Genomic DNA, 57,223 nt, shown 5'->3' with positions numbered 1-57,223 from the left:
GCTTATCTGAGATCGCGGGAGGTCACGCAGGTCGTGGTCGTCGGTGTTGCCACCAGCAATGGCGTCGAAGTGACCGCGCGCCAGGCCTATGAGCTCGGCTTCAATGTCACGCTCGCCACCGACGCCATGACCGATGTTCATGCCGACGCCCATGCCTGGAGCGTGACGCGTGTTTTCCCGAGGATAGGAGAGACGGGGACCGCGCAGGAGATCATCGATCTTTTGCCAAGGGGTGCCTGACCATGAACTGGCTCCATGACATATCCTACCTGTTCGGTGGTGCCTTCCTCGCCAATGCGGTGCCGCATTTCGTCAGCGGCGTGATGGGACGGCCGTTTCAGAGCCCTTTTGCCAGGCCTTCGGGCGAGGGTCTCTCGTCCTCGACTGTGAACGTGCTTTGGGGACTGGCAAACTTCGTCATCGCATATCTTCTGATCGCCCGCGTTGGAGACTTTGACCTTCGCGCGGCCGATCAGGCCATCGCCGTTGGCGCGGGCGTGCTGCTGATCAGCCTGACGTCCGCGCGTCTGTTCGGGCGTTTCCACGGTGGCAACGCCCCCGCGGGCTCCTGACAAGGATCTGGCGCATGCCCGAGGGTCCCCGCGATCCCCAACCCGACGCGGCCGTCGCCAACACGAGCGCCCGGACTCCGATCGGCTCGATCCGTCCGTCTGGAAGATCGCGACCGTTGCATTGTTCGGTGGATTGCTCGCCCAGCTCGACGCAACGATCGTCAATATCTCCCTGTCGAACCTTGCCGCGGATCTGCACGCCAGCCTTGGTACGATCCAGTGGGTCACGAGCGGCTACCTTCTGGCTCTCACCCTTGTCCTGCCGCTGAATGGATGGCTGGTCGACCGCATTGGAGCGAAGGCGCTTTATCTCTGGTGCTTCGCCGGTTTCGCGCTGTCTTCGGCATTATGCGCGGCCGCCTGGTCGGCGAATTCCCTGATCGTGTTCCGCGTCCTGCAGGGCATCAGTGGTGGTCTGCTCGCCCCCATGGCGCAGATGATGATCGCTCGGGCGGCCGGCAAGCAGATGGCGCGCGTGGTTGGCTATATGGTGCTGCCGGTCCTGTTGGCGCCGGTCCTTGGTCCCGTCATCGCCGGCGCCATCCTGCAATATGCGTCATGGCGCTGGCTCTTCCTCGTCAACCTGCCGTTCGGGGCGCTCGCGATCCTGCTGGCGATCCTGTTTCTGCCGTCGGACCGGGACAAGGCGACGCGAAGGCAACTGGACTGGCTGGGTCTTGCGTTGCTCTCGCCGGGGCTGACGCTGTTTCTCTATGGCTCGGACAAGATCAGCCAGACGACGGGTCGCATGATTCTTGTGGCCGGTGTCGTCATGATGGCTGCCTTTCTCTGTACGGCTCGGCGAAAAGGCAGTGACGCGCTGGTCGATATCCGGCTGTTCAAGGGCAAAGTCTTCTCGACCGCCGCCACGACGCAGTTTCTATCGAACGGCGTCCAGTTCGCGGGACAGATGCTCATTCCAGCCTTTCTGATCCAGGCATGCGGCCGCACGCCGGGTGAAATGGGCTGGATGCTTGCGCCAATCGGACTTGGAATGATGGTCACCTATCCCTTGATGGGCACGCTGACCGAACGTTTCGGCATCCGCCGCGTATCCGCTGGCGGCGCGCTGCTGACATTCGTCGCCACGACGCCGTTCCTCTATCTCGCCACTCACGGCTTCGCGTTGTTCGTCCTCATGCCTGCGCTCTTTTTCCGGGGCATGGGTATGAGCGGCGTCGGATTGCCATCAATGACTGCCGCCTATACGTCGGTCAGCCGGCAGAACCTGCCGATGGCGACGACCTCGCTCAACATCGTTCAGCGTCTCGGCGGTCCGACGCTGACGACACTCTGTGCATCCTTCCTCGCATGGAAGATCGGACCGCAGGTGGCGGGACACGCGGTCTCGACCGCCTATGCCTGGGTGTTCCTGCTGCTCTGCGGGCTTCACGCGCTCACCTTCCTCGCCGCTGTCCGATTGCCGCGCCGTCTGGAAGACGTGACGATCCATCAGTGATGCGCGGGCCGCGTCCAGAGTTCATGAAACCCTTAGCGGGTCGATCGGTCGCCTCAGCTGGCGATCCAAAGCCGCTCGATGAGCCTCGCCTCTTGACGCTCGTCCATGGTGGGGCCGGGCATTCGGCGGGCACGCGAGACGCATAGGCTCTTGCGGCGAGCAAGGTCATTGCTGTCCTGCTGCGCACATCGAAAACAGATCATCGCCACGGTGGCATCTACGCTGGGCCGCGACGAAGTCGATCGCGTCGATGGCCTCCTGCAGCAGCCGCCCGCATCCTCGCTCGAAGATTGCCGATCCGAACCGGGGCCATCATCGCCACCTCGGACGAGACAGATGGATCCCGAATGCTTGTCCGCACCAGAGAGTATTTCATATTATCATCACAATAATAAGTATCAGCTTAAACGGCGCCAAGGCTAAAAGAACATTAATATAATTCGACTTCAAATTAAACTGCAATTGGCATTCAATCATGTCGATTAAATCATAAAATATTCGGAAAATACGGGAGGCAAAAAGAGAGATATATATTGTCTCGATGTCGGATGCACGCTTGCGACCGGTGCGGGTCACAAGGCGTTGAAACGGCCTTCGCGCCCGGCTCGTAACCGCGTGTTCGTCGTTTCTACTTATCGTAATGTCTCTTGAGGCCAATCTGCTGGCCGTAATGCCGGCAAGCCTCCACAGTGTGAACGCGGTTCCCTCAATCAGAAGATGGAAAGAGCAGATGTCTGCAATCCTGGCGAAGAACGAGCCAATTGTACTGAACGAAATCAGAGCTGAGCAACAGCACCTGGCGACGGCCCAGGCTGTGCGGGCGATCAACGATCTCGGCTATGACAACCTTCAACTCAGCATCGATACGCGTGAAGCGACCTGCTGGTGCTTCATGGATCCGGTGGACAAGCCCTCCTACACCCATGAATTGATGAACGATATCAGCAGGATGCAGGGCGCCATCACCCGTGCCTTCGGCAATCTGCCGAACCAGGCCGCCGCGCCCTTTTCGTGGTTTGTCATGGCTTCCGCCGTCCCCGGGATCTACAATCTCGGCGGTGACCTCGGTCATTTCGCCGAGCGGATCCGCAGCCGGGACCTGGAGGCGATGCGGCACTACGGTCACGTCGCCGTAGAGGCCATCCACCGCAATGCAGTGGCTTTCGACGCGCCGATCGTGACCATGGCATTGGTTCAGGGCGATGCTCTCGGGGGCGGATTCGAGCACGCCCTGTCTTTCGACCTGATCGTTGCCGAGCGCAGCGCGAAGATGGGTCTGCCCGAAATTCTCTTCAATATGTTCCCGGGCATGGGCGCATACAGCTTCCTTTCACGGCGCATGAGCCGCGACAAGGCGGAGGCGCTCATCCTCTCGGGCCGGATTCACACGGCCGAAGAACTCTATGAGATGGGTGTCGTCGATGTCCTGGCGGAAGACGGAGAGGGGCAAGCGGCTGTGGTTGACTACATCGCGCGCCACAACCGCAAGCACAACGCCCACCAAGCCATGTATCGGGCGCGGCGGCGCGTCAATCCGGTGACGCTCGACGAACTGATCGACGTCGTCGACATCTGGGCTGAAGCGGCATTGAATCTGACGGAGGCTGATCTCCGGAAGATGGACCGGCTTTGCTCGGCGCAGAACCGCCGGCTCGCGAACCTTCAGTCTCAAACGCCCGCTCTCGTGGCGGCTGAATGACGTCTAAACGGCTGGATGCGCTCCCGCCGCATCCAGCCGCGTCGACGGTTCATCCGAGGCCGGCTTCGCGCGCCGAATAGGCGCGCATGGCCCGTTGAGTCCGCTTGAGTTCGGCACGGGCCTGACGCGTGAAGTCCGAGGCGCTCGCTCTCAATGCGTCGCCGCGCAGGTCTCGCCAACTCGAACAGATCGAGCCGATACCGACCGCGCCGATATTGGCAGAACTGCTCAGCAGCGCATGGGCATCGCTGCGAAAGGTCTCCAGATCGCCATCGGCTGCGCTCTTGATCAGCCTTTCCAGGATGACTTCGGCGTCTGCCAGAAAATCCTCCATCAATTCGATCACGAATTCCGGGCTTCCGAGTGTTTGCAGCCTCTCGATCACGACCTCGTCGAGGCTTGGTGAGGCATGCGGGCGAACGACCATCGGCCGCATGGCGATGGTCTTGCCGCTTTCCCGCCGGTCAAGGGCCATGCCGTCGATCACGGCCAGCAATGCGGCGGGCTCCACCGGCTTGATGAGACAATCATCCATGCCGGCGTCGCGCCAGCGGCTGTCATTCAGAGCCGTCGCGTCGGCCGTCAAGCCCACGATGGGAAGCCGCCGCTCGCCCGTGGCGGTCACGCGGTAGAGCTTGGTGGCCTCCAGCCCGTCGGTGTCGGGCATGTTGAAATCCATCAGCACGATGTCGAATTGATCGGCCCGTTCCTCAAGAAGGTCGAGTGCCTGGTCGCCGGACTCCGCAATTCGCACGGAATGGCCGGCAGCCTCGATGATGCGGGAGAAGACCCGCTGGTTGATGCGGTTATCATCCGCCAGCAGAACCCGGCGCGGCCGGCGGATCGGAATTGCCGCTGGCGGAAGTGCCTGCGCAACCGATTGCACCGGGGCGACAAGCCGGCAGGCCAGGATTAGCGCGTGACGCATCTCCGCCGCCGTCGGGTTCTCGGAAAGCAGCGTGGTGTAGCGCCGGCGGATTGCCATATCTGGCAGGGTCGACGTGGCCTGCGGCCGAACCAGAACGGCCTTCGGAGCCTGACCGAACGCGCTCGGAGGTGAGAGCGGGAGATTGACGCTTTGATCGTCGAAGATGAGCCGAACGGCGTTGGTGGCCTGCGGCGGGAACATGCGCGCCGGCCCCATGCGGGGGTCGGCGATCATCGGCAGGACGCCAAGCTCATCGAGGGTGGCCAGCACGCCCAATAGCGGTGCGGTATCACGGCAGACGAGAACCACCCCACGTTCACGCCAGGGCTGATCGACAGCTATGTCTTCGTCCGGCAGCGCCGTGGCGAGAATGTCGAAACGGAAGGTGCTGCCTTCGCCAGGCACGCTCTCGACCGAGATCGAGCCGCCGAGCAGGACCACCAGCCGTCGCGCGATGGCCAGGCCGAGGCCGGTACCACCGAACCGGTTCATGATGCCGGGATTGGCCTGGGTGAAATCCTCGAAGATCCGCGCCTGATCCTTTGGCGCGATGCCGATGCCGGTGTCGGAGATTTCCATCATCAGTTTGACGCTGCCGTCGTCCCGTCGCTCGCCGTCCACCGCGATTGTCACGCCGCCGTCGCGGGTGAATTTCACGGCATTGCCGACAAGGTTGACCAGGATCTCGTGCAGATGTTGCCGGCTGCCGAGCAAATGCAGCGGCGTACGCGCCGTGACATGGATGTCGAAACTCAGGTCCCTATCCCGGATCTGGCTTTCCACCAGTCGGCGCGCATCGACAAGCAGCCCTACGAGGTCGACAGCCTCGCTAGAGACCGGCATGCGTCCGGCCTCGATGCGCGAGAGGTCGAGCAGACTGTTGATCAGTGATTGCAGGGAACGGCTCGCGACGTCTACCGTCTCGACCATGTCCCTCTGGTCGGCTGCGAGCGTGGTGCCGCGCAACAATCCCGTCATGCCGACGATCGCGGTCAGCGGCGTTCGCAATTCGTGGCTGACGCTTGCCAGGAAGAGGCTCTTGGCCTGGCTGGCCTCCTCGGCCGCCTCCGTTGCCTGGGAGAGCTTGCGGATCAGCGTGCCGGCATAGGCCGGCAGGATGACAAGCCCGCCGACCAACCCGGCCGAGAGGTGCCATTGTTCGGACCAGAACGGGGTCGTCAGCACGACGATCCCGAACGAGATCGTCGCCACCGGGATCGCGATTGCGAGCGAGGCCAAGCCGAACCGGAATCCGTTGCCGAAAATGATCCAGAGGTAGATCGGAAAGAAGAGCGAAGCGACTTCGGCTCCCAGATGCAACTGCCAGGAAAGAAAGCCGCAGTCCATCAGCAAGGCGAAGATGCGCCGGGTCCGTGACACTCCGGGAAAGAGCAGGATATGGCAGAGGACGCCGATCGCAAGGGGGATGTAGAGCGCCATCACCCCCAATGCATAGGGAGGATCATCCGTGTGGCGCGTGACGAGCAGCACGACAACGATGACCGCCGCAAAAGCGAGCCGGTTGAAGCTCATCTCATGTTCGCTGTCGGGCCGATCCTTGAGTCTTGCGGCCGCCCATCGAAGCGGCTTGCCCAACAGCTGGAGCACTCTAGCCGATGCGCTCATGCTCGCTCTCCATCGGGTCCTGTCCCCGTCCGGAGTTCCTCCTGCCAAACTGTACGGCCCAATCGGCCAGTTCGTCAGCCGGAACGGGCCGGCTGAAATAATAGCCTTGAACCTCGTCGCACCCTTCATCGCGCAGAAGCTGCAACTGGGGCGCTGTCTCGACACCTTCGGCTAGGACCTGCAGATGCAGGATATGACTGAGGTCGATGATGGTGCGGACAATCGCCAAAGCGCTGGGATCGCTGCCGAGATCCTGCACGAAGGATCGATCGATCTTGAGCCGATTCAGCGGGAAGCTGCGAAGATAGCCGAGCGATGAATAGCCTGTACCGAAATCATCCACCGACAGGGTCACCCCGAGCGAGCGGAGAATGCTCATCTGCTTGACGATCTGTTCGTCGTTCCCCAGCAGAATCCCTTCCGTCAGCTCCAGTTCGAGCGATGTGGCCCGCATGCCGCTCTTGAGAAGGGCTTCCTTGACGAGGGTTTCTACACCCTGACGTTTGAACTGGATGGGCGACATGTTGACGGCGACGCGCAGGTCGCCAAGGCCTGATCTGTCCCATGCAGCCCCCTGGCGGCAAGCTTCGTTCAAAACCCATTCATTGATCGAAAGGATGAGGCCGGTCTCTTCAGCAAGACTGAGGAATGAACCGGGAGCCAACAGGCCGCGCTGCGGATGCTGCCATCGCAACAAGGCCTCCACGCCGACCAGCCTGTTGCTGTGGAGATCGATCTGCGGCTGATAATGCAGCACGAATTCCTGGCGCGAGAGCGCGCCCCGCAGTTCGGTCTCGAAATACGCTGTCTCGCTCGCGCGCGGACGCATATCGGCAGCGAAGAGGCGCCATGTACTGCCGCCGAGCGACTTAGCGAGATACATGGCCTGATCGGAGTTCTTCAGCAGCTCATCCGGGTCTGTACCGTCGAGAGGCGCCAGTGTGACGCCGATGCTGGCGCCGATATTCAGGGAAAAGGGGCTGCTGTCGCCGCTGTTCAGCAAGTCGAGGATCGACTGCGCCATCCGGCCTGCGTCTTCCGCACTGTCGATATCGGACTGGAGCACGGCGAATTCGTCGCCGCCGAGGCGCGCGACCGTATGACGTTCGCCAACGAGGCCGGAAAGGGCGGCCGCGACGCGCTGCAGCAACTCGTCGCCCCAATGATGGCCATGCGCATCGTTGACCGCCTTGAACCGGTCGAGATCGATGAAATGCAGCGCAAAATTCTGGTCACCCCTGCGTCCCCGCGCCAGTTCGCGCCGCAGATGGTCACGAAGCATCGGCCGGTTGGGCAGACCGGTGAGGGGATCATGGTTCGCCAGATGGAGCAGGCGCCGCTCTGCATAGCGTTGATCGGTGATGTCGATCGATGTGGAGAGAACGCTCGCGATCTCGCCGTTGCCATCGTAGAGCGGGGCCTTGCTCGTCAGATAGATTCGGTTCTCGCCGTTGGGCGCCAGGACGTCCTCCTGGCGTGACGAGATCGGCCGGCCTGTCTTCAGAATCAACTGGTCGAGCCGGCGGCTGATGAGAGCCCGCTCCTCGCCCATGAGAGCCTCGATGGGCTGACCGACCAGATCGCCCGGTGCCTTGCCGAGGAACGCAGCCTGATGCGCGTTGACGAAGACGCATCGGCCGTCGCGATCTGTTGCGCTGATCATGGCCGGCACGGTGTCGATGACCTGGGCAAGGGCCTCGCGGCTCTCCCGCAGCAGCTGCTCCTTTGCGTTCAGGGTGATCTCGAGGATGTCGGCGCGCTTTGCCAGCAGGAGCTGCTGCATCCTGAGTTTCAACAGGTTCTTGGCCCGCGCCAGGAATTCGACATGGTCCACCGGGCTCAGCAGGAAGTCCGTCGCCCCGGCCTCAAGCGCCGTCACCCGAAACTGATGATCATTGTAGGCCGTGATGACGATGATCGGGGCGTCACGATTATGGGCGTTGCTGCGAACGGCTGCAGTCAGCTCGGCACCGGAAATGCCGGGCATCTTGTAGTCGGTGATGATCAGATCGACCGTATTCTCTTCCAGCCAATCAAGGGCCTCGCGCGGATTCCCGAAAGCGCGGATCTCCAGCGTGGAGTCGAGCTGCTTCGCCAGGCTCGAATAGATGCGCCGGTTGGTCGAACTGTCGTCGACGATGAGGATCTTGTGTATCAGTTCTGGCGCCATGGACACACAGAATGCCTCTTGCGGTAGCGTTAGCACCGGGAACTTCAACGACCGCAAGACGGGCAACTTGGTCTTGCGGGCGGCCTGGGAACGTGGTCAGCCTGGATCTCTGCGTATATGCCGCTGGCCGACCAAGAGATAGCGACGCCTCGACGATCTGACCAGATTTATCATCAGTCAAGGTTGTACCGTGGGCCTTGACGGCAACGACGAAATCTGCGGGCCCGGCGGTGATGACCATGTGGACGGCGGCGAGAGGCGGTGGTCTTCGGTGATAGCGGCGCCGGTCGCCTCATGGGATGTGCCAGCGGTGAGACGCTCCTAGCCGTCAGGATGCGCCGGGTCGGGCAGCGATGGGCACTTTCTTCAACGTTTCGACGGTGACAAGGCCCTTTGGCGTGACATCAAGGCGGCACCCGGCGTTATAGGCGCCTTCGATTCAGCCGCTCTCGAACGGAAACCATGTCCGAGCCAACGGGTTGGTCACCGAAAGGCAGGCTTCCGATGAGCTATACCCGTTTCGCAGCGATGATCGTCACGTCGACGGTCGTCATGTTCGGGCTGATGTACCTGAACACCTATGCGCTCGAACATATCGAATTCAGCCAGACGCGGATGTGGATGGCGTTGGTGATGGGCGCGGTGATGGCGGTCATCATGCTCGGCCTCATGTGGGGCATGTACAGGAATCGCGCCGCCAATATCGCGATTCTCGCCGCCGCAGCCGTCGTCTTTGCGGGTGCCCTGTGGCTGGTCCGCAGTCAGGAGACGGTCGATGACGTCGCCTACATGCGCGCCATGATTCCTCACCACTCGATCGCCATCATGACCAGCGAGCAGGCTCATATCCGCGACCCCGAGGTTCGGGTTCTCGCCGATCGCGTCATCGATGCGCAGGTCCGCGAGATTGCCGAGATGAAGCGCCATATCGCGCGTCTGGAGGCCAATCCGACCCCTGCGGGAAGCCCGGATCTGCAGTCTTATCGCGAGCGCGGCGTCCCGCCGCCGCCGCCCGAGACTGACGAGAGCGCCGGCGTGGATACCTTGACGGTGCCGCGCTGAGGCGTGAGCAGACCGCCGATTTAGAGCGGATGGGACGGACCGAGCTCCTCCGCCAGCCGACTTTTCATCCGATCCGCGAATCCATCGGGAAGCTGCCGGGCGCTGCTGCGCTGCGCGGGCAGCCAGACGGGCTCGGGGAATGTCGGGTCATCGCGGAAACGCGGGATGACGTGCACATGAAGATGCGGCATGCCCGTTGCCAATGACGCAATGTTGATCTTGTCGGGCGCGAGTTCGGCCCGCAGGGCCCGCTCCAGCGCCAGAACGGCTTGCAGAGCCATGCTCTGCTGCGGCGCCGGGAGATCGGTGATCTCGGCGACATGCTCGTTCCAGATCACTCGCGCCCAGCCTTCGAAGCCAGTCTCATGCACGAGGACCACCCGGTAGAGGTCACCGGCCCAAAGCCTGTCCTCGTTGATGCCCCGGCAATGCGCGCAAGCCAATTCCGCCACTTCGCTCTCCTCCAAAGTCCGAACCTGTTGCCAACATCATACGTCATATCTTTCTCGTCAAACATATTATGTTCTTGACGCATGGTCTTCAGCGGGTCAGTTTCGGCGGCAGGGCAGAGAGACGGCGGATCGGCACAAGAGCCGATGATGCTGCGCCCGAGAGGAGGAGGACCCCATGCTTTCAAGGATTGGCACAATCGCCGTCGCCGCGACTTTGGCCGCTGGCCCGCTCTGGATGGCCGGCCAGGCTGCTGCGGTCGAACTGAACGTCTTTGCGCCGGCCGTCTATTCGCCGTCGTCCGGCTTCATTCCGGGCGCGGATCTCTTCAAGAAGCTCTATGCGGAGTTCCAGAAGCAGAACCCCGACATCACGCTCAATTATGAAGTTCTGGATCCGGGTCCGGCGGGCCTTCAGAAGCTGCTGACCGTCGCCGCTTCGAACGGGCTGCCCGACGTCGCGATCGTCGACGGCCAGTGGATCGCGCGCCTGGTGCAGTCGAATGTGCTGCAGCCGCTTGATGCGGTCTGGCCCGAAGCCGATCGCACCGACTTTCACCCGGCGGTGATCGCGGCCGAGACCATCAACGGCAAGCCTTACGGCATCATGTTCCAGACCGGCATGCGCGGTCTCCTCTACCGGCCGAGCATGCTCGCCAGCGCCGGACTGACGGAATTTCCGGCGACGTTCGACGCGTTCATGGCCGCCGGCAAAGCGCTGAAGGAAAAGGGCATCGGCGCCGAGATGGTGCCCGCCAAGGCCAATGAAGAGCCCTCGACGATGCACATGCTCAGCATCTTCTGGGGACTCGGCGGCAAGCTCGTTGACGAGAAGGGCGCGCCTGTCTTCTTCGAGGGCGACAACGGGAAGTATCTCGCCGACGTCTATCAGATGTATCGCGATATGGCCGTCGCCGGTGTCATGCCGACCAACGTCACCACCATGGATGAGAACGGCCTGAAGCCCTTCTTCTATGGCGGCGAAGCCTTTGCCATCGGCTTCAGCTCGTCCGGCGTCAAGCAGATGTGGAGCGAGATGCCTGATCTCGCCACCGATCTCGCCGTCGCGCCTTATCCGATGCCCGACGGCAAGAAGCCGGTGACCATTCTGGGCGGCTTCGCCTATGCGCTGACGGCCAAGGACCCGGAAAGAGCAGCGGCTGGCTGGAAATTCATCGAGTTCATGACGTCGCCGCAGAACTTGGGCCAGGTGAACGAAGTGCTCGGCGCACTGCCGGTGCGGAACTCGATCTGGAAGGACAACACGTTCTTCGCGACCAATCCGATGATGCAAAGCTACAAGCGGATGTATGACGGCGAGATGCAGACCCGGCCCGCTGTGCCGATCTACAACACCATTTCCTCAGCGATCTCGGCACAGCTCGCCGGCGTGATCAGCGGCCAGGTCAAGCCCGCCGATGCCGTGGCGGCGGCCCGGGATGCCGTGATGCCCGAATATGAGCGTCAGAAGGGGCGCTAGGCCCATCGAGCGGGCGGAGACCACCGTGTCTCCGCCCCGGAGGTATCATCATGACTGACCTCGATCGTGCCGCCGTGCTGCAGACGCGCGTCCCGCGCCGTCGCGCCGACCGCTTCCAGATCAACGGTTATTTCTTCTTCATTCTGCCGGGCGTCGCCTTCGTCCTCGCGCTGACTTTGTTCCCGGCCCTTTATGGCGTCTATATCAGCCTCACCAACCTCAACCTCGGCTATGTCGGATCGTCCTTCGTCGGGCTGGACAACTATGTCCGCTTCTTCACATGGAACGATCTCGGCCTGGTCGCGCGCAACACGCTGACCTTCGTCGCGACCTCGGTGATCCTGCAGGTCGTTATCGGCCTCGCCGTGGCGATCCTGCTCGACCAGCGGCTGATCGGCTATCGGCTGATGCGCTCGATCACCATCCTGCCCTGGGTGCTGCCGTCGGTCGTCGTCGGGCTCGTCTTCGCGCAGATCTTCGGCGGCAGCCGGCTCGGCATCGCCAATTATCTGCTCTCGCTGGTCGGCATCGGCCAGATGTCCTGGTTCGCCGATCCGGCGCTGGCCATGGCGATCCTGATCGGCGTCTGCACGTGGCGCGGCATTCCCTTCGCGGTGATCGTGCTTCTCGGCGGCCTGCAGACACTGCCGCGCGATGTCTATGAGGCGGCCGCGATCGACGGCGCCACGCGCTGGCAACGCTTTCGCTACATCACCGTGCCGATGCTGCGGCCGATCATCCTCATCTGCCTGATCATGGGCACGGGTGGCGCGTTGAACAGCCTCGATATTCCCCTGGCGCTCACCGGCGGCGGGCCGGGAAATGCGACCGAACTCATCGCGATCTCGCTTTACAAGCAGTCGTTCCTGCAACTGGACATCAGCTATGGCGCGACGATCGGCACGGTGATGCTGATCGCGAACCTCGTCCTGATCGTCCTTTACCTCTCGGTTCTGAAGCCTCGCAGGAGGGCCGAACGTGGCTGATATTTCCGTCGCGACAAACCGCCGGCCGTTCTGGCGCGGCCGGGCGAGGCGCCCGCTGGAGCCGAGCCCGATCGCCTATATCTTCTATCCCGTGCTGGCGGCCGCGATCATTCTGCCGCTGTCCTGGGCGCTGTTCGGCGGTTTCAAGAATCCCAATGAATTGTTCACTTATCCGCCGACGATCTGGCCGAGATCGCCGACGTTGCAGAACTTCGTCGACATCTTCACCCGGCTCGAATTCGGGCGCTACATCTGGAATACGATCGTCGTCGCATTCTTCACGGTGTTGCTGACGCTGTTTCTTGGCGGCCTTGCCGCATATGCGCTGTCCCGGTGGGACTTCCAGGGCAAGGAAGCGATGATGATCGGCCTGCTCGGGCTGCAGTTGATCCCGAGTACAGTGAACATCGTGCCCTACTACATGATCATGAGCAGTCTCGGCCTTTTGAATACGCTAACCGGTCTGGTGCTGATCTATACCGCAACGCATATCCCGATCACGATCTGGGTGCTCAAGGGATTCTTCGACACCGTGCCGCGCGCCCTCGACGAAGCCGCCGCGATCGATGGCTGTTCGAAATGGCGGACCTTCTGGAGCGTGATCATGCCGCTCAGCCTGCCCGGGCTGTCGGTCGCCGGCTTCCTGGTCTTCGTCTCGGCGTGGTCGGAATTCCTGGTACCGCTCGTCATCGCCAGCAACAAGAACGTCGCCGTCGCGAGCGTCGGCCTCTTCACCTTCTTCGGACCGGAGCAGGCGACATCCTACACGTCGCTGTTCGCCGCCACGCTGATCACGGTGACGCCCGTGGTGATCGGATACCTGTTTGCCCAGCGCTACATCGTTTCGGGCTTGACCGCCTTTGCCGAGAAGTGATGCCGGCGCTGGCCGGCTCGCTCGAGATCGAATGGAGACCTCACTTTGCCTGACCTCATGGGTTCCACGGCTGTGGTTACGGGCGGCACGTCCGGAATTGGCCTTGCAACAGCACGCGCTCTGCTTGCGAAAGGCGTCAATGTCGCGATCAGCGCACGCCGCGAGCGGCCAGAGCTGCTCGACGAGCTCGACCGCATGGGCGCGGCGAAGGGCGCCCGCTGCGTTTTCTTCGCTGGGGACATCGCGCTGCCGACAACCGCTCCGGCGCTGATCGAGGCAACGGTCGCCGCATTCGGGCGGCTGGATGTCGTCGTGCATTCGGCAGGCGGTCCGGCGCCCGGAACGGCGCTGCAGATCACCCAGGAGGCGTGGCTCGATGCGTTCCAGGTTCACGTCCATTCCGCCTTTCACCTGTTCCGCGCCGCCCATCCCCAGCTCGCAAAGGCCGGCGGATCGGTGACCTTCCTGTCGTCGGCGGCGGCGCTGCGCGGCTGTCCCGGCACGGTGGCCTATCAGGTCGTGAAGGCTTCGCTGATCCAGATGGCGAGGGCGCTTGCCCGCGACCATGCCGACGAGAATATCCGCGTCAATTGCGCGGCGCCCGGCATCATCCGGACACCGTTCCAGAATGCGATGACCGAGACGGCCCGCCAGAACAACCTGGCCAACCGGATCCCGCTCCACCGCGAGGGCAAGCCGGAGGACGTCGCCGCCCTGATCGTCCAGCTCGCGGAGAATGACTTCATCACCGGCGAGACCGTGGCGATCGACGGCGGCATGTCGATGCGCATGGTTTGACGCAGGCACATTTGCCTCGCCTTCGTGGCGGGGTCCGGGCCCGACGGGCCGAACCGACAAGCGGCCGCTGGGCCGCGATTCCTGGAGAGTGAGATGACTGACATCAAGCTGGCGGTGTTCACCAAGCCGTGGAACGATGCCATCGAGGCCGTCGCCGACCGCATGGCGGCGCTGGGCGTCGAGGCGATCGAGCTGCCGATCCGGCCCGGCTATCAGGTCACGCCGGAGACAGTGGCAACCTCGCTTCCCGAGGTGGTGCGCGTGGTGGCGAGCCGCGGCCTGTCGATCTGCAGCGTGGCGGCGCCGCTCGACGAAGCGATCATCCGGGCCTGCGGCGACAACGGCATCGACCTCCTGCGCACGATGGTCGGCGTCGATCTCGGCAAGGCCCGCTTCGCGGATACGATCCGACAGAGCCGGGCGGCTTATGAAGCGCTGATTCCGCTGCTTGACGAGACGGGCGTCCGCATCGGCGTCCAGAACCATTCGGGCAACTGCATCGGCAGCGCCATCGGCCTCTATCACTTGATGGAGCCGTTCGATCCGAAGCATGTCTGCGCCATTCTCGACATGGCGCATTGCGCGGTCGCCGGCGAGCCAACCGAATTGTCGGTCGATCTGCTCTGGGAGCGGATGCCGAACCTCGTCAACTTCAAGAACGCCTATCGCGAGCGCATCAACGGACCTGAAGAGGCCGAGGCGGTGTTCCGGACACATTGGACCACCGGCCGCCACGGCGGCTATTCGTGGTCCGGGCTGGTGCAGGAGCTGCACAAGCGGGGCTTCACCGGCATCTTCGTGCTTCCGGGCGAATATACCGACCCGAAGGGCGAACCGCAGCGCATGGGCGACGACGTTCTGCCGTTCCTCGCCACCGATGTCGCCTATCTGCGCGGCCTGGTCGACGCGGCCTGGGCACGGTGATGGCAAGGGAGAGCAAGAGCATGATCACGGACCGCAAGGTGCGCATCGCCATCATCGGCGCCGGCAACATGGCCAACAATGTCCATTATCCGTCGCTGGCATCGTTCGACGACGTCGAGATCGTCGGTGTGATCGAAACGCGGGCGGAGCGTCTCAACACGACCTGCGACCGTTTCGGCATTCCCGCTTCGGCGCGTTTTCTGACGGCGCTCGACACCGACTACCAGACCATCCTCAACGATCTGCGCCCCGATGGCGTCTATGTCATCGGTCAGCCTGAGATCATGTACCCGATCTGGCACTGGTGCCTCACGAACGGCTTCAACCTCTATATCGAGAAGCCGATGGGGCTGACGACCCATCAGGCCGAGGCCCTGGCCTATCTCGCGGATTCGAAGGGATTGATCACCCAGGTCAGCCACCAGCGGCGAACGGCGCCGATCTTGCAAAAGATCAAGGCGCGACTGCTCGAGAAGGGGCCAATCATCCATGGGGTCGTCGAGTTCTTCAAATGCGACGTGACACCGATGCTGATTGCCCGTGACCGCATGATGGACGACGGCACCCACGCCATCGACACCGCGCGCTGGATCTGTGGTGGCGAAGTGGTGAAGGTGGAGAGCGAGTGCCGGCGCATCGGCGTTCCCGATATCAACTGGTTCGGTGCGACACTGCATTTCGACAACGGCGCGACGTGCTATGTCGTCTGTAACTGGGCATCCGGACGGCGTGTTTTCCGCACGCAGATGCATGTCCAGGGCGGCTATGCGGATGTCGAGGTCGAAGCCGAAGGCAAGCTCTATCTCGACAACAACTACAAGGGTGAGACGCTGACGACGCAGGAGGCCGCCGGAAGCGATGACAACTTCGTCTTCGGCGGCTTTGCGGCGAAGAATCGGGAGTTCATCGATTCGCTGAAGTCGGGCTCCGACAGCTGTTCGTCCCCTTTCCGGGACACGGTGAAGACGATGCGCGTTTGCCAGACGATTCTCTCGCAGGCGCTCGAGGCCGGCGTCTGACGCAGGGAATTTGGAACGCGGAGTGAACGGACGCATGGATGCATCGACCCTCGACAGATCGACTCGCCAGTCGCGCTCCCGGCTGCATCTGACCGTTGCAACCGCACTCGGAACCGAAATCGTCGGCGGCCATCTGGCTGTCGGCGATCTCATTCCCGCCGAGCCGGAACTCTGCAGCCGTTTCGGCGTCAGCCGGACCGTGGTGCGGGAGGCGGTCAAGCTGCTCGCGTCCAAGGGTCTGCTGCGGACGGGGTCAGGTATCGGCACCTGGGTGCTGCCGACGGCGGAGTGGAATTTCCTCGATCCGGATATCTTCAACTGGATCCAGGAAAGCGACGATGCCGATGCGATCCTGCAGCATCTGTTCGCGTTCCGGAGCGCGGTCGAGCCCGCTGCCGCCGCCGAGGCCGCCCGGCGAGCGACGCTCGAACAACTCTATGCGCTCGAAGCGGCGCTCGAAGTGATGTCGCAGGCAAAGGCCGACTTCGCGAAGTGGATCGAAGGCGACGTCGCCTTCCATACCGCGCTTTATGTCGCCTCGAACAATCTGTTCATGGCACCGCTCGCCAACCTCTTTCGCCAGTATTTCCAGATGAGCTTCAAGCTTTCGAGCTCAAACTTCCATCACCAGCACTGCCTGCAGGAGCACCGGGACGTCTTCGAGGCCATTCGTGCCCGCGATCCCGATCGCGCGCACAAGGCCGTGCAGGTCCTGTTGCAGCATGCCGATGAAGACGTCCGCGCCGTGCTCGGCAAGGACTGACGCCGGCAAAGCGCCGGCACTCACGCGGCCCCTGCTCAGATCGACTTCAGCAGGCCGCCATCAATGCGGACGAGGCTACCGGTGATATAGGACGCGCGGTCGCTGGCGAGGAAGGCCACGAGGTCGCCGAGCTCTTCCGGCTTGCCATAACGTCCGGCCGGAATCGCGGCGATCGAATTCGCGCGAACCGTCTCGACCGGCTGCCCGAGCCGCTTGGCCGTGGCTTCATCGAGTTCATCGACCCGGTCGGTGTGGATGCGGCCCTGGACGACAACGTTCACCGTGACATTGTGCGGCGCGACCTCCGAGGCCAGCGTCTTGCTCCAACCGACCAGCGCCTGGCGCAGCGCATTGGAGAGGGCAAGACGCGGCAGCGGTGCCTCGACGCCGGACGAGGTCAGCGTGACGATCCGGCCCCATTGCCGGCTGATCATACCAGGCAGCAGCGCATTGCTGATCGTGACGAGCGGCGTGACCATGGTCGCAAAGTGCTTTGCGAGCACCTCCGGCGTCAGGTCCTTGGCCTCGGAGGGAGGCGGGCCGCCCGAATTGTTGACGAGAATGTCGATGCCATCAGCCGCGAGGCAGCGCTCGATCAATTGCTGGACGGACGATGAATCGGCGAGGTCGAGGTGCTCGGCCCGGATATGGCCGGTGGCGCCTGCCTGCAGTCGCTGCTCGAGCGCCGCGATGGCCTCTGTCGAGCGCGAGGCTCCGATGACCTCGGCGCCCTCATTGGCGAGCGCGACCGCGACGGCTGCGCCCAGGCCCTTGCTGGCTCCGAGCACCAGCGCCCGCTTGCCTTCGATACCAAGCTTCATGCCGCAATCTCCTCGAGGCGCCGGCCCTGGCGCGCGAGCAGCCTTTCGATATCGGCGACGTCGAACTTGGAAAGCGCCGAGCCGGGGCGCCGCTGCTTGTCCGACGCGATGACGCCGCGCTTCGCCAGCACATATTTGCGGCAGGCGAGACCGATGCCCTGCTGCTGCTCGTAGCGGGCCAACGGAAGATAGGCATCAAAGAGGTCATGCGCACGTTCCGCATCGCCGCGCCCATAGGCCTCGACGACGCCGACCATCATTTCCGGGTAGCAGAAGCCGGTCATGGCGCCGTCGGCGCCGCGCCCCATCTCCTCGGGCAGGAACAGGCCGCCATTGCCGCACAGGATCGAAATCCGCCTCGTCTCGCCCTTGTCGCTCGTTGCCCGGAGCGCGCTGATCTTGGCAAGGCCCGGCCAGTCTTCGTGCTTGAGCATGACGCAAGTGGGAAGGTCGCGGACGATGCGGTCGATCACCTTGACGGCGATGGAGACATTGGTCGTCAGCGGATAATCCTGCAGGACGAAGGGCGTCTTGCCGAGCGCTTCCGCCACCGAGGCGTAATAGCCGTAAATCTGGTCGTCGGTCTTCAGCGTCCAGGGCGGGGCGACCATCACGCCGGCCGCGCCCATTTCCATCACCTGGTCGGCAAGCTCGCGCATCGGCGCGAGACCCGGCGCCGACACCCCGACCACCACGGGGAGGCGGCCTGCAACGCGGTCGATGACGCGGCGGGCGACGGCCCGCGATTCCTCCGCCGTCAGTTTCGGTGCCTCGCCGAGCTGGCCGAGGATGGTCAGGCCGGTCGCGCCCGCGCCCTCGTAGAAGTCGACCATCCGGTCGATGCTGTCGGTATCGATCGCACCGTCATCCTTGAAAGGCGTAACGGCGATGACATAGACGCCCTTGGCGTCCTCGGTCAGAAGCGGCATCGGTTGGCTCCGGGCTTTCGGTCAGCGTGTCCAATAGAGGCGGGCGGGGTTGTCGACGAACACGTGGCCATGCGCGGCGGCGGGCAGGGCTTCGAGCGCCAGGGCGATGAGGTCGTCTTCTTCTGGCACGGTCTCGAACAGCTCCGTATGCGGCCAGTCACTGCCCCAGAGCAGACTGTCCGGATGGCTCGCGGCGAGCGCGCCGACAACGGAGGCGTAACGCTCTGGATCGGCGCTGCCGAGGAGCCGATAAGGCGCCGAGATCTTGACGTGAACGCGGCGATCGTCGAGGGCGCGCTTGAGGCTTGCCAGTGCCCGTGCAGGCGTATCGAGCGGCATGAAGGCAAGATGATCGATCACGGCGCCGATATCGTGGCGGATGGCCAATGTGGCGACGCTGTCGATCTCGTCGGGGCCGACCTGGAATTGCAGGTGCCAGCCGCGGGCGCGGATGCGGGGCGCCAAGGCCTCGGCCGCGTCCAGGCCGATGCCGGCCTTGTTGCGGAGATTGATGCGGACGCCGCGGACACCGGAACGGTCGAGCGCATCGAGTTCCTCGTCGCTTATCGCTGCGTCCACGACGACAACGCCGCGCAGGCGGTCCGAATGGGCGGCGAGGGCGTCAAGCAGGACATGATTGTCGAGACCATAGACGCTCGGCTGCACCACGACGCCCCTCGCGATGCCGAAGCTTTCGGCGACGGCCAGCCACGCCTCGATCCCCAGCATTTGCGGCGTATAGCTGCGCGGGTTCGCCAGAGGCGCTCCGGCCGAAAAGACATGCAGATGGCAGTCGCAGGTCCCCTCTGGCAGCCGCAACTGTCCGGGATTGCGAAGCGGGCGCGGCGGCAGGCAAAGCCGCGCTTCCTCGACGTCAGCCATGCGGCTGGCCCGTCAGGAAATCGAAATCCGCGCCTTCGTCGGCCTGCAGCACATGCTGGTCGTAGAGGCGGGCATAGCCCCGCGCCGGCGACGGTGCTGGCGCGGGCAGCGCGGCCATGCGCCGTTCCAGTTCCTCGGGCTCGATCAGCAGCTCGATCCGCCGGGCCGGTACGTCGAGGCGGATGCGGTCGCCGGTCTTGACGGCGGCCAGCGGCCCTCCGGCCGCCGATTCCGGCATGACATGCAGGATAACCGTGCCAAAGGCGGTGCCGCTCATGCGCGCATCCGATATCCGCACCATGTCCTTGACGCCCTGGCGCGCCAGATATCGCGGGATCGGGATATAGCCGGCTTCGGGCATGCCCGGCGCGCCGCGCGGCCCGGCATTGCGCAGCACCAGCACATCGTCGGCGGCGATGCCCAGCGTCTCGTCGTCGAGCCGTTCGGTCATGTCGCGCACCGAATCGAATACGATCGCGCGGCCTTCATGGACCTGCAGTTTCGGGTCGGCGGCCGAATGCTTGATGACGGCGCCGCGCGGCGCCAGATTGCCCGAGAGCACCGCGAGCGCACCGTCCGCCGACACGGGATTGTCGCGGCTGCGGATGATCTGATGCTCATAGCGCGGCGGCAGGCTCGCCACGCAGTCGCCGAGCGTGCCACCGAAAGCAAGCGGCGCTTTAAGATCGACGACATCGGTGAGTTCCGACAAAAGCCGCGGCACGCCGCCAGCCGCGTGGAACTCGCCCATATAGGCGACGCCGGATGGCTTCAGATCGACCAGAACCGGCACGGCGCGGCCGAGGGCGTCGAGCTCATCCATGTCGAGCCGCCGGCCGAGCCGGCCATAGATCGCCGCCAGATGCACGACGGCATTGGTCGAGCCGCCCAACGCCTGCAGCACGGCGAGGCCATTGCGCAGCGCCGCCGGGGTCAGCACTTCAGCCGTCGTCACGCCGGCTTCGGCCATGGCGACAGCGACGCGGCCCGTCTCCTCGGCGATGCGGATACGCTCGGCCGAAGTCGCGGGGGCCGATCCGGACATCGGCAGCGCCAGTCCCATGGCTTCGACGAGGCAGGCCATCGTGCTGGCGGTGCCCATGACGGTGCAGGTGCCGACGGAACTGGCGAGGCGGCCATTGATCTCGCCGAGCTCCGCCTCGTCCAGCTGGCCGGCCCGGTACTGGCCCCAGAGACGGCGGCAATCCGTGCAGGCGCCGAGCCGCTCGCCGCGATGATGTCCGGTTTCCATCGGCCCGGTCGGGAGGATGATCGCCGGCACTTCGCTGGAAGCCGCGGCCATGACCTGGGCCGGAATCGTCTTGTCGCAACCACCGATCAGCACGACGGCATCCATCGGCTGCGCACGCACCATCTCCTCCGTCTCCATCGCCATCAGGTTGCGAAGGAACATCGAGGTCGGTGCCGCGAAACTCTCGTGAATCGAAATCGTTGGAAACACCATGGGCATGCCGCCGGCCAGCATGATCCCGCGCTTGGCGGCTTCGATCAGCTGCATGACATTGCCATGGCAGGGATTGTAGTCGGAATAGGTGTTGGCGATGCCGATGATCGGCCGCTCCAGGGCATCGTCGGAATAGCCCATCGCCTTGATGAAGGCCTTGCGCAGGAACAGTGAAAAGTCCTGGTCGCCATAACTCGTCAGCCGTCTGCGAAGTCCGCGCGTCACCCTCGATCTCCCTCGCGCGGATCACCGCGATCTCATGCGCCCATTCCTACAGCCATGGCGACTATTGTCAATAATGATCAGGCGAACTCTCGTGCAACGATGGCGCACGCCCGAGTTTTTCCCTTTTAAATGCGTAAACTGCGCTATAGTTTGAATGGCGGAGGCGTGCGGTTCGGCGCCAAAATTATTGATAAGACAGGAGTGGATTGTGCGGGTGGGCATGGTGGGCGCAGGGTGGGTGACCCAATATCACCTGCCGGGCTGGTTGGCGGTCGATGGGGCGGAGGTGGTCGCGATCTGCGACCCCGACCGTGATGCGGCCGCTGCCCGCGCCGAGGCCTTCGGGATCGGAGCCCGCTTCGACACCATCGAGGCGATGCTCGAAGGGACCGAACTGGATGCCCTCGACATCTGTTCGCCGCGACAGCATCACGCGCCCCATATACGAGCCGGCGCGGAACGGGGTCTGGCGCTGCTCTGCCAGAAGCCGCTCGGCGTCGATCTCGCCGAGGCCGAGGCGCTGGTCGCTGAGACCAGGGGCCGCGTGCCGCTGATGGTGCATGAAAACTGGCGCTTCCGTCCCTATTATCGGCGGCTCGGCTCCTGGCTGCGTGAAGATCTCATCGGCGAGATCGTTTCGATCCGATTCGAATTTCACTCAAGCGGCATGCTGCCCGGGCCCGATGGCTTGAGGCCGGCGTTGGTTCGTCAGCCCTTCTTCCGCTCGCTCGATCGCCTGCTGGTGATGGAAGTGCTCATCCATCATCTTGACACGCTGCGTTTTCTGTTCGGCGAATTCGACCTGGTCGCGGCCCGGCTCGGTCGGAGCAATGACGAGATCATCGGCGAAGACAGCGCCATTCTCACGCTGGCCCGACGCGGCGATGGCGTGCCGCTTTCGATCTCCGGCAATCTGGCGGTCCATGGCGCGCCGCCGGCGCCGGCCGACCGCCTCTGCATTCACGGGACAGCGGGAACAATCCTTCTGGAGGGCGCCGACCTCCGCCTTGTCGGCAAGCATCCACTGCATGAAGCCTTTGATCCCGGCGAAAGCTATCAGGCTGCCTATGGCGCCGCGATCCGCCACTTCGTAGAACAGACGAGATCGGGCGCGGCGTTTGAAACTGGCCCGGAGGACAATCTGGAGACCCTGCGGCTGGTCGAGGGTGCTTATGCTCTCAGCGGCTTCGAGGCGCGGATGCGTTGAGCGGTGTAGCGGCCGGATGAACCGGACAGGCGGATGGCATCGATGATCGATCTGGATGGTTCACTGGACGGCGAGCACGAGGATATTCGTATCGTCCGCGCGCTGGAGGAGGACATCATCTTCGGGCGGCTCGCGCCGGGCGCGCGGCTGACGGAGGACTCGCTTCTCTCGCGCTTCCCCGTGACCCGCCATTTCGTCCGGCAGGCTCTGGTGCAGCTCGAGCAGATGGGCATCATCGTCCGCGAGCGCAACAAGGGCGCAACTGTCCGCTCGCTGACGCCTTCCGAAGTGCGCCAGATCTATGATGTGCGCGAACTGGTCCAGCGCCAGGCGGCCCTGCTGATCCCGCTGCCGGCGCCAAGGAGCCTCATCGAGACGCTGCTGCTGATCCATAAGGAGCATGGCGAGCATATAGAGAGCGGCTATCTGCGCGGCGTGCACGAGACCAACGACCGCTTCCACCTCACGCTGTTCGGCGCCTGCGGCAACAAATATCTCGTACAGACGATCGAGCTCTATATGCGCTACAGCCTGCCGGTGCGGGCCAATTCCATGTCTGACCGCGCAGCGCTCGACATCTCGCACAGCCACCACAAGCTCATGATCGACATGCTGTCGGGCCGCGACAACTGGGTGCTCGCCCAGCTTTGCGTCGACCACCTGCAGCCGAGCAAGCGGCGCTATATCGAACTGGTCGAAAAATGATCGCGCCCGCCGGGGAGGACGGCGGGCGCGATCAGTGTCCGCATCAGTAATCGATGCGGAACAGCGAGACGCCCTGTCGGGGCAGGTCGGTCGTCAGGGTCAGGATCCCATCAGCCGTCACGGTGCTGGTTTCGAGCACGGCGAGCTTCCCGGCAGCTTCCAGCCGCTCGAAATCGGCCCCGGCGATGGTTTGCGGCGCGCCCATCTTCTGCCACTCGCCGAACGCGTTCGAATGGTCCTTGTCCATCCGGTAATGCGTCAGCTTGTGGCTGCCCGGCTTGAGATTGGCGAGGTTGAGCGTGACGGTGGCGGCGCCGTCCTCGACATCGTCGTCATGATAGTTCCACACCAGCACGCTGACGCCGCTTTCATCGCGCGTCGCGACGGCATTGACGTCAGGCGTGTCGCGCACGCCGTGCAGCATGATGGCCTCGATGTCGACGGCGTGATCGCTCTTCGCCGCGATCCATTCGCCCTTGAGCTTGCCGAGCATGCGGAAGCCGTTCAGCACCGCCTTGTCGACACCATTGGTCGCGAGGTCGCGGAAGCCGTCGAACCAGGGCTGTTCCTCGAACAGGAACGCCCAGGTCACGGCGCCCTCGATCTCGACGCCCGCGCGCCGTGACAGTTCATAGGTGCGGATCATGCTCTCGACGACATAGGCGCCGTAAAGCGGGCCATTGCGATAGCCGTTCTGCGGGTGAACCCGTGCCGAACAGGCCGCGCAGCCCTCGGGATCAGACTCGCCGATGACGGTTGGCAGATGGCGCAGCGTCGGAAACTCGTTGACGATGGCGAGGTTCGCCTCGATGTCGCGCAGCTGCTTGTGCAGGCCCATGCGGACATGATCCTGCCAGACCACCGGATTGCCCTTGGCGTGGAAGGCGATGAAGTCGATCGGCGTGTCGGTCTCGACGATGAAGGCCAGGAACGCCCGGAGGAACGCCTGCGCCTTCGGGTTGTTGAAGGCGCCGCAGGTGTGCGGTCCGCCGACCCGGACGCCGGGCAGGGCGTCCTTGAGGGCGCGGGCGGTGACCGCGTACATCGCGCAGAACTCCTCGACCGTCCCCTTCCAGTAATGGCCGTCCGGCTCGTTCCAGACCTCCCACGGCCAGCCGCGGACGACATCCTCGCCATAGCGATCAGCGAGATGGCGAGCCCAGGCATGGACGAGGTCGCCCCACTTCTTGAGGTCCTTGGGCGGCGAGGCCCAGCCGGTCATGATCGTCGCGTAGCGGTCTTCCAGCGACCAGCTGTGTCGATAGGGGCCCGGATCGACGGAGAGCGCCTCCGGCATGAAGCCGACTTGCACGAGGGGGATGTTGCCGGCCTCGACATAGGCGTCGAAGATGCGGTCCATGATGGTCCAGTCATAGACCGGATTGCCATCGGCATCTTCGGTATAGGCGTTGGTCGATCCCCATTTGAGCGAATAGCTGCCATCGCCGGATGTCAGCAGATTATGCGTGCGCACGCGAACCGGCTCGGGGCTGAGTTCCGTCAGTTCCTTGAGCAGCTTCTTGCCGTTGGCGGTGTCTGTGTAGTTCGGCTCGTCATAGCCGAACCAGTTCCACAGCGGCTTGTAGGCACCCAGCGCCTCAGCGGCATCGACGTCGATCCTGACGTCATAAGTCTCGGTCATCTTGGCTCCACCCTTGGCCGTCGTTTTGAGGAAGGATCGGCCCGCAGGCGCTGATCGTCGGCCCGCACGCTAACTCGACAGCTATTTTTGTCAATAATGAATTGCCGATAGCATGGATCCACCGTGGATTTCCGCAACAATAGGGATCAACAACACCGCATTTTGTCGATAATCCAGTTGCTCTCGCGGTTGAAATTGTCGATAAGGGAGAGCGAGCCGGGTCGTGGGGGAGACTGCGATAGCCGGCTATCGAGGACGAACCGTGCCGGCCGCAGAGCCAGCAGGGCGTCGGGCCTGCGCATGCGGGCATGAGGAGGAGCGACAATGATGTTCAAGAATCTGCTCGCGGCAATTCTTCTGGTGGCCGCGTCCATCCTGCCGGCTGCCGCGCAGGATTTCATCGCCGGCATCCCCCGCAACCAGACCCTGATCATCCAGGGACCCCCGGCGCAGAACGCCGAGTGGTTCAATCTCTGGGCGCCCGGCGGCGGGGCCAGCAACAATGGCCTCCAGCAGCTGGCCGCGGACACGTTCTGGTTCATCAATCCCGATGGAACAGGCGATGCGGCGTGGACGAATGCGCTTGCCGCCGACCGGCCGCAATACAATGCCGACTTCACCGAGATGACCGTCAAGCTGAAGGATGGCATCTTCTGGAGCGACGGCGTTCCGTTCACGGCCGACGACGTCGTCTACACCGTCGAGACGCAGATCGCTCATCCCGGCATGGGCTGGAGCGCGCCGTTCACGGTCAATGTCGATCGTGTCGAGGCAACCGACCCGCATACGGTGGTATTCCATCTGAAGGCGCCGAACTCACGTTTCCATACGCTGTTCACGGTGCGCTGGAACGCCGCGTGGATCATGCCGAAGCATGTCTTCGAGAAGGTCGCCGACCCGCTCAGCTTCAACAACAATCCACCGGTATCACTCTCGGCCTATGTTCTGCACAGCTATGACAAGGCTGGCAACTGGGCGATCTGGAAGCTGCGCGACGACTGGCAGCGGACATCGATCGGCATGGGTCTCAAGGAGCCGCCGCAGGTCAAATATGTCGTCTACCGCAATGCCGGCAATCCCGACGCCCGCGTCATCGAACAGCTGAACCACAATCTCGATGTCATCAACGACATCGCGCCGGAAGGCATGTTCACCATCGCCCGCAAGGCCGGCGACCAGATGGCTGCATGGTTCCCCGGCTTCCCGTTTGCCCATCCCGATCCGACGCTGCCCTCCGTCCTGTTCAACCATCAGGTCAAGCCGTTCGACAATGCCGATGTCCGCTGGGCGCTGGCGCTGATGATCGACATCCGCTCGGTGGCCATGGGCGCCTATCGCGGAGCAGCCAATCTCGCCGCGCTCTCGACGCCGCCGACCGGCATCGCGGTGCCGGACTATTACGAGCCGATGCAGGATTGGTTGAAAGGCTTCGAACTCAACACGGGCACGCGGACCATCAAGCCGTATGACCCGACGATTGCCGAGCAGGTCGCGGCGCTGGTCCGTCCGCAATGGGGCGACAGCATTCCGAGCGATCCGGCCAAGCTCAAGACGATGTTCGGTTTCGGCTGGTGGAAGCAGGATGTCCAGGCGGCGACCGAACTCCTCCAGAAGGCCGGCTTCACCAAGCAGGGCAACCAGTGGATGATGCCGGATGGAAAGCCCTTCGCGATCCGCCTGATGGTCGAGGGCGACAATGTCCCGACCCTCGCGCGGGCCGGCAGCATTATTGCGCAGCAGTGGTCGATGCAGGGCATCAAGACGACGATCGATGTCGCCGGCCCGACCAATGGCCAGCGGCTCGGCGCCGGGGATTTCGAGGCGGCGATCTATTGGAGCGTCGAGACCTGGGGCGGTCACCCCGATCTCTCCTTCTTCCTCGACAGCTATGACTCGGCCTATATCGCCGAGCCGGGGAAGACCCAGCCGCCCCGCAACCTGCAGCGTTGGAAAAGCGAAAAGCTCGATGCGATCATCCAGGCCAATCGCAAAGTCGCGTTCGACTCGCCCCAGGTCGTCGATCTTGGTCGCGACTATCTGAAGCTGGCCGTCGAGGAGATGCCGTTCATCCCGCTGATGGCCTACAACAAGTTCGCGCCCTTCGACACGACCTACTGGACGGGATATCCGAGCGCTGCCGATCCTTACTCGGCATCAGGCCCGTTCTGGTCGAACCTTCGCTACATGGTCGTCGCGCTGAAGCCCAATCCGGCCGCGCCGAAGCCCTGACGGTGCCGGGGGGCGCGGCATTGACCGCCGCGTCCGCCTCCCTTGCCTCCATGAAGCGGATCGCAGATGGACGGATTTGCCAAATATCTCGCCCGGCGCTTTCTCCAGTTCATCCTCGTGATCTTCCTGGGCGTATCGCTGGCGTTCCTCATCACGCATCTGTCGCCGGTTGACCCGGTCGAGCAGTCGGTCTCGCTGATGACCAATTTCGGCGCGACCGATCCCCGCTCGGTGGAGCTGCTCCGCGCAGCCTTGTCCGAGCTCTATGGCCTGCAGGGATCCTTCTTCGAGCAGTATCTCGCCTTCTGGGGCCGCGTGCTGCACGGCGATTTCGGGCCGTCGCTGTCGTCTTTCCCGACCCCGGTCATGTCGCTGATCATGGGTGCGCTGCCCTGGACGGTCGGCTTGCTGACGCTGTCGGTGCTCATCTCCTGGTGCCTTGGCAATCTGCTTGGCGCACTTGCGGGGTATTTCCGTTCCAATGTCCTCCTGAAGCTCTCGGGCGCCGCCGTCATGGCGCTGCACCCGGTGCCCGCCTATATCGTCGGCCTGTTGCTGCTCCTGACCTTCGGCTTCGTCTGGCCGGTGCTGCCGATCTCCGGCGGCGCGCAGATGAACCTGCAGCCGGGCTTCAGCCTTGCCTTCATCGGCTCGGTCATCCAGCACGGCCTGCTGCCCGCCCTGACCCTCGTTCTGGTCGGCATCGGCAGCTGGTTCATTTCGATGCGGTCTCTGGTTTCCAACATCGTCACCGATGACCACGTCGTCTATGCCGAGCTTGGCGGCGTCTCCTCGGCGACCATCTTCAGCCAGTATGTCGCCCGCAATGCCCTGCTGCCGCAGCTGACCGGACTTGCGCTTTCCCTCGGAAACGTCTTTGGCGGCGCGGTCATCACCGAATTCCTGTTCAATTATCCAGGCGTCGGCCGGCTGCTGATCCAGGGCATCTACAGCGGCGACTACAGCCTTGTACTCGGCGTGACGACCATGTCGATCGTCGCGGTGGCCGTCGCGGTCTTCATCATCGACCTTGTCTATCCGCTCATCGACCCACGCGTGAGGCTCGGCTGATCATGTTCTCGATTCTCAGGGATTTGCTGCGCTTCAACGTCGAGTTCCTGGTCGGCTTTGTGCTGACGGCGTTGATTTTCCTGTTCGCAGCGGCGCATTTCTTCGCGCCCTATCCGGATACGGCGATCTACCTGCTGCCCCCTGACATGCCGCCTTCGGCCGAGTTCTGGCTCGGCACCACATCGCGCGGTCAGGACGTGTTCTGGCAGATGAGCGCCGCGATCTGGAACACGATGACGTTCGGACTCGTCGTGATGATCCTGAGCCGCATCATCGCGCTCGCCGTCGGCATGCTGTCCGGCTATCTCGGCGGCAAGGCCGATGAAGTGCTGATGACGATCAACGATACGCTGATCGCCCTGCCCAATATCCCGATCCTGCTGCTGGTCTATTTCGTCATGCGCGACCAGATGACCTGGCCGCTCCTTGCCGTCACCGCCGCATTGCTCGGCTGGAATTATGATGCGCGCCTCATCCGCTCGGTGACGCTCAGCCTCCGCAACCGAGAATTCACTCGCCACGCCGTCTTCGCCGGCATGAGCGTGCCGCAGGTGCTGGTGCGCCAGCATCTCCCCTATGTGATGCCGGTCGTGTTCTTCACCGCCATGAACAACCTGATCTGGGCCATCGGCCTCGAGGTCACGCTGTCCGTGCTTGGCTTCTCCGACGTCAACCGACCGACGGTCGGCGGCATGATCTACTGGGCCAACCAGCATCAGGCGGCCGTCTCCGGCATCTGGTGGTGGCTCGTGTTCCCGATCGTCGCTGTGGTGCTGCTCTTTCTCGGCCTGTTCCTGCTGGCGATCTCGATCAACGAGTATATCGACCCGCGCAGCCGCTTGAGCCGGATGGGAGGCTGACCATGCAGGTCGAAGTGAAACCTGAGACCCTGGCGGCCCCCGCCGAACCGGTTCTCCGCGTCGAGAACCTCAAGGCCTATTACCAGATGAATTATTTCGGCGTGTCGCGCGAAGTGCGCGCCGTCGACGACATCACGCTGACCATCCATCGCAACGAGATCTATGGCATCGCGGGCGAATCCTCATCCGGCAAGTCGTCGCTGATCAAGACGATCGCCGGCGCCATCCGGCCGCCGCTGCGCGTCGTCTCGGGTTCGGTGCGTTTCGATTTCGGCGGCCGGACACTGGATGTCTATGACGATCCGCAGGCGATGAAGGCGGCGCGCTGGCGGCATCTCAGCTATGTGATGCAAGGCTCGATGAACGTGCTCAACCCGGTCCGCCGGGTGAAGCATGCGTTTCACGACTTTGCCTTCCGCCATATGGGTCTGTCGCCATCGGCCTTTCGCGCTCGGGTCGAAGCCCATCTCGAGCAGATCGGCCTCGATCCGCAGGTGCTGGAAGCCTATCCGCACCAGCTCTCCGGCGGTATGCGTCAACGCCTGGCGATCGGCCTCGCCACCGTGTGCGAACCGGAATTCATCATTGCCGACGAGCCGACCACGGCGCTCGATGTCCTGGTTCAGCAGGACGTGCTGGCCCTGATCAAGGACGTCCAGTCGCGTCTCGGTTCGTCGATCATCTTCGTGACACATGACATGACGGTGCATGCCGCCATCGCTGATCGCATCGGCATCATCTATGCCGGGCGACTGGTCGAGGAAGGTCCGGCGCAGGCGATGTTCGCGCGGCCGCAGCACCCTTACACGGCGCATCTGATCGCCAGCCTGCCGCGCATCGGAGATACCACGCGGCGCCAGTCCTTGCCCGGCAAGCCGCCGAACCTTGCCGATCCGCCCAGCGGCTGCCGTTTCCATCCGCGCTGCCCGCTGGCGATCACGAAATGCGAGACCGAGAGCCCGCCGCTGGAGCCGCGCGGCGAGGGTCGCGTCGCCTGCTGGCGGGCCGGCGAGGTGGCCGCAGCATGAGCGCGCTTCTTCAGCTCGATCACGTCGGACGCAGCTATCCGGTTGGCGGCCTCTTCGCCCGGGGAAAGATGCAGGCGGTCAAGGATCTCTCCTTCACGCTCGATGCAGAGAAGCCGGAGATTTTCACGATCGTCGGCGAATCCGGCAGCGGCAAGACGACCACCGCCCGAATGATCCTCGGCAACGAGGTGCCGACCAGCGGCGCCATCCATTTCCTCGGCAAGGACGTCACGACCATTCGAAGCCGCAGCGACCGGCTCGCCTTCATGGCGAAGGTTCAGCCGATCTTTCAAAATCCGTTCGAGGCCTTCAATCCGCTGACGACGCTCGATTTCTATCTGTTTTCGACGGCGCGGCGCTTTCTCGGCCTCAAGGCTCGCAGCGAGATCGACGCCGCTGCCGACAAGGCCTTGCAGCATGTCGGCTTGTCGCTGGCGGAGGTGCGGGGCCGCTATTCGCACGAGCTTTCGGGCGGTCAGCTGCAGCGCATCGCCGTCGCCCGAGCGCTCATCCCCGGCCCGAAGCTGATCGTGGCGGACGAGCCGGTCTCGATGGTCGACGCCTCGCTCAGGATGTCGATCGTCAATCTCTTCCGCACGCTGCGCGACGATCTCGGCGTGACGATCATCTACATCACGCACGATCTCTCGACGGCGTATTACATCTCCGACCGGGTGATCATCATGCACAGGGGCGAGGTGATCGAGGCGGGCGAGGCGCGCGCCGTGCTGGGTCATCCGAGCCAGGAATATTCGCGGGCGCTGCGCAATGCCGTGCTGCCGCCCGATCCGGTCGCGGCGCGCCGGATCATCAATGAAAGGCTGGAGCGGCGCCGGTCGGGGCTTGCCGAGGGCGCAGGCTGACGGCCTCAGATACGGTCCCGCCTCGGCTACAGAGCCGCGGCCGGCTCGGTCAGAATGTTGCGGACCGAGCTCCTCCGCACGACGAGGCGCGGTGAGACGAGGTAGTGCTCCGTCGCCTGCCGGCCCTTGATCCGCTCGATCAGCCTGCGCGCCGCCTCGAGACCGAGTAGGCGGCCGGACTGGTCGACGCTCGTCAGGCTGTTCTGCCCGAAGTCGCAATACATGGTGTTGTCATGGCCGACGATGGCGACGTCATCAGGGATGCCAAGGCCAAGTTCGGTCGCGACGCCGATTACCTGCAGAGCGATGAAATCCGTCCAGCAGAACAGCGCTTCCGTCCGGTCCGGACCCGTCAGAATGGCCCGAGCGGCGTTCTGCACAGATGACTGCAGCTGGTCGGATCTCACGATCCGGGCAAACCGGCTGAGGCCGAGACGGTTCATCTCGTCGGTGTATCCGCGCTCTCGTTCCTTGATGATCGTCGAGTCGGTTATCAGGCTGAGCATCGCAATGTTGCGGTACCCGCCATCGACGAGATGACGGACTGCCAGCCGGGCCGCCTCGTCGTCGTCATTGTTGACCGTGTCGTAGACCTCGTTGCTGGCGTGGTGATTGCCGATCGTGACGAGCGGCTTTCGCTGCGCGATTGCGATGAGCTGTTCGTGGTCGTTGGCCCCGACGATCAGAAGGCCGTCCATCTGCCGGTCGATCATGGAATCGACCAGGCCCTCTTCGACCATCGACGTGGACCGGTTGATGCCGATCAGGGCCTGATACTGGGTCCCCTCCAACCCATCCTGGAAGCCGGCGATGATGTCGGCGAAGAAGGGATTGCGGATATCGGGCAGGATCAGGCCGAGCGTGAAGGTCTGTCCGCGCATGCCGCGGGCTGCGGTGTGAGGGCGATAGCCGAGCTTCGCCATTGACGAATGAACCTTCGACCGCATCGAGGCGCTGACGCCATAGGCCTCGCGCAACACCTTCGACACGGCGGCGACCGATACATCCGCGTCAGCCGCCACGTCGCGAATGGTAATCCGATTGGGCCTTCCGCCACCGGAACTCTTCATGTCCTGCCTGTCTGCCCATCGCCGGCCGATTGCGGCCGATGCGTCCGCTCTGCCTTAGCCCAGCCCTCGCCGAATATCTATTGCCATCACGGCTGAAATATAGAACGATGCACGTAGAACAGTATACACAGCTCTGAAGGGCATGTGTAGCGCCGACTTGCGGGAGGATGCGGTGTTGGAATCGGTGGCAGAGAAGGTCGCTCCTGGTGGGGAGCGGCCGCTTCCCCATGTCTGGGCCGGGCAGATGATCCGGCCGCTCTCGGATGGCGGCGTCGGCACGCCCGCATCGTTCGTCGCGACGGATTTCGTTCTCGACCGGGTGAACGGCGACGAGGTGCTCCGCATCAGCGCCCTTGGACTCTACCGCGCCTTCATCAACGGCCAGCGCGTCGGCAATGACCAGCTGACGCCGGGCTGGACGAGCTACGACGTCCGACTGAGCTACCAAACTTATGAGGTTGGCCAACTCCTCGTCCCGGGAGCGAACCGGATCGAGATCTGGCTGGCGGACGGCTGGCTGCGGTCGCAGATGATGTGGAGCGAGGCCCCCATCTTCAACACATGGGGCAGCGAGATCGCGGCGATCGCCGAACTGCGCGCCGGTTCCGGCGCCGATGCACCGGTCATCGTGTCGACGGATGCGACCTGGGAGAGCGGCGAACTGCCGATCCGCAAGTCCGGCATCTATTTCGGCGAGATCTTCGACGCGCGGTTCAAGCCGCACTCAACCGCCGGCACCGCAGTTATCGATTTCGATATGGCGCGGCTCATCCCGCACGAGACGACGCCGGTCCGCGAACTGGAGCCGCTGGAAGTTGTCCGGCAATGGTCCGATGCGGAGGAGCGCACGGTCTACGACTTCGGACAGAATGCCGGTGGCTATGTCTCTTTCGAGGTGACCGGCGCTCCCGGTGCGAAGGTCATCGTGGAGCATGGCGAGATCCTGGATAAGGAAGGCGTCTTCTACAACGGCAATCTCCGCACAGCTGAGGCGCGGCTGGAATATATCCTTGCCGGTAATGGCACCGAGCATTACCGCCCGCATTTCACGTTCCAGGGCTTCCGCTATGCCCGGGTGACGATCGAGGGCGACGCGACGCTCGCCTCGATCCGCCTGATCCCGATCAGCTCGGTCACAGAGGTGAAGGCCGGCTTCACCTCCGGCAATCCGCTCGTCAACCGCCTGGTGCTGAATACGCTCTGGTCGCAGCGGGCGAATTTTATCGAAGTCCCGACCGATTGCCCGCAGCGTGACGAACGCCTTGGCTGGACGGGCGACGCCCAGGTCTTCGCGGGCACGGCCTGCTATCTGGCCGACGCGCACGACTTCTTCAGGAAGTGGGTGCGCGATGTCATGGCCGATCAGCGCCCCGATGGCGCGGTGCCGCATGTCGTGCCCGATCCGACGCGCCTCAACCCGAAGGATTATCCCGGCTTCTATGGCAGCACCGGCTGGGGCGATGCCATCGCCATCGTGCCGTGGCAGCTTTATCTGCACTATGGCGATGCGGCCTTTCTCAAGGAGGCGCTGCCTGCCATGGTCAAATGGGTCGACTTCGTGTGGTCGATCAGCGACGGCCCGATCGTCTCGCCGCCGCGCCATTGGGGCGGGCGGGGCTTTTCATTCGGCGACTGGCTGCAGCCGAGCGGGCCGAGCGCCAAACCGCTGCCGACGATCGGCGATGATGCCGCGGCCACGATCTATCTCTACATCACCTCCAGCCTGGTCGCCCGGATCGCGCGTATTGTCGGCGATGCGGATATCGCCGGGCGCATGGAAGCGAAGGCGGCGGCGGTCAAGGCAGCATTCGCCAGCGAGTTCATCACGTCGTCGGGGCGACTTTGCTATGACGACCAGACATCCTATGCGCTCGCTTTCCTTCACGATCTGATCCCTGCGGAGAAGCAGGAGGCCGCGAAAGCCTATTTCAAGGCCACGATCGCCCGCGCCGATGGCCGGATCGGCACCGGCTTCATCGGCACGCCGGCGCTGCTGCCGGCCCTCGTCAAGATCGGCGAGCCGGGCCTTGCGGCGGACGTCTTCCTTCAGGAGGAGGTTCCTGGCTGGCTCTATCAGGTCAAGATGGGCGCCACGACGATCTGGGAACGCTGGGACGCGATCCAGGCGGATGGCACGATCTACAATCCGCAGATGAATTCCTACAACCACTATGCCTATGGCGCGGTCTGCCAGTGGCTGCTGGAGGGCGTGGCCGGCTTCAGGCCCGATCCCGAGGCGCCGGCTTTCGAGACCATCATCTTCGAGCCGACGATCGTGCCGGAACTTGCGCCCGTGAAGGCGTATCATGACAGCCCCGCAGGGCCGATCCGGGCCGAGTGGACGCTCGACGGCGAGAGGGTTCGCTATGAGATCGAGATACCCCGGGGGTCGCGCGGCGCGTTGAGGCTCGATCGCCGCTACAGGAACGTCGCGATCGACGGCGAAGTCGGCAATGGGGATGACAGGCTGTTGGGAGAGGGCGGCCACGTCATCACGTTCGACTATTCCGCGCCGCCTCGCGAACGGCCCGACACCGGGCACATCAATGCGCGGACCCCGTGAAGGGGGCCCGCATATCCAGATTGCATCGGCACGGATAGGGAGGAAACCTATGCCACGATCGAAGAACTGGAGCGTCCTGGCCGGCTTTGCCGCAGGACTGACGGTCATGACGGCCCTGTCGGGGTCGGCTTTCGCAGACACCACCACGCTGACATTCCTCGTTCCATCCGGCGAAGAGAATGTCGCGCGGGCGCAGTCGCTCGCAAAGGCGTTCGAAGCCGCCAATCCCGACATCAAGGTCGACATCGACACGAGGCCCGGCGGCGCCGAGGGCGACAATCTCATCAAGACGCGCCTTGCGACCGGCGAGATGTCGGACGTCTTCCAGTATAATTCCGGCTCGCTCTTCCAGGCGATCAACCCGCAGCAGAACCTCGTCGACCTCTCGGGCGAGCCGTGGCAGGCCGATGTCCAGGATATCTTCAAGAAGGTCGTGACGGCGCCCGACGGCACGCAGCGCGGCGCGCCGATCGGCACCGGCATGGGCGGCGGCATCTATTACAACAAGAAGATCTACAGCGATCTCGGCCTCCAGGTCCCGAAGACCTGGGCCGAGTTCATGGCGAACAACGCCAAGATCAAGGCTGCCGGAAAAACTCCGGTGATCCAGACCTTCAAGGATACCTGGACGTCGCAGCTGTTCGTTCTTGGCGATTTTTTCAACGTCAATGTCGCCGAACCCGGCTTCGCAACGAAGTTCACCGCCAACCAGGCCAAGTTTGCGACCTCCCCGGCGGCGCTGAAGGGCTTCGAGCATCAGGCCGACGTGTTCAAGGCCGGCTACCTCAACGACGATTTCGGCGCCGCGACCTATGATGACGGCCTGCGCAAGCTCGCAACCGGCGAGGGCGCGCATTACCCGATGCTCACTTTCGCGATCGGCGCCATCAAGACGACCTATCCCGAGCATATCGACGATGTCGGCTTCTTCGCCATGCCGGGCGACGACGCCGCCAAGAACGGCCTGACCGTGTGGATGCCGGATGGCCTCTACATCTCCGGCAGCAGTGAGCACATCGATGCAGCCAAGAAGTTCGCGGCTTTCGTCGCGAGCCCGGCCGGCTGCGAGGCGCAGACAGCCGCCCTCGGCGCGACCGGACCCTATATGGTGAAGGGGTGCAGCCTGCCGAAGGATGTTCCGGGCGCTGTTGCCGACCTCCTTCCCTATTTCGGCGAGAATGGCGCCGCCTCTCCGGCGCTTGAATTCGTCTCGCCGGTCAAGGGTCCCTCGCTCGAGCAGATCACGGTCGAGGTCGGCTCCGGCATTCGCTCGCCGGCCGACGGCGCGGCGCTCTATGACGAGGACGTCAAGAAGCAGGCCCAGCAACTCGGTCTGCCCGGCTGGTAGCGCGAAGCGGGTCCGGATCGCCCGACGGCGATGCGGACCCGTTCACGAGAGGACATGCCAATGACGCTTGCAACCGACGCCGCCGCGGGCCGACCGTCCGTGCCCAGAAGGTCCATTCGGACGCCATACCCGACCTGGTTCTTCCTGCCGGCGGCCGTGATCTATGGCGTCCTGTTCCTCTTTCCGACGCTGGCCTCGCTGTTTTTCAGCATGACGCGGTGGACGCTGTTCAACTGGACATTCATCGGCTTCGGCAATTTCATCCAGTTCTTCAACGAGCCGTTTCTCGTCGGCGGGCTCATCAACACGCTGATCTACGCCACGCTGACGTCCGGCCTGAAGGTCGTGCTCGGCCTCCTCTTCGGCGTGCTGCTCACCTCGGAGATCTGGGCGCGCGATTATCTCCGCTCGGTCGTGTTCTTCCCGGTACTCGTCAGCACCGTCGGCGTCGGCATCACCTTCACGGTGCTGATGCACCCAACGGAGGGCCTCATCAATGAGAGCCTTGCGCTCATCGGTGTCCGCGGTCCGGGCTGGCTGACCGATCCAAGGCTGGCGCTCATCTCCGTCGCCCTGGTCGATGTCTGGAAGGGTGTCGGCCTTGCCACCGTGATCTATATCGCGGGCATCGTCTCGATCCCGCGCGACTATTATGAGGCCGCGCGCATCGACGGCACCAATTCGATGCAGCGGTTCTGGAACATCACATTGCCGCTGGCCCGGCCGGCCACGGTCACCGTCGTGTTGCTGAGCCTCATCGGCGGCCTCAGGTCGTTCGACCTGATCTGGTCCATGACCCGCGGCGGCCCCGGCTTTACCTCCGACGTCATCGCGTCGGTGATCTACAAGCAATATCAGGCCGGCTTCTACGGGCTATCGACGGCCGGCAATGTCGTGCTCTTCATTCTGGTGGCGCTGATCATCGTTCCGCTTTCGATCTTCCTCAACAGCCGGGAAGTCTCGCGATGAGCCCGCAGCGCCAATACATCTCCGGTGTTCTGGCGATCCTCGTCTCGACGGTCGTCTTCGTCATCCCCTTCATTTTCATCTTGCTGACGGCCCTGAAGGACAAGAAGGAAGCCTCGCTCAGGACATTCTCCTGGCCGACGAGCTTCCACATCTGGGACAATTTGGTTCAGGTGATCAAGGCGCGCGACTACATGCTTCTCACGGCCTTCGTGAACAGCACGATCCTCACGGTCGCGAGCGTCGCCCTGATGGTGGTCTTCGGCGCCATGGTCGGCTTCGTGCTGCAGCGCCGGCCCTCGATCTGGACCTCGATCGCTGGCTTTTTCGTTCTGGTCGGCCTCATCATGCCTCCCGCCGTCGTCCCGACCATCTGGGTGCTGCAGAGCCTCGGGCTGTTCAAGACACTGCACGGGATGATCCTGATCGAGGTCGCCTATGGGCTCTCCTTCAGCATCCTGCTGTTCCGCGCCTTCGTGGCAACGATCCCGCGCGAGCTCGACGAGGCGGCGACGATCGATGGCGCCGGCTCGCTGCAGCTCTTCTTCCGCATCATCCTGCCGCTGCTGAAGCCCGTCGTCGTGACCGTCATCGTCGTCCAGTCGGTCGCGATCTTCAACGATTTCACCAACCCGCTCTATTACCTGCCGGGCAAGCAGAACGTGACGGTGCAGCTAACGCTCTATAATTTCCAGAGCATGTTCGACACGTCCTACAATCTGCTGTTCACGAATGTGCTGCTGATCACGATCCCGCCGCTGATCGTCTTCCTGTTCTTCAACCGCCAGATCGTGGCGGGCATGACGGCGGGCGCCGTGAAGGGGTGAGGCGTCTCAGCCCTTGACGGAGCCCTGCAGCAACGCGGCGACGAACTGGCGCTGGAAGATCAGGAACAGGATCACCGTCGGCGTCAGGATCAGCAGCGCGCCGGCGCAGAGCAGTGGCACGTCCGTGCCCCATTGTCCCTGGAAGGCGCCAAGGGCGCCAGCCATGGTGCGCTGCTCCGGATCCTGGACCAACACCACGGGCAGAAGGAACTGGTTCCAGGTCCACAGGAACAGGAGGATCGACAGCGACATGATTGCCGGTCGGGCGATCGGCACCTGGATCAGCCAGAACTGCTTCCAGTCGGATGCACCGTCGACTTCGGCCGCCTCGCCGATTTCCTGCGGGACGTTCAGGAAATGCGCCCGCATCCAATAGACCGAAAACGGCATGAAAAGGCCAATGAGCGGCAGGATCAGCGCCACGCGCGTGTTGAGGATGCCGAGCGCCTTCACCTCGTAATAGAGCGGCGTGATCACGGCTTCGAACGGCAGCGTGAGGCCGAGCACGAAGACAAGATAGAGCCACTTGCCGCGACCCTTGTCGATCCGTGACAGCCCGTAGCCTGCCATGGTCGCGATCAGCACCGAGACCGGCACGACGCCGCCGACGATCAGCGAGCTCGACCACAACAGCGTCGTCATGTTGGCGACTTCGAACGCCTTGACGAAATTGCCCCATTGCGGATCGGACGGCCATTGAAGCCCGGCCGGATAACTGCCGGAAGGGGCAAGCGCGGCGGAGAGCATGCTGAGGAAAGGCAGCAGCGTGACCGCCATGAGCGCGATCAGCATGGCGCGGGCGACGAGGGCATTGCTGCGGGTTTCGATCATCGCTTTGGCCGTGCGAACCATTGGATGGGAAGGACACAGAGAAGGACCAGCAGCATCAGCACGATCGCCAAGGCCGAGGCGAGGCCGACCTGGCGATGCGCGAAGGCGAGGCGGTAGATCTCGAGCCCCGGTACCATGGTCGAGATGCCTGGGCCGCCTGCGGTCGCGATATAGACGATGTCGAAGCTCGCCAGCGCCGCGATCACCGTCACGGTCACGCAGACGCCGATCTCCTGCCTGAGCGCGGGGATCGTGATGTAGACGAGTTCCTGCCAGCGGCCGGCGCCGTCGAGTTCCGCCGCCTCATAGATACTCTGGTCGATCTTGGCGATGCCGGTCACCAGCAGCATGGTGCAGAGCCCGAGCAACACCCAGGCGCCGATCATACCGACTGCGGGCAGGGCGAAGGTGAAGTCGCCGAGCCATCCGCGCGCCAGCGGACCAAGGCCGAGCGCGGTCAGGAGCTGGTTGACGAGGCCGGTCGAGGCGAACATCCAGCTCCAGGCGATGCCGGCCGCAACCAGCGGGATGACCTGCGGCAGGAACAGCACCGTGCGGGTGATCGTGCCGAACGGACCGGCCATATGGCCGCGGATAACGGTTGCGACGGCAAGACCGAGCGCGATCGGGATCAGCGTGAAATAGAGGATGAGGTTGAACGCGTTACCGATCACCTGGAGCAGGTCCGGGTCGGTCAGCACGATGAGATAGTTTCTGAGGCCGACGAAGCGCCAGCGGCCGATGCCGTCCCAGCGCAGCAGCGAATAGAACACCGACATGCCCAAGGGCACCAGCACGAACGCCGCGTACATCACCAGGGCCGGCGCAATGAAGCCGGCCGCGATCAGCAGCTTTCGCTGGTCACGGCCAAAGCGGGGCCGGCGCGCCCCGGTGGACTGGAGCGGCGAGCCTTCGGCCCGCCGCATTGCCGCGTCATCGAGGGTCGTCTCGCTCAACGCGAGAGTTCCTGCTCATATTCCTTCTGCACGGCCTTGAGCAGGCCGTCGGCCGTCTGGCGTCCGCCGACGAGCTTCTGCAATTCAGGCGTCCAGCCAGCGGAGAAGATGGCGCCGGTCGCATTGGCGATGAAGTCCATGGCGCCGTTTTCCTTGGCGATCACGGAACCGGCGGCCAGTGTCGCCTCCGTCACCGAGCCGGGCGCGACGGCCGGGATTGGCAGCGAGGTCGGTCCGCCCGGGTTGGAGCCGCCGATCTCGACATTGATCTTACGCGCCTCCGGATTGGTCGCCACCCAGTTGAGGAAGAAGGCGGCGCAGTCGGCATGCGGGGCCTTGGCGCCGATGCCATAGGTGAGCGGCGCCGACATCGCTGCGTGCCGTCCGCCGGCTTCGGCCGGCGGCATCAGGAAGAAGCCCGCCTTGCCGGCCATCTGCTTGTCGAGATTGCCCGACTCCCAGTCGCCGTTGAACATGAAGAGCCCGTCGCCCTTCATGAAGCCGCTCATCATCGCGAAATAGTCGATCGCGTTGGTGTCGGGGGCGAAATAGCCGGCCTTGACCCAGCTCTCGAGATGCTCGGCGGCCTTGAGGTTGGACGGGGTGTCGATCGTCGCGCCGTCCTTCTGGAAGATCCAGTCATTGATCGGCTCGGGCGGGCCATAGGCGCCCATCAGGTCCTGCAGCGGAAAGGCGAGGCCGCCATTGGTCTTGTTGAACTGGATGATCGGCGTGATGCCGGCGGCCTTCGCCTTGGCGAGGATCGCGTCGAGCTCTGCCAGCGTCGTCGGCGGGGACGTCATGCCGATCTTGGCGGCGAGCTCCTTGTTGTAGAAGACGCCGGTCATCGAATAGTTGAGCCCCATCGCATAGAGGGAGCCGGTGCCGCGCGGCCGCCCCTCGGGCTCGACGCGAAGCTGGATCAACTGCGACGCCGGGAACTGGTCCCAGCCGAAGTCGGTGTAATAGCCGTCGAGATTCTTCAGGAGTTCATTGGCGACAAGATCGCTCATGCTCGGCAGGCGCACCAGATCGGGTGGCGCGTCGCCAGCCAGAAGGCGCGGCGTATTTTCCATCAAGTTGGCGAACTGGTCTTCCTTGATGTCGAATTTGACGTTGGGGAACTGATTGCTGAATTCGGCGGCCAGCTTGCCGGCCAGCGGAAAGCCAGTCTCGAAATAAGCGCTGACGGTCACGGGGTCAGTGCCGCAGCTCGGGGCGGCAAGGGCCCCGGTTGAGGCTGCAACCGACAGCGACAAGGCGATGCCGGCTGCTTCAAGCGTCTTCATGGTCAAGGTCTCCTCCCTCGGACGTCCACGCCATGAAGGCGTGCTAAAAGGATTTAGCACAAGCGCGACATAACGGGCAAGATCGTGCGCGCCTGTCTTCAGAGAACGGCGCGCAACGCGTCGATGATCCCCGTCGCGCGGACGTCGCCGGGCCCCATCATCCAGTTGGTCACGAAGGCAAAGCCGAGTTCGGCCGCCGGATCGGCAAAGGTCACTTGCCCGCCGGCGCCGTCATGGCCGAAGCTCTGCGGCGTCAGGTAGTGGCGGGCGTCGGAATCGAGCTGGAAGCCATGCCCCAGCGCGGGTGTGGCGGCGGCTCCTGGAAGACGGGCGGTCCTTCGGATTGGACTGCCGTCGCCAGCGCGATCGTCGCTGGGGTGAGGAGGCGGACGCCGTTGGTCACGGTGACGGTGGCTGACCAGATCGTGGCAAGCGCATCGGCCGTGGCGATGCCGCCGGCGCCGGGAATCTCGGCGCTCAGCACGCGCGGATCGTTGAAGCCGCCATCTTCCGTTATCAGCGCGGCCGGCAATGCCTTGCCGAGCGTCATCGCGCGATAGCTCCAGTTCGGTTCGGCGCTCGGCTTCGCGGCCTCGCTCGCCCAGAGATCGCGGAGGCCGGGATCGAGCTGGAGATGCGCGAGGCGCCCGCGCTCCGCCTCCGGCAATCCGATCCAGGCGGATGCTGAAAGCGGCGCCGCGATTGTCTCGGCGAAGAACGCCCCGACGGACTGACCGGTGACGCGCCGAATGACCTCGCCGGCAAGCCAGCCATGTGTCAGCGCATGATAGGCATGGCCGGAGCCGAGCGGCCACAGCGGGGCCTGCGCTGCGAGCAGCGTCGTCATGGTCGGCCAGTCCAGCAGGTCGTCCGGCGAGACGTCGATGGTCGGCGCCGAGAGGCCGGCCTTGTGCGACAGCAGGTGCTTCACCCGCACGTCCTCCTTTCCGGCCGCTGCGAATTCCGGCCAGTACCGGGCGACGGGCGCCTCATAGTCGAGACGGCCCTCCTGCACGAGGCGGGCGGCGAGAATGGAGACGAGGCCCTTGGTACAGGAAAAGATCACCGAGGCCGTCGGAGGCTGCCAGGATGCGCCCGTACGCTCGTCCGCGATCCCGCCGACAAGGTTGACGACGCGCTCGCCCTTGATGCGGATGGAGAGGGCGGCGCCCATGGTCGGGTGGCCGTCGAAGGCGGCTGCGAAGGCCGCGGCGACTGGCTCGAAACCGGGCGCTGTCTCGCCACGGATAGCGGTGGTCATGCGAGGTCCTCGAGTTGCAGCGCGCCGTTCCGTTCGACGACCGGCATCGGGTCGCTCACCGCGCCGATGAACACGCCGTTCGCGTCGTTGTTCCTGAACGCAAGCATGACCGGCCTGCCGGCGCGGTCCTCGATGATGCGGCCGCTATAGAGCTGCTCACTGGCGACGAGGCGTGCCGATGCGATCGGGTAGGGGCCTTCCGGCGTGTCGACGGCGACGCTCCAGATGCCGCCGACGGCGCCGTGGCGGTGGTCGACCAGCTTGGCGGTGTCGCAGGAGAAAAGCAGATGCGTCCGCCCGCCTGTTGTGACGATCTGTGGCACTTCGAGATGCAGGAAGCCGGCGCCGGTCGCGCTCAACGGTGGCTGGACGTCCCAGCTTTCGAGGTCGCGTGAGGTGGCGTGGCCGATGACGCCGCGATCGAGTTCGTCGCCGCCATTCGCGCGCGCCGTGATCAGCATGTGCCAGAGCTGGCCATCCGCCGAGGGGAAGACCCATGGGTCGCGCCAGGCCTCTTCCGGCCAGCTCGATGAGCCGAGCGTCTCGTACCAGCGCGGATCGGCCTGGCAGATCGGCCCGGGCAGCTTGGTCCAATGATGGAGATCCGGCGACGTCGCGACGCCGATCGTCTCGATATTGGCGTGCGTGTCCGGCGTAAGAAACCGGCTGCCCGTGTAGAACATGCGCCAGAGGCCGTCCGGGCCGCGCACCACCGATCCGGTCCAGGTCGCCGTCTCGTCGAACGTCCCGGCTTCGCCCGCCTCGAAGGCCCGGCCGTGATAGGTCCAGTTGATCAGGTCGGCGGACGTCGCGTGGCCGATGCGGGCATTGCGGTGGCGCAGATGGGGATCGCCGAGCGCATGCGGGGCATGCAGGAAGAACATGTGGTAGAGCGCGCCGTCGTCGGCGAGCCAGAAATCCCACACCCAATGGTCGTCCAGCGCAAAGGCCATCGCCAATACCATAATTGCTAAAAGGATTTAGCAGATGATATAAGGGTCGTGCGTTTGTCAAGTTCGGCGCCGCTCCGTTATGAGGGGCGTGAACTCCGCCACGGGGGTGCAGCGTCGCGGAGGTGATGTCGTTGGGAAGGAAGCGCGTTACACTTGCCGATGTCGCCCGATTGGCGGGGCTGTCGCAGACGGCCGCCTCGATGATCCTGACCGGCCGGCCCGATACGCGCCTTTCCGCCGAGGCGCATGCCCGCGTTCACGCTGCCGCAGCCGAGCTCGGCTATCGGCCCAATCTCGCGGCCCGGGCTTTGCGCACGGACAAGACCCGCACCATCGCCTTCATCTCCGACGTTGTTGCAACGACGCGCTTCGCCAACGGGCTCATCCGCGGCACGCTCGAGGCCGCCGACAAAGCGGGCCATGTCGTGCTGCTGCTCGAGACGGGCGGGGAGCCGGCGCGCGAGGTTCAGGCGATCGAGGCGGCGCTCGACCGCCAGGTGGACGGGTTCATCTTCGCAGCGATGCGCGCGCGCGAAGTCTTCGTGCCGTCGCTGCCGGCGGCGAACCGTGTCGTGATGCTGAATGCCACCAGCCGGAAACATCCCGTCTCGGTGCTTCCGGACGAATTCGAGGCCGGGCGCGCCGCCATACGCCTGCTCGACAGCGCCGGCATCCGCGAAGGCCTCGCCCTGATCGGTCACAACCAGGTGGTGGAAGAGGGCTATTTCCGCTCCGAAACCGTCTCGCGCCGCCTCGCGGGCATCCGCGCTGAGATGGACCAGCGCGGCATGAGCTTCCTCGCCGAGGAGAGCTGCTGGAACTGGGAGGCGGCGCATGGCTATGAGCTGGTCAAGGGCCTGCTCGATCGGCGCGTGCCGGTCGAGGCCCTGCTCTGCCTCAATGATCGTCTGGCCTTTGGTGCCTATCAGGCGCTCGGCGAGGCCGGACTGCGCATTCCGCGCGACATGCCGGTCGTGTCGTTCGACAATGACGAGCTTGCCGCCGATCTCCGGCCGGGACTCACCACCTTCGCTCTGCCGCATGAGCAGATGGGCCAGGAGGCGGTCCGCCTGCTGCTGGCGCCGGAGGTGGAGCCGTTCGAGCATCTGATCGCGATGACGGCGGTCCTGCGTCAATCGCTCGCCAATATCGGCGGCGCCGATTGACGCAGGCTCCCTGATCGCGTCGCCAGCGCTTCTCAGCCGATCGCTGCCGGCAGAATGAGGGCGACGCCGAGGCCCCGCGGCGTGTTCGGATAGAGCCTCAGCGATCCGCCATAGAGCTCGGCGAGTTCGCGGGCGATCGAGAGGCCGAAACCGTAACCGGGTACCGTCTCGTCGATCCGGCGGCCGGGTAGCAACACGTCCTGCAGCAAGGCATCGGGCAGGCCCGGACCATCATCGAGGATCGCGACGACAATGCTGCGCGCCTCTTCGCGCGCCGACACAGCGACGGTTGAACGCGCCCATTGAAAGGCGTTGTCGAGCAGATTGCCGAGCATCTCGTCGATGTCCTGCCCCTCGCAGGCAACCGCGATTTCGGGCGCGATGTCGATCGTGGCCGTGATCTCTCGCTCGGAGTGGATCTTGCCGAGGGCCGCGACGAGATCGGCGGCGCGGGGCGCCAGCAAGGTCGCGGCCAACCCACCGCCGCCGGCCGCTGCGGCGCGGGCCCGCCCGAGATGATGGCGGATGCCGCGCTCCATCTGCGCGACCAGTGGCGCCATCGAGCCGTCCGGATCGCGGCCCGGCTCCGCGAGCCCGAGGGCGAGGCCGGCCAGCGGCGTTTTCAGCCCATGCGCGAGATTGGCGACATGCAGGCGGGCGCTGGCGAGGCCGGCGGCATTCTGGTCGATGAGCGCGTTCAGTTCAGAGACGACCGGCGCCAGTTCGGCCGGTTGCTCGGCGGGTACATGCTGCATGCGGCCGGCGCGAACCGCCCTTAGGTCGGCGGAAAGGCGCCCGAGCGGCCGCAGTCCGATCCGGACCTGCATGAGGCTCGCCGCCAGAAGCCCGGCTGCGATGACAAAGATCGAGATCACCAGCGGGATGAGCGCCTCGCGCAGCGGCGTGGCGATGGCCGAAAGCGGCGCCGTCGCCGTGATGATCAGCGGTGTGGTTCCCGCCAGGACGGCGCGCGTCCGCACATGCAGCGCCTCGCCGGCCGCCGAGACCGCGTCGGGCGGCGGCGGAGGCCGGTCCGGACGATGCGGCTCGCCCTGCTGATGCGCGTCCGCCGGAGGCGGCGGATCGGCCGGGCGAGGCGGCAGGTCGAGCGTGCCGCCGGCGAGCGAGGACGACCTGAAGTCGACATCCTTGCCGCTTACCTGCCAGTACCAGCCCGAGCCGACCCGGTCGAAAGGTGGAACATCGACGAAGGGCCGAAGGATCGTCCGGCCGTCGGGGCCGGTCGCGATGGCGCCGGACAGGGTGGCGATCTCCAGCTCGAGGCGCTGGTCGACCTGGCCGACGATGAAGCGGTTGAGGATAAAGCCGATCAGCACGGTTGCGACCGCGAGCGCGAGGAGCATGAAGAGCGCGCCGCCGGCCAAAAGCCGGCCGCCGAGGGAACGCGGCAGGAAGGTCATGCCGGTGTTGCCGTGAGGCGATAGCCGCGCCCGCGGCTGGTCTCGATGCTGTCGTGCCCGATCTTTCGCCTGAGGCGGCCGATAATCACTTCGAGCGAGTTCGAATCGACATCGGCGTCGCCGTCATAGACGCGCTCCAGCAATTCGCTGCGGTCGACGATCACTTCCTTGCGCAGCATCAGGCAGGAGAGAACGCGCCATTCGAGCGCCGTCAGCTTGAGCGGCAGGCCATCGCGCTCGAAGGTGCCGATCTGCGCGTCGAAGGTCAGCGATCCGCAGACGAGGCGGGTGGCGGCATGGCCATTGGCGCGTCGCACCAGCGCGCGCAGCCGCATGATCACTTCCTCGACCTTGAACGGCTTGGTGAGATAATCGTCGGCGCCGGCCTTGAAGCCGGCGACCTTCTCGGACCAGCCGTCGCGCGCGGTGAGCACGAGCACCGGCAGCGTGCGTTCTTCCGCGCGCCAGGCCTTCAGGACGGAGATGCCGTCCATTTTCGGCAGTCCGAGATCGAGAATGGCGGCGTCGTAGAACTCGGTCGCGCCGAGATGGGCGCCATCCTCGCCATTCGGGGCGATATCAACGACGAAATTCTCCGACCGAAGCGATGCCGCAATCCGTTCGGCCAGCCCCTTGTCATCCTCGACGAGCAACACGCGCATGAAAGGCTCCAATGCCAGCGCCGGAGTTAGTCCCGCGACCTTAACTCAAACTGAACGGCCCGGTTCAGTTGGGGTTCGAGGCGGGTTGCTAGAAAGGCGGCCTCTGCAACGAAGGAGCATCTGACGATGTCCGAAACACAGAACACCCAGGCCGAACCGATTGTCGCCGCAACGGAAGGACAGGCCCCGGCCGCGCGCTTCCGTCCGAAGAAGCGGCATACCTTCGCAGCGCTCGCGGCCATCGCCATCATCGGCGCCGGGGCTGCCGGCGGCGCCGCCGCCGTGAGTGCGGCGCGCGCCAACACCGAGATGGCGCCGGTGACCCCGGTCGCCATCTCGGCCCTTTCAAGTTCCGCGATGGTCTCCGTCAAGGGTAATGTCGCCGAGATCTTCGGCAACAAGTTCATCCTCCAGGACGGCAGTGGCCGTGCACTGGTCGAAACCGGTCCGGCCGGCGACAACGGCAAGCTGGTTGCACCCAACGAAGCGGTGACGGTGCAGGGCCGCTTCGACAATGGCTTCATCCATGCGAACTTCCTGGTTCGCAGCGACGGCACCGTCGTGGCGATCGGTCCGGTCGGCCCGCCGCCGCCCCCGCATGGTCCGCGCGGCCCGCATGATCATGCCGGCGGCCCGGACGGCCGGCCTCCGCATGAAGGGCCCGGCCCCAACGATGCACCGCCCCCGCCGCCCGCACCGCCGGCCCCGGATGCATCCGGTGCGCCTGTCGCCCCGCCGGTTCCCGATGCACCGGCCGCCCCTGCCGCTCCGGCTCCCGCGGCCGGCGATACAACCCCGGCTCCGGCAGCCCCCGCTGTCCCGGCGCAGTAACGCCCTGGCCCTGATGCTCAGGTGCTGAGCAGTCGCCGCAAAGCCACGGCTTTGCGGCGATTTTCATGTGGCTATCGCCAGGATGTGACAGCGCGGGCAAATCCGATTATGGACGGCGCGGATTTGAGCCGCCGTGCTGGCGGGAAAGGCTTTCATGTCGTCCCATATTGTCATCTGGATCATCGCCGCCATCGCGACGGCGGGCGTGATCCTGAGGCCGTTCAGGCTCCCCGAAGCGGTCTGGTCGGTCAGTGGGGCGGCGCTGCTCGTCATCCTCGGCCTGCTGCCCGTGTCGGACGCGCTTATCGGCATCCGCAAGGGTACGGACGTCTATCTCTTCCTGATCGGCATGATGACGCTTGCCGAACTGGCGCGGAAAGAAGGGCTCTTCGACTGGCTGGCGACCATCGCCGTCCGACATGCGCGCGGCTCCGGCATTCGCCTGTTCACCCTCGTCTATGTCGTCGGCATCGTGGTGACAGTATTCCTGTCCAACGACGCGACGGCGGTGGTGCTGACGCCGGCCGTCTATGCCGCGGCGCGCGCCGCCGATGCCGAACCGCTGCCGTATCTCCTGATCTGCGCCTTCATCGCCAATGCCGCGAGCTTCGTGCTGCCGATTTCCAATCCGGCCAATCTGGTGATCTATGGCAGCCAGATGCCGACCTTGCCGGTCTGGCTCGTGACGTTCGGGCCAGCCTCGATCGTCGCCATCGGACTGACATTCCTGTCGCTGCGGCTTGTCCTCCGTTCCAGCCTGCCGAAGTCGATCGGGACGGATATCGCGCCCGTCCGCCTGTCGCGCGGCGGCTTCCTTGCGGCGATCGGCATCGGGGTCACTGCGGCGCTTCTGCTTCTGGCCTCGGCGCTTGGCTGGGAACTCGGCCTGCCAACATTCGTCGCCGGTCTCCTGACCGCCGCTTTCATCCTCATCGGCAGCCGCCAGTCGCCCTGGCCTGTCATCAAGGATATTTCCTGGAGCGTGCTGCCGCTTGTCGCGGGGCTTTTCGTGCTGGTGGAGGCGTTGCAGGCGACAGGCGTGATCGACGCGCTGGCCGCGCTGACGCAGCATTTCGCGGCACAGTCGGTCGGCTGGACCGCGGCCGGCGCCGGCGTCGTGGTCGCTTTCGTCTGCAATCTCATCAACAATCTTCCGGCCGGGCTGATCGCTGGATCGACAGTGGCGGCGGGGCAGTTGCCGACGCCGATCACCAATGCCGTGCTGGTCAGCGTCGATCTCGGCCCCAACCTCTCGGTCACCGGATCACTGGCCACGATCCTGTGGCTGGTGGCGCTCAGGCGAGAAGGGCAGACTGTCGGCGCCTGGCGCTTCCTGAAGATGGGCGTGGTCGTGATGCCGCCCGCGCTGCTCGGCGCGCTGCTCGCTCTCCATCTGTTCGGAGGCTAGGCGAGCCGACCCGCGTTTGACCGCGATGCAGCGTTGGGCCCGCCGGCCCAATGCCCTTGTCAGCCCATCCGCGGCTATGAGAGCCGCAGCACGCCGTCCTGAAGCGCGAGCCGGGCTGCGCCGGCCGCGTCCAAAGTGATCCCGGCGCTTTGCGAACCATAGAGAACCTGGACCGTCGAACCCGCTGTCCCCCGCACCGTGGCCTCGACGAGCACGCCCTCGTTCCAGGCGAGATCGACCGTGAAGCCGCCGCGGGCGCGCACGCCCTTGACGGTGCCGCTACTCCAGCCGGCCGGCAGGGCCGGCAGCAGGCGGATTGCGCCGGGCTTCGATTGCACCAGCATTTCGAGGATGCCGGCGGCGCCGCCGAAATTGCCGTCGATCTGGAAGGGCGGGTGGGCATCGAACAGATTGGGATAGCAGCGCTCCGGGCCGAGCAGCAGCGTCAGGATATCGGCGGCATGTTCGCCATCCCTGAGCCGCGCCCAGAGATTGAGGCGCCAGCCAATGCCCCAGCCCGTCGCGTCGTCACCGCGGACTTCCAGCGAATGGCGGGCGGCGGCGGTGAGTTCGGGCATGGTGTCGTAGTCGATCTGCAGGCTCGGATAGACGCCGTAGAGATGCGAGACATGCCGATGGTCAGGCTCCGGCGCCTGCATGTCCCAATCCTCGGCCCATTCCTGCAACTGGCCCGCTGCGCCGATCCGGTCTGGAGCAAGGCGCGGCAGCGTCTCCTCGAGGCGTGCGCGAAGATCGGCGTCGACCTCGAGCAAGGTGGCGGCGCTGATCAGGCCGCCAAACAGATCGCGCATGATCTGGTTGTCCATCGCCGGCCCGGCGCAAAGCGAGCTGCCGAACGGATGCAGGTTTTCAGGCGACAGCGACGGGCAGGTGACCAGCACGTCCGTTCCGGGCAGCGGTACCAGATAGTCGAGCAGGAACTCGGCTGCGCCCTTCATCAGCGGATAGATCCGATCGAGCAGGGCCTTTGAACCCGAGAAGAGATAGTGGTCCCAAAGCTGGGCGCACAGCCAGGCGCCGCCCATGGGCCAGAGGCCCCATTGCGGCCCGTCGATCGGGCCGGCAGCACGCCACAAGTCCGTGTTGTGATGCAACAGCCAGCCGCGCGCGCCGTAATGCTCGCGTGCGAACACCGCGCCGGTCACCGCGAGGTCCTCGACCATGCCGATCAGCGGCTCGAAGCACTCCGCGAGGTTGCCGGGATCGGGCAGCCAGTAATTCATCTCGAGATTGATGTTGGCGGTGTATTTGCTGCCCCAGGACGGGCGCGTTTCCTCGTTCCACAAGCCCTGCAGGTTGGCCGGCTGTGTGCCCGGCCGGGAGCTCGAGATCATTAGATAGCGGCCATATTGCAGGAACAGCGCCGCCAGCGCCGGGTCCTGCGTCTCGCCATAGTGGATGATGCGCTGGTCGGTGGTGAGCCTATCCGTGGCGGCCGGGCCGAGATCGACGGAAAGGTTGCGGAAAAGCCGCCGGTGCTCGGCAAGATGCTCGTCACGGAGCGTCTCGTGCGATTTAAGCACCGCCGCGGCCAGCCGCTCTTCGACGAGCGCATCGGGATCGCCGCTGACATCGTCGAAGCGGCGAAAACTCGTCGCGGCATCGATGATCAATGTGACGCTGTCGGCGCCACGGACGCGGAGCGTCTCGGGACTGTTGCTGAGCATCCCGCCTTCATGCTGCACGCGAAGGCCGAAGCGGAACGCGAGCGCGCCGGGGATGCCGTTCTCCCGCCGGTTGGTGCCTCGAAAGGCGAGACCGTCGCGCGTCGAGGTTTCCATCTCGCCTGGCTGCGGGCTGGTCATGCCAACATCGAGCGAGAGTGTCCCCGGCTGGTCGGCCGTGATGCGATAGATGAGCACCCCGGCAACCGGAGAGGCATAGGCCTCGCGCCGGAAGGTCGTGCCGCCTGCCTTGTACTGCGTCGTCGCGATCGCGCTGTCGAGATCGAGCGTACGCTCATAGTCGCTCGCGATCATCGAATGATGAAAATGGACGAAGACATCGCCGATCGGCTGGAACGATGTCTGAAGATAGGGCTCGGCCATCAGGAAGCGATGCGCGAGATCGTCCGCCTCCTCGTAGCGGCCGGCAAAGATCAGGCTGCGGACCTCGTCGACATGAGCGCGGGCCGCCGGATTGACTGGCGAATAGGGACCGCCCGTGAAGAACGTGCTCTCGTTCACCTGCAGCCGGTCGCGCGAGATATCGCCGAAAATCATCGCGCCGAGGCGTCCATTGCCGATCGGCAAGGCTTCGGTCCAGACGGCAGCCGGGCGGGTATAGCGAAGCTCGAGATCGGTCATGAAGCGCCTTCTGGTTCGAGAGGAGCGCGCCCCGAAGTGACGCGATGTTGCCAGATGGATGGCGGTTCGAGCCGCGGTTGTCAAATGAGATGATAACGTTTCAACTTGGCTTTGGGCGCTTCGCGGCGCGCGAACGCCAGTCGATCGAAACATCGTCGGCGGAACGGAAATCGCTGGCCTCGCTTGAGCTTGCGACCCGCGTTACGATAGGGAGAGGGAGCGGATTCATCCGCCCGGCTGGAGATATTGGATTGGACGAGACACCCGTCTATGGCGGCGCAAAGAAGAGGCCATCGACGATCACCGATGTGGCGGCTGAGGCCGGCGTCGCGATCGGAACGGTCTCCCGCTATCTGAACGGCTTTCCCATCCGCCGTGGCAATCGCGACCAGATCGAGGCGGCCATTGCGAAGCTGTCCTATCGCCGCAATGCCGTCGCCGCCGCGATGAAGACCGATCTCACCCATATGATCGGGCTGCTGGTGCCGTCCTTTGACGAATTCCACGCGGTCATGCTGGAGGATCTCGCGCGTTCGGTGCGCAAGACCGGCCGGGCGCTGCTCACTTATTGCCACAGCAATGACCGCCGGATCATGGGCGAGGCGCTGGATTTCTTCGCCACGCAGCGCGTCGACGCGCTGATCATGGACGGAGCGCCGGAGGTCCGAGACCGGGTCGAGACGCTGCTCGGCCAAGGCATGCCGATCATCTTCTACAACAACGATATCCAGGGCGTGCCGGCCGACCGCGTGATGGTCGAGAACAGGATGGCGACCCATCGCGCCGTCAGCCATCTGATCGATCTCGGTCACCGCCGCATCGCGATCCTGACCGGCGATATGCACGATTCCTCGGCGCGTCTTCGCCTTGAGGGTTATCAGGCGGCGCTGGCGGAACGCGGCATCGCGGGCAATCCGGAGTATGTCGTCGATGGCGACTGGAAGTCCGAAAATGCCTATCAGGCCACGCGGCAACTATTGGCGCTGGCCAAACCGCCGACGGCGATCTTCGCCTCGAACTACGGCATGGCGATCGGCGTACTGGGCTGGATGAAGGATCAGCACCTCAGCGTGCCGGACGACCTCTCGCTGATCAGCTTCGATGACGTGGCATTGTTCCGACTGCATGAGGTCGGCATCACGGCGATCGCCCAGCCGCTGGCGCGGATCGCCGATGTCATGACCAGCCTGCTGGTTTCGCGGCTCGGCGACGGAGCGGAGTTGCCGGCCCGCACGATGATGCTGGACTGCGACATTATCCTGCGTGGTTCGACGAGGCGGATTGCAGCATCCGCCGGCTCCTGAAGGGCTGGACGCCGCCGCCGTCGCAAGGCCGAGCACCGCTTAGCCGGTTATCGGATCTTGCGATCGGTTCGTTGCGGTCTCCGCCTAGCCAGTCGCTGGAAGACCTGCCAGAAAGAGGAGATGGGCCACAAGCGGCGTCGCGATCGATCGAGGGATCGCGCCGGCGTGAGGCCACTGTGCCATGAGGTGGCGGCCTGTGCCAGGAGACGACGGAGAATCCGGCTGGCCGGATGACGAACGGGGACAGCAAAGGTCGAGGGCCTGATGCCAGAGAGTTTTTCAATCGCCTATTGCGGCCCGGCGGCTGTGCCCGCCGATCTTCTGACGCGGTGGAATTTCGATCCGGTGCTTCTGGCCGCTCTGGCGCTGGTCGCCCTGGCGGTGGCGAGCGGCCGCTCTGCCGATCGGAGGGCTGGCTGGACCGCGCTGGCGCTGATGGTGTTCATTTTCGTGTCGCCACTCTGCGCGTTGTCGTCGGCGCTCTTCTCGGCGCGCGTGCTGCATCATGTCCTGCTGATCGCCGCCGTCGCGCCGTTGCTGGCCGTGGCGTTCCCGGCGCGGCGATTGCCGTCGGTGCCGCTTTCGCTGCTGGTCGGGTTGCAGGCGGTTGTCCTCTGGGTCTGGCATATGCCGGCTGCCTATGAATGGGGGCTCGCCAGCGTCCCGACCTATTGGCTGATGCAGGCAACGCTGCTCGGCAGCGCCTGGCTCTTGTGGCGCGCCGTCCTGTCGCCGGCGACCGAGGCGGGGCCGGCGCTTGTCGGGCTTGTCACGACCGTCGCGCAGATGGGGCTGCTGGCGGCGTTGATCGTGTTCGCGCCGCGCGCACTTTATGCCGTTCACTTCGCCAGCACGGCGGCCTGGGGCCTTGATCCGCTCACGGATCAGCAGCTTGCGGGGCTCCTGATGTGGGTACCGGCGGCGTTGCCCTATCTCGGCGTCGGCCTCTGGCTGGCATGGTCGAGCCTTCGGCCCGCCGAGCCTGCTGCATGACGGGCCTCAACCGATGACGGTGCTGCTCAAATTCATCCATCTCGCCGCGATTGCCGTGTGGTCGGGCGGGCTCCTCGTCCTGCCGTTTCTGTTCCGACAGCGCCTGGGCCTTGTTGCAGGCCCGGAACTCTTCCGGCTGCACCGCTTCGTGCGCTTCATCTATGTCGGCATGGCCTCGCCAGCCGCCTTCATCGCGATCGGCAGCGGCACGGCGCTGATCTTCCTGCAGACGACGTTCCTGGAGTGGTTCTCGCTGAAGATGGTGCTGGTAGCGCTCATGGTGATGCTCCATGTCGTCGCCGCGCTCGTCCTGTCGCATCTCTTCGAGCCTGGCCGCAGCTTCAGCCGGCGCGCTTTCATAACGCTCACGACCGCCTATCTGGTGCTGATCACGGCGATCATCTGGGTCGTGCTCGCCAAGCCGGTGATCGATTCCGACCAGTTTGCGGCAGCGCTCTTCACGCCCGGCGGGCTCGGTCAGCTGGTGCGCGAGATCTTGGGCGAGACCAGAATCCCGATGCCATGATCGAACACGAGCTTGCCGCCATGCCAGCCCGCAAAGCCCGCCATCGCCGCAGCCAGCGCCGAGAGAGCGAGGCCGTGCGGCAGGACGGATTGCGGATAGTCGAGACGGATGCCCCAGTTCGCCGCAGTGATCGCGACGAGCGTCATCGCGGCGATGGCATGCGACCAGCTCGCTTCGCGCAGGCGGATGCCACGCACCAGCAGGAGCTCGCCGGTGCCAACGAGGCTTGCTGCGACGCCTGTCCAGAAAGTCACCCCGGCCGACCAGAGGCCAGCCCGCAGCCAGAACACGTCGCCGGACCACCAGTAGAAGACGTCGATGCCGAGCGTCGCGATGACGAAGGCAATCGGAAAATGGACCATCAGCACATGGATCGGATGACCGACCAGGGCGATGGCCGATCCGGTGTCAAGCTCGAACAATTCGAGCATCACCGGGTTCTTGCGGGCCGCAGGCGGAATCATCTTCTTGAGGGCCATGGGCCGTTTCCCTTGCGCGCGCTGCGGATGCGATTGCGCGATCATAGCGGTTCATGGTCGCTCGTCCATGCCGCCGTGGTCGCCGCTTCCGCTGCCATGCTCGCCGGTTGCGGCGGGCCGCTCTCGACGCTCGATCCGGCGGGTCCGGCCGCGAACAGCATCGCCACGTTATGGTGGGTGCTGCTGGCCGGCGCCGCGTTGCTCTTCCTCCTCGTCATGGTGCTGTTCGGCATCACCCTCCTGCGCCCGCAATGGGCGCGGAAAGTCTCACCCGCGCGGTGGATCATGCTCGGCGGGCTGGCGTTGCCGGCCATCGTCCTGACGCCGCTCGTTGTCTTTGCACTCGTGACAGGCGAGCGTCTGCTGCCGCGACCGGCCGGCAATCCGCTGCGGATCGAAGCCGAGGCGCGGCAATGGCACTGGACGTTCACCTATCCTGCCGGCGGCGGCGTCGCCACCGAAGGCGTGCTGCATCTGCCGGCCGGCCGGCCCATCGACATCGTCGTCACCAGCCTCGATGTCATCCACGCGTTCTGGATTCCGCGCCTTGCCGGCAAGATCGACGCCATCCCCGGCCATGCCAACCGTCTTCGGATCGAGGCCGATCGTCCCGGCACGTATGAAGGCCTCTGCAACGAGTTCTGCGGCAAGGGCCACAGCGGCATGCGTTTCGACGTGATCGTGCACCCTGCAGCGGACTATGACGCCGCGCTCGCCGCGCCCGACCTTGCCGGAAGGATCGCCCGATGACCGACGTGATCGATCAGGACACCACGCCGCCCGCCGGCACGGCGCTCCGCCTGCACCGGCAGCTTTCGGAGATCTGGGCGACGGGCCCCGGCTTTCAGCGGCTCGCGGCCGTCAATCACTCGGTCCTCGGCATCCGCTTCATGGTGACGGCGCTGGCCTTCTTCGCAATCGGCGGCGTGCTCGGCATGCTGACGCGCGTGCAGCTTGCGACACCGATGTCTGCCTTCATGGATGCGGGGACCTACAATCAGGTCTTCACCATGCATGGCTCGATCATGCTGTTCCTGTTTGCCATCCCGATGCTGGAGGGCATCGCGGTCTATCTGACGCCGAAGATGCTCGGCACGCGCGACTTCGCCTTCCCGCGCCTCACCGCCTATGGCTATTGGTGCTATCTGTTCGGCGGCACGATCCTGACGGTGTCCCTCGTCGCCGGCGTGGCGCCGGACGGCGGCTGGTTCATGTATACGCCGCTCTCCTCGAACGTCTATACGCCCGGTATCAATGCCGATGTCTGGCTGCTCGGCGTGACCTTCGTCGAGATCTCCGCGCTGACGCTCGCGGTGGAGATCACCGTCTCGACGCTGACCATGCGGGCGCCGGGCATGTCGCTCGACCGGATGCCGGTGTTCGGCTGGTATATGCTGGTCACCGCGCTGATGATGATCCTCGCTTTCCCGCCGCTCATCCTGGGTTCGATCCTGCTCGAATCCGAACGGGCCTTCGGCTTCGCCTTCTTCGATCCGACGCGCGGCGGTGATCCGCTGCTCTGGCAGCATCTTTTCTGGCTGTTCGGCCATCCCGACGTCTACATCATCTTCCTGCCGATGGCGGGTCTGCTCTCGACCATGATCCCTGTCCTCTCAGGCGTGCCGCTCGCCGGCTACCGCGCTGTCGTGGTGGCGATCATCGGCCTCGCCTTTATGAGCTTCGGCATCTGGGTGCACCACATGTTCACGGTGGGCATCCCGCATCTGGCGCTCGCCTTCTTCTCGGCCGGGTCGGCGATCGTCGCCGTGCCAACGGCGGTACAGCTTTTCGCCTGGCTCGCGACGCTCGCCCATGGAAGGCCGCGCTGGAATGTGCCGATGCTCTACATCTTCGGCTTCTTCTCCACCTTCGTGATCGGTGGTCTCACCGGCGTGATGCTGGCGATCGTGCCGTTCGACTGGCAGGCGCACGACACCTATTTCGTCGTCGCTCACTTCCATTACGTGATCGCCGGCGCCATTGCCTTCCCGCTCATTGCCGGCCTCTATTACTGGCTGCCGCTGCTGACGGGGCGCGTCGCGGTCTATCGGCTCTCGGTGCCGGCGTTCTGGCTGATCTATGTCGGCTTCAACATGACGTTCTTCCTGATGCACCTCGTCGGCCTGCTCGGCATGCCCCGGCGCATCAACACCTATCCGGCCTTCGAAAGCTGGACCTTTCTCAATCTGCTCTCCTCGGTCGGCGGGTTCGTCATGACGATCGGTTTCGCGCTGGTCGCGGTCGATCTCATCGCGCAGCTCCGCTATGGACGGCGGATCCGCCGCGATCCCTGGCAGGCTGCGACGCTCGAATGGGCGATGCCGATCCCTCCGGCGCCCTATGCCTTCGCCTCGCTGCCGCATATCGAGGCCCGTGCCGACCGGATCGATGTCGGTGCGCTGGCGCCGCAACTGGCGCGCGGCGAAGGCTATCTCGGCTTTGCCCGCAATGGCTGGCAGGAGACGCTCGGCGTCCACATGACGTCAGGCGAACCGGAGCAGCTCATCGTGCTGCCACGGCCGACCTTTCTGCCGCTATGGACCGCGATCGCCACAGCCTCGGCGGTCCTCACGATGCTCGCCAAGCTCTACCCGCTGACACTCGTCATGGCCGTCGTGACCGCCGGGCTGTTCGTGTTCGCAGGTCTGACGGCCGGCCTTGCCCGTGACCATGGCGTCCTGCCGGTTGGGCGCGGGCTCAGCCTGCCGGTTCATACCGAATGCGCCCGTCCTCCTGCCTGGTGGGCGCTGGTGTTCACGCTCGTCGCTGACGGCACGCTCTTCACCTCGCTGGTCTTCGGGCTGCTGTTCCTTTGGGTTGCCGCGCCGAACTGGCCACCTGCCGCGGTGCCCGATACGAGTCTTGCGCTGGCGCTTGGCTGCATCCTCGCCCTCGCGGCGGCTGCGCTTCTCGCCCGCCGCGCACTCGGCCGCCTCGTCGGCGGGGAAGCGCCACAGCGCATCATGGCGCTCACCGCGCTGGCCCTGCTCGCATCGATCATCATCGCCGTCCTGCTGATCCGGGATATCGTCCCGCATCCGGCCGAGCATGCACTCGGCGCAACCGCCGCGGCACTCCTGACCTTCATGGCCATTCATGCCGGCATCGGGCTGCTGTTCCTGCTGACGGCGGCGCTGCGTTTCGCATCCGGCCGCGCGGGGCCGACGCGGGCGATCGATCTCCGCCTCGCCCGGCTCTGGATCGATTACACCGCGATCACCGGAGTGCTGGCCATCGGCTTGGTACTGGCGCTGCCGGCGCTCGTCACCATGCTCGGGATGCGGCCATGAGCACGCCGGTGACCCG

The 57,223-nt window shown here is 64.5% G+C and carries 50 protein-coding genes and 1 pseudogene (2 of these 51 running past the window's edge); 32 read left to right on the top strand and 19 right to left on the bottom strand.

Annotated features, from left to right (window positions below; genetic code table 11):
- From LB518_RS11180 to LB518_RS11165, 4 genes are all read left to right on the top strand, one after another.
- Nucleotides 1–240: the final stretch of an isochorismatase family protein gene (locus LB518_RS11180; RefSeq protein WP_224577424.1), read on the top strand. Its footprint begins 324 nt before the window's first position; only the last 240 of its 564 coding nucleotides appear in the window; its start codon lies beyond the left edge, outside the window; its stop codon occupies nt 238–240.
- A 2-nt stretch (nt 241–242) separates the two neighbouring features.
- Entirely contained in the window at nt 243–572 is a 330-nt protein-coding gene (locus LB518_RS11175) for a hypothetical protein (protein WP_224577422.1), read from the top strand.
- Nucleotides 573–693: 121 nt separating this feature from the next.
- A complete protein-coding gene (locus LB518_RS11170) occupies nt 694–2,031 on the top strand; it encodes a DHA2 family efflux MFS transporter permease subunit (RefSeq protein WP_286198665.1) in 1,338 nt (445 codons plus the stop codon).
- A gap of 730 nt (nt 2,032–2,761) precedes the next feature.
- Complete coding sequence (locus LB518_RS11165) at nt 2,762–3,730, top strand: crotonase/enoyl-CoA hydratase family protein (protein WP_224577418.1); 969 nt, start codon at nt 2,762–2,764, stop codon at nt 3,728–3,730.
- Between the two features lie 49 nt (nt 3,731–3,779).
- Here the strand turns inward: LB518_RS11165 and LB518_RS11160 are convergent, their stop codons facing one another.
- Nucleotides 3,780–6,284, bottom strand: coding sequence for a sensor histidine kinase (locus tag LB518_RS11160; protein WP_224577416.1), 2,505 nt, complete (start codon nt 6,282–6,284; stop codon nt 3,780–3,782).
- Nucleotides 6,268–8,454, bottom strand: a complete 2,187-nt coding sequence (locus LB518_RS11155) for a putative bifunctional diguanylate cyclase/phosphodiesterase (RefSeq protein WP_224577414.1) — start codon at nt 8,452–8,454, stop codon at nt 6,268–6,270. The genes LB518_RS11160 and LB518_RS11155 overlap by 17 nt, the downstream gene beginning before the upstream one ends.
- 504 nt (nt 8,455–8,958) lie before the next feature.
- Here LB518_RS11155 and LB518_RS11150 point away from each other — a divergent pair.
- Nucleotides 8,959–9,516, top strand: a complete 558-nt coding sequence (locus LB518_RS11150; protein WP_224577412.1) for a DUF305 domain-containing protein — start codon at nt 8,959–8,961, stop codon at nt 9,514–9,516.
- 20 nt (nt 9,517–9,536) lie between these two features.
- Here the strand turns inward: LB518_RS11150 and LB518_RS11145 are convergent, their stop codons facing one another.
- Nucleotides 9,537–9,968 carry an HIT family protein gene (locus tag LB518_RS11145; RefSeq protein ID WP_224577410.1) on the bottom strand — a complete coding sequence of 144 codons (432 nt, stop codon included), beginning with the start codon at nt 9,966–9,968 and terminating at the stop codon, nt 9,537–9,539.
- A gap of 175 nt (nt 9,969–10,143) precedes the next feature.
- Here LB518_RS11145 and LB518_RS11140 point away from each other — a divergent pair, with 175 nt between their 5' ends.
- The 7 genes from LB518_RS11140 (at nt 10,144) to LB518_RS11110 (ending at nt 16,809) form a co-directional block, all read left to right on the top strand.
- Complete coding sequence (locus tag LB518_RS11140; protein ID WP_224577408.1) at nt 10,144–11,445, top strand: extracellular solute-binding protein; 1,302 nt, start codon at nt 10,144–10,146, stop codon at nt 11,443–11,445.
- 50 nt (nt 11,446–11,495) lie between these two features.
- The gene (locus LB518_RS11135) at nt 11,496–12,431 is read left to right on the top strand and encodes a carbohydrate ABC transporter permease (protein ID WP_224577403.1); all 936 of its coding nucleotides are present in this window, start codon (nt 11,496–11,498) and stop codon (nt 12,429–12,431) included.
- Nucleotides 12,424–13,305 carry a carbohydrate ABC transporter permease gene (locus tag LB518_RS11130; RefSeq protein ID WP_224577402.1) on the top strand — a complete coding sequence of 294 codons (882 nt, stop codon included), beginning with the start codon at nt 12,424–12,426 and terminating at the stop codon, nt 13,303–13,305. The genes LB518_RS11135 and LB518_RS11130 overlap by 8 nt, the downstream gene beginning before the upstream one ends.
- A gap of 45 nt (nt 13,306–13,350) precedes the next feature.
- Nucleotides 13,351–14,103 (top strand): SDR family NAD(P)-dependent oxidoreductase, encoded by a 753-nt coding sequence (locus tag LB518_RS11125; protein ID WP_224577401.1) that lies wholly within the window; start codon nt 13,351–13,353, stop codon nt 14,101–14,103.
- 93 nt (nt 14,104–14,196) lie between these two features.
- Nucleotides 14,197–15,027 (top strand): sugar phosphate isomerase/epimerase family protein, encoded by an 831-nt coding sequence (locus LB518_RS11120; RefSeq protein ID WP_224577399.1) that lies wholly within the window; start codon nt 14,197–14,199, stop codon nt 15,025–15,027.
- Nucleotides 15,028–15,047: 20 nt separating this feature from the next.
- The gene (locus LB518_RS11115; protein ID WP_224577397.1) at nt 15,048–16,046 is read left to right on the top strand and encodes a Gfo/Idh/MocA family protein; all 999 of its coding nucleotides are present in this window, start codon (nt 15,048–15,050) and stop codon (nt 16,044–16,046) included.
- 34 nt (nt 16,047–16,080) lie between these two features.
- Complete coding sequence (locus tag LB518_RS11110) at nt 16,081–16,809, top strand: FadR/GntR family transcriptional regulator (RefSeq protein ID WP_224577395.1); 729 nt, start codon at nt 16,081–16,083, stop codon at nt 16,807–16,809.
- Nucleotides 16,810–16,844: 35 nt separating this feature from the next.
- Here LB518_RS11110 and LB518_RS11105 read toward each other — a convergent pair whose 3' ends face one another.
- The 4 genes from LB518_RS11105 to LB518_RS11090 are packed head-to-tail and all read right to left on the bottom strand — an operon-like array spanning nt 16,845 to nt 21,131.
- Entirely contained in the window at nt 16,845–17,630 is a 786-nt protein-coding gene (locus LB518_RS11105) for an SDR family oxidoreductase (protein ID WP_224577393.1), read from the bottom strand.
- On the bottom strand, nt 17,627–18,559 hold the full coding sequence (locus LB518_RS11100) for a dihydrodipicolinate synthase family protein (protein WP_224577392.1): 933 nt from the start codon (nt 18,557–18,559) through the stop codon (nt 17,627–17,629). Before LB518_RS11100 ends, LB518_RS11105 begins: the two co-directional genes overlap by 4 nt.
- A 21-nt stretch (nt 18,560–18,580) precedes the next feature.
- A complete protein-coding gene (locus tag LB518_RS11095; RefSeq protein WP_224577390.1) occupies nt 18,581–19,441 on the bottom strand; it encodes an amidohydrolase family protein in 861 nt (286 codons plus the stop codon).
- Nucleotides 19,434–21,131, bottom strand: a complete 1,698-nt coding sequence (locus LB518_RS11090) for a dihydroxy-acid dehydratase (protein ID WP_224577388.1) — start codon at nt 21,129–21,131, stop codon at nt 19,434–19,436. The genes LB518_RS11095 and LB518_RS11090 overlap by 8 nt, the downstream gene beginning before the upstream one ends.
- 220 nt (nt 21,132–21,351) lie before the next feature.
- On the opposite strand from LB518_RS11090, the gene LB518_RS11085 reads away from it, so the two are divergent.
- Entirely contained in the window at nt 21,352–22,338 is a 987-nt protein-coding gene (locus LB518_RS11085) for a Gfo/Idh/MocA family protein (RefSeq protein WP_286198679.1), read from the top strand.
- Nucleotides 22,339–22,380: 42 nt separating this feature from the next.
- Complete coding sequence (locus tag LB518_RS11080; RefSeq protein ID WP_224577384.1) at nt 22,381–23,043, top strand: GntR family transcriptional regulator; 663 nt, start codon at nt 22,381–22,383, stop codon at nt 23,041–23,043.
- 43 nt (nt 23,044–23,086) lie between these two features.
- On the opposite strand, the gene LB518_RS11075 is transcribed toward LB518_RS11080, so the two are convergent.
- Complete coding sequence (locus LB518_RS11075; protein WP_224577382.1) at nt 23,087–24,685, bottom strand: GH39 family glycosyl hydrolase; 1,599 nt, start codon at nt 24,683–24,685, stop codon at nt 23,087–23,089.
- A 327-nt stretch (nt 24,686–25,012) separates the two neighbouring features.
- Here LB518_RS11075 and LB518_RS11070 point away from each other — a divergent pair, with 327 nt between their 5' ends.
- The 5 genes from LB518_RS11070 (at nt 25,013) to LB518_RS11050 (ending at nt 30,736) form a co-directional block, all read left to right on the top strand.
- Nucleotides 25,013–26,914 carry an ABC transporter substrate-binding protein gene (locus LB518_RS11070; protein ID WP_224577862.1) on the top strand — a complete coding sequence of 634 codons (1,902 nt, stop codon included), beginning with the start codon at nt 25,013–25,015 and terminating at the stop codon, nt 26,912–26,914.
- A gap of 66 nt (nt 26,915–26,980) precedes the next feature.
- Nucleotides 26,981–27,985, top strand: a complete 1,005-nt coding sequence (locus LB518_RS11065) for an ABC transporter permease (RefSeq protein ID WP_224577380.1) — start codon at nt 26,981–26,983, stop codon at nt 27,983–27,985.
- Between the two features lie 2 nt (nt 27,986–27,987).
- A complete protein-coding gene (locus LB518_RS11060) occupies nt 27,988–28,845 on the top strand; it encodes an ABC transporter permease (protein ID WP_224577377.1) in 858 nt (285 codons plus the stop codon).
- A 2-nt stretch (nt 28,846–28,847) separates the two neighbouring features.
- Entirely contained in the window at nt 28,848–29,873 is a 1,026-nt protein-coding gene (locus LB518_RS11055) for an ABC transporter ATP-binding protein (RefSeq protein ID WP_224577376.1), read from the top strand.
- Nucleotides 29,870–30,736 carry an ABC transporter ATP-binding protein gene (locus tag LB518_RS11050; RefSeq protein ID WP_224577374.1) on the top strand — a complete coding sequence of 289 codons (867 nt, stop codon included), beginning with the start codon at nt 29,870–29,872 and terminating at the stop codon, nt 30,734–30,736. Before LB518_RS11055 ends, LB518_RS11050 begins: the two co-directional genes overlap by 4 nt.
- 26 nt (nt 30,737–30,762) lie before the next feature.
- Here the strand turns inward: LB518_RS11050 and LB518_RS11045 are convergent, their stop codons facing one another.
- Entirely contained in the window at nt 30,763–31,806 is a 1,044-nt protein-coding gene (locus tag LB518_RS11045; protein WP_224577372.1) for a LacI family DNA-binding transcriptional regulator, read from the bottom strand.
- A gap of 244 nt (nt 31,807–32,050) precedes the next feature.
- Between LB518_RS11045 and LB518_RS11040 the strand changes: the two genes are divergently transcribed.
- The 4 genes from LB518_RS11040 to LB518_RS11025 are packed head-to-tail and all read left to right on the top strand — an operon-like array spanning nt 32,051 to nt 37,510.
- Nucleotides 32,051–34,369, top strand: a complete 2,319-nt coding sequence (locus LB518_RS11040) for an alpha-L-rhamnosidase (RefSeq protein ID WP_224577861.1) — start codon at nt 32,051–32,053, stop codon at nt 34,367–34,369.
- A gap of 49 nt (nt 34,370–34,418) precedes the next feature.
- On the top strand, nt 34,419–35,717 hold the full coding sequence (locus LB518_RS11035; RefSeq protein ID WP_502845821.1) for an ABC transporter substrate-binding protein: 1,299 nt from the start codon (nt 34,419–34,421) through the stop codon (nt 35,715–35,717).
- A 60-nt stretch (nt 35,718–35,777) separates the two neighbouring features.
- Complete coding sequence (locus tag LB518_RS11030; RefSeq protein ID WP_224577370.1) at nt 35,778–36,686, top strand: carbohydrate ABC transporter permease; 909 nt, start codon at nt 35,778–35,780, stop codon at nt 36,684–36,686.
- Nucleotides 36,683–37,510 carry a carbohydrate ABC transporter permease gene (locus LB518_RS11025; protein ID WP_224577368.1) on the top strand — a complete coding sequence of 276 codons (828 nt, stop codon included), beginning with the start codon at nt 36,683–36,685 and terminating at the stop codon, nt 37,508–37,510. The genes LB518_RS11030 and LB518_RS11025 overlap by 4 nt, the downstream gene beginning before the upstream one ends.
- 6 nt (nt 37,511–37,516) lie before the next feature.
- On the opposite strand, the gene LB518_RS11020 is transcribed toward LB518_RS11025, so the two are convergent.
- From LB518_RS11020 to LB518_RS11000, 6 genes are all read right to left on the bottom strand, one after another.
- A complete protein-coding gene (locus tag LB518_RS11020; RefSeq protein ID WP_224577366.1) occupies nt 37,517–38,341 on the bottom strand; it encodes a carbohydrate ABC transporter permease in 825 nt (274 codons plus the stop codon).
- On the bottom strand, nt 38,338–39,297 hold the full coding sequence (locus tag LB518_RS11015) for a carbohydrate ABC transporter permease (RefSeq protein WP_224577363.1): 960 nt from the start codon (nt 39,295–39,297) through the stop codon (nt 38,338–38,340). Before LB518_RS11015 ends, LB518_RS11020 begins: the two co-directional genes overlap by 4 nt.
- Entirely contained in the window at nt 39,294–40,586 is a 1,293-nt protein-coding gene (locus LB518_RS11010; RefSeq protein ID WP_224577362.1) for an ABC transporter substrate-binding protein, read from the bottom strand. The genes LB518_RS11015 and LB518_RS11010 overlap by 4 nt, the downstream gene beginning before the upstream one ends.
- A gap of 98 nt (nt 40,587–40,684) precedes the next feature.
- The gene (locus LB518_RS24680; protein ID WP_286198678.1) at nt 40,685–40,885 is read right to left on the bottom strand and encodes a serine hydrolase; all 201 of its coding nucleotides are present in this window, start codon (nt 40,883–40,885) and stop codon (nt 40,685–40,687) included.
- A complete protein-coding gene (locus tag LB518_RS11005; protein WP_286198664.1) occupies nt 40,840–41,847 on the bottom strand; it encodes a serine hydrolase domain-containing protein in 1,008 nt (335 codons plus the stop codon). Before LB518_RS11005 ends, LB518_RS24680 begins: the two co-directional genes overlap by 46 nt.
- On the bottom strand, nt 41,844–42,800 hold the full coding sequence (locus tag LB518_RS11000; protein WP_224577361.1) for a glycoside hydrolase family protein: 957 nt from the start codon (nt 42,798–42,800) through the stop codon (nt 41,844–41,846). The genes LB518_RS11005 and LB518_RS11000 overlap by 4 nt, the downstream gene beginning before the upstream one ends.
- Before the next feature lie 131 nt (nt 42,801–42,931).
- On the opposite strand from LB518_RS11000, the gene LB518_RS10995 reads away from it, so the two are divergent.
- Nucleotides 42,932–43,966 (top strand): LacI family DNA-binding transcriptional regulator, encoded by a 1,035-nt coding sequence (locus tag LB518_RS10995; protein WP_224577360.1) that lies wholly within the window; start codon nt 42,932–42,934, stop codon nt 43,964–43,966.
- A 32-nt stretch (nt 43,967–43,998) separates the two neighbouring features.
- On the opposite strand, the gene LB518_RS10990 is transcribed toward LB518_RS10995, so the two are convergent.
- Nucleotides 43,999–45,387: a sensor histidine kinase gene (locus LB518_RS10990; protein WP_224577359.1), complete on the bottom strand. Its 1,389-nt coding sequence runs from the start codon at nt 45,385–45,387 to the stop codon at nt 43,999–44,001.
- Nucleotides 45,384–46,049, bottom strand: a complete 666-nt coding sequence (locus tag LB518_RS10985; RefSeq protein ID WP_224577358.1) for a response regulator — start codon at nt 46,047–46,049, stop codon at nt 45,384–45,386. Before LB518_RS10985 ends, LB518_RS10990 begins: the two co-directional genes overlap by 4 nt.
- A gap of 126 nt (nt 46,050–46,175) precedes the next feature.
- On the opposite strand from LB518_RS10985, the pseudogene LB518_RS24840 reads away from it, so the two are divergent.
- Nucleotides 46,176–46,673 (top strand): annotated as a pseudogene (locus LB518_RS24840) (single stranded DNA-binding domain-containing protein); the annotation flags it as partial.
- A 361-nt stretch (nt 46,674–47,034) separates the two neighbouring features.
- Nucleotides 47,035–48,288, top strand: coding sequence for an arsenic transporter (locus tag LB518_RS10975; RefSeq protein ID WP_224577346.1), 1,254 nt, complete (start codon nt 47,035–47,037; stop codon nt 48,286–48,288).
- A 74-nt stretch (nt 48,289–48,362) separates the two neighbouring features.
- Here the strand turns inward: LB518_RS10975 and LB518_RS10970 are convergent, their stop codons facing one another.
- Nucleotides 48,363–50,615 (bottom strand): glycoside hydrolase family 95 protein, encoded by a 2,253-nt coding sequence (locus LB518_RS10970; protein WP_224577344.1) that lies wholly within the window; start codon nt 50,613–50,615, stop codon nt 48,363–48,365.
- Between the two features lie 251 nt (nt 50,616–50,866).
- Between LB518_RS10970 and LB518_RS10965 the strand changes: the two genes are divergently transcribed.
- From LB518_RS10965 to LB518_RS10955, 3 genes are all read left to right on the top strand, one after another.
- The gene (locus LB518_RS10965; protein ID WP_224577341.1) at nt 50,867–51,919 is read left to right on the top strand and encodes a LacI family DNA-binding transcriptional regulator; all 1,053 of its coding nucleotides are present in this window, start codon (nt 50,867–50,869) and stop codon (nt 51,917–51,919) included.
- Nucleotides 51,920–52,183: 264 nt separating this feature from the next.
- Nucleotides 52,184–52,912: a cytochrome c oxidase assembly protein gene (locus LB518_RS10960; RefSeq protein ID WP_224577340.1), complete on the top strand. Its 729-nt coding sequence runs from the start codon at nt 52,184–52,186 to the stop codon at nt 52,910–52,912.
- 13 nt (nt 52,913–52,925) lie between these two features.
- Entirely contained in the window at nt 52,926–53,438 is a 513-nt protein-coding gene (locus LB518_RS10955; RefSeq protein ID WP_224577338.1) for a HemJ family protein, read from the top strand.
- On the opposite strand, the gene LB518_RS10950 is transcribed toward LB518_RS10955, so the two are convergent.
- Nucleotides 53,390–53,917, bottom strand: coding sequence for a DUF2231 domain-containing protein (locus tag LB518_RS10950; protein ID WP_224577336.1), 528 nt, complete (start codon nt 53,915–53,917; stop codon nt 53,390–53,392). The two genes, LB518_RS10955 and LB518_RS10950, sit on opposite strands and share 49 nt — an antisense overlap.
- A gap of 27 nt (nt 53,918–53,944) precedes the next feature.
- Between LB518_RS10950 and coxB the strand changes: the two genes are divergently transcribed.
- The 3 genes in view from coxB to LB518_RS10935 are tightly spaced (each overlapping or abutting the next) and all read left to right on the top strand, a layout consistent with a single transcriptional unit that may run on beyond the window.
- Nucleotides 53,945–54,667, top strand: a complete 723-nt coding sequence (coxB, locus tag LB518_RS10945) for a cytochrome c oxidase subunit II (RefSeq protein WP_224577333.1) — start codon at nt 53,945–53,947, stop codon at nt 54,665–54,667.
- Complete coding sequence (ctaD, locus tag LB518_RS10940; protein ID WP_224577331.1) at nt 54,664–57,207, top strand: cytochrome c oxidase subunit I; 2,544 nt, start codon at nt 54,664–54,666, stop codon at nt 57,205–57,207. Before coxB ends, ctaD begins: the two co-directional genes overlap by 4 nt.
- Nucleotides 57,204–57,223, top strand: partial view of a hypothetical protein gene (locus tag LB518_RS10935; RefSeq protein ID WP_224577329.1) — the beginning only. 346 nt of this gene lie beyond the right edge of the window; 20 of the gene's 366 nt are visible here — the first part of the coding sequence; the start codon lies at nt 57,204–57,206; the stop codon falls past the right edge of the window. The genes ctaD and LB518_RS10935 overlap by 4 nt, the downstream gene beginning before the upstream one ends.

Origin of the sequence: Mesorhizobium sp. BR1-1-16 (assembly GCF_020165495.1) — a bacterium.
Lineage (GTDB): Bacteria > Pseudomonadota > Alphaproteobacteria > Rhizobiales > Kaistiaceae > Kaistia.
Note: the sequence above shows the minus strand (reverse complement) of the source record. Positions and strands in the feature narration are given on the sequence as shown.

Bases quoted from the DNA above. Each gene is read 5' to 3' on its own strand.
- LB518_RS10985 (WP_224577358.1), bottom strand. From the start codon at position 46,049: ATGCGCGTGTTGCTCGTCGAGGATGACAAGGGGCTGGCCGAACGGATT.
- LB518_RS11160 (WP_224577416.1), bottom strand. From the start codon at position 6,284: ATGAGCGCATCGGCTAGAGTGCTCCAGCTGTTGGGCAAGCCGCTTCGA.
- LB518_RS10990 (WP_224577359.1), bottom strand. From the start codon at position 45,387: ATGACCTTCCTGCCGCGTTCCCTCGGCGGCCGGCTTTTGGCCGGCGGC.
- LB518_RS11110 (WP_224577395.1), top strand. From the start codon at position 16,081: ATGGATGCATCGACCCTCGACAGATCGACTCGCCAGTCGCGCTCCCGG.
- LB518_RS11095 (WP_224577390.1), bottom strand. From the start codon at position 19,441: ATGGCTGACGTCGAGGAAGCGCGGCTTTGCCTGCCGCCGCGCCCGCTT.
- LB518_RS11005 (WP_286198664.1), bottom strand. From the start codon at position 41,847: ATGACCACCGCTATCCGTGGCGAGACAGCGCCCGGTTTCGAGCCAGTC.
- LB518_RS11140 (WP_224577408.1), top strand. From the start codon at position 10,144: ATGCTTTCAAGGATTGGCACAATCGCCGTCGCCGCGACTTTGGCCGCT.
- LB518_RS11120 (WP_224577399.1), top strand. From the start codon at position 14,197: ATGACTGACATCAAGCTGGCGGTGTTCACCAAGCCGTGGAACGATGCC.
- LB518_RS11030 (WP_224577370.1), top strand. From the start codon at position 35,778: ATGACGCTTGCAACCGACGCCGCCGCGGGCCGACCGTCCGTGCCCAGA.
- LB518_RS11150 (WP_224577412.1), top strand. From the start codon at position 8,959: ATGAGCTATACCCGTTTCGCAGCGATGATCGTCACGTCGACGGTCGTC.
- ctaD (WP_224577331.1), top strand. From the start codon at position 54,664: ATGACCGACGTGATCGATCAGGACACCACGCCGCCCGCCGGCACGGCG.
- LB518_RS11075 (WP_224577382.1), bottom strand. From the start codon at position 24,685: ATGACCGAGACTTATGACGTCAGGATCGACGTCGATGCCGCTGAGGCG.
- LB518_RS10975 (WP_224577346.1), top strand. From the start codon at position 47,035: ATGTCGTCCCATATTGTCATCTGGATCATCGCCGCCATCGCGACGGCG.
- LB518_RS11000 (WP_224577361.1), bottom strand. From the start codon at position 42,800: ATGGCCTTTGCGCTGGACGACCATTGGGTGTGGGATTTCTGGCTCGCC.
- LB518_RS11165 (WP_224577418.1), top strand. From the start codon at position 2,762: ATGTCTGCAATCCTGGCGAAGAACGAGCCAATTGTACTGAACGAAATC.
- LB518_RS11175 (WP_224577422.1), top strand. From the start codon at position 243: ATGAACTGGCTCCATGACATATCCTACCTGTTCGGTGGTGCCTTCCTC.
- LB518_RS11100 (WP_224577392.1), bottom strand. From the start codon at position 18,559: ATGCCGCTTCTGACCGAGGACGCCAAGGGCGTCTATGTCATCGCCGTT.
- LB518_RS11065 (WP_224577380.1), top strand. From the start codon at position 26,981: ATGGACGGATTTGCCAAATATCTCGCCCGGCGCTTTCTCCAGTTCATC.
- coxB (WP_224577333.1), top strand. From the start codon at position 53,945: ATGCGATTGCGCGATCATAGCGGTTCATGGTCGCTCGTCCATGCCGCC.
- LB518_RS10970 (WP_224577344.1), bottom strand. From the start codon at position 50,615: ATGACCGATCTCGAGCTTCGCTATACCCGCCCGGCTGCCGTCTGGACC.
- LB518_RS11055 (WP_224577376.1), top strand. From the start codon at position 28,848: ATGCAGGTCGAAGTGAAACCTGAGACCCTGGCGGCCCCCGCCGAACCG.
- LB518_RS11040 (WP_224577861.1), top strand. From the start codon at position 32,051: ATGATCCGGCCGCTCTCGGATGGCGGCGTCGGCACGCCCGCATCGTTC.
- LB518_RS11025 (WP_224577368.1), top strand. From the start codon at position 36,683: ATGAGCCCGCAGCGCCAATACATCTCCGGTGTTCTGGCGATCCTCGTC.
- LB518_RS11010 (WP_224577362.1), bottom strand. From the start codon at position 40,586: ATGAAGACGCTTGAAGCAGCCGGCATCGCCTTGTCGCTGTCGGTTGCA.
- LB518_RS11135 (WP_224577403.1), top strand. From the start codon at position 11,496: ATGACTGACCTCGATCGTGCCGCCGTGCTGCAGACGCGCGTCCCGCGC.
- LB518_RS10955 (WP_224577338.1), top strand. From the start codon at position 52,926: ATGACGGTGCTGCTCAAATTCATCCATCTCGCCGCGATTGCCGTGTGG.
- LB518_RS11020 (WP_224577366.1), bottom strand. From the start codon at position 38,341: ATGATCGAAACCCGCAGCAATGCCCTCGTCGCCCGCGCCATGCTGATC.
- LB518_RS11080 (WP_224577384.1), top strand. From the start codon at position 22,381: ATGATCGATCTGGATGGTTCACTGGACGGCGAGCACGAGGATATTCGT.
- LB518_RS10960 (WP_224577340.1), top strand. From the start codon at position 52,184: ATGCCAGAGAGTTTTTCAATCGCCTATTGCGGCCCGGCGGCTGTGCCC.
- LB518_RS11050 (WP_224577374.1), top strand. From the start codon at position 29,870: ATGAGCGCGCTTCTTCAGCTCGATCACGTCGGACGCAGCTATCCGGTT.
- LB518_RS11085 (WP_286198679.1), top strand. From the start codon at position 21,352: ATGGTGGGCGCAGGGTGGGTGACCCAATATCACCTGCCGGGCTGGTTG.
- LB518_RS11045 (WP_224577372.1), bottom strand. From the start codon at position 31,806: ATGAAGAGTTCCGGTGGCGGAAGGCCCAATCGGATTACCATTCGCGAC.
- LB518_RS10950 (WP_224577336.1), bottom strand. From the start codon at position 53,917: ATGGCCCTCAAGAAGATGATTCCGCCTGCGGCCCGCAAGAACCCGGTG.
- LB518_RS11060 (WP_224577377.1), top strand. From the start codon at position 27,988: ATGTTCTCGATTCTCAGGGATTTGCTGCGCTTCAACGTCGAGTTCCTG.
- LB518_RS11070 (WP_224577862.1), top strand. From the start codon at position 25,013: ATGTTCAAGAATCTGCTCGCGGCAATTCTTCTGGTGGCCGCGTCCATC.
- LB518_RS11155 (WP_224577414.1), bottom strand. From the start codon at position 8,454: ATGGCGCCAGAACTGATACACAAGATCCTCATCGTCGACGACAGTTCG.
- LB518_RS11115 (WP_224577397.1), top strand. From the start codon at position 15,048: ATGATCACGGACCGCAAGGTGCGCATCGCCATCATCGGCGCCGGCAAC.
- LB518_RS11105 (WP_224577393.1), bottom strand. From the start codon at position 17,630: ATGAAGCTTGGTATCGAAGGCAAGCGGGCGCTGGTGCTCGGAGCCAGC.
- LB518_RS11035 (WP_502845821.1), top strand. From the start codon at position 34,419: ATGCCACGATCGAAGAACTGGAGCGTCCTGGCCGGCTTTGCCGCAGGA.